We start from the raw sequence: 44,338 nt of genomic DNA, 5'->3' as shown, positions 1-44,338 counted from the left end.
GCCTATTTAAGTGATGTGCTGAAAAGGTTGCCAACACATAAAGTGCCCCAAATAGAAGAATTACTACCTCACCGCTGGAAACCTGAACCCCGTTAAAACTTGGCGATGGCGTTCAGCGGATGCTTACCTTATATCTAACATGTAAGTTAAAAACTCCATTTTAACTGAATACGCTCTCCTACTGAGCTAGAGAATTTAAATATCCTTCAATTTCATCCCAATTTGCTTGTTTTGCTAAATATCTAGGTAATTCCTTACCAAAATTAATGAATATTGCTCTTCTTAACTCATACTCTTCATAACATCCAGCATAGAGCTTATACCTAGATATAAAATAGAGTGTCATGTAAGGTAAATTTTCTTCATCCCAACTTCGTTTGCTACGACTATAGAAGAATAACTTTCCTAGGGTATAGAGACGTCCTACTTGTTGCCTCATCCCTCTAAAAACAGCATAAGTTTGAAAATAGGTCTGCCATTTTTCCAAATCTTCAAGTGCTTTGGATTTATCGGTTTGAGATATATAACGATTGATAATGTTCACTAGGTCTTTTTTCTTTTGTTCAATTGTGATTTTTTTCCATCTCCAAGTCCAACTGTAGGACTTATTAGGTTGTCTATAGAACTTATCAGCACTTGGCTTATATTTTTTATGTGTCATCCGTACTAACTCTGCTGAATAGCCAGCAAAATCAAGTTCTAAATATGGTTTAGTCATCACAAATTTAAAGGATTCATCATCCTTAAAATATGAATGAATTAATTCAATTTCTGAATTGAGGTTACTTTTATCAAATGCCAGCTCTTCTACTTCACTAATCTTATCCTTGCCGACGTGTTTTTGATGTGATGCTTGTAGATCTGTTTGCTTACATTGGTATGCGATTCTAAGACAGTTCAATTTTAAAAGCAGAGCTAAACTCTGCTTTTTTTGAGTTTCGAATTCACCAAATTAGCACACACTTTACGCAATATCTAGATTCTAATCTGGACCTATCTATCCCTATAAACATCGAATCTATAAAAAAATTTATCTTTTAAGTAATTATTATTCTATCGCGACAACAAGTCGAATCGACTAACATAGGTTGCGATACTCACGGTACAGACTCTTTATGACCAACAGCCAGTTTTCCAAGCCACTTATTTATATGCTCATTGGTTCAGCAGTAATTCTGGCATTGTCTTTAGGTGTCCGTCATGCATTTGGCCTATATCTGGTGCCGATGAGTGAGGAATTTGGCTGGGGACATAATGTATTTAGTTTGGCCATTGCCATGCAAAATCTGATTTGGGGTGCAGTTCAACCGATTACCGGGGCATTTGCCGATAAATATGGCAGCAAAATTGTCGTGGCGATCGGCGGTGCTTTATATGCCATTGGTCTACTCTTGATGGCATTCAGTTCGACCGGTTTGCTACTCAATATCAGTGTGGGCTTAATTCTGGGTCTAGCACTATCTGCAACTTCTTTTCCGGTGTTATTGTCTGCAGTCGGACGTGCAGCACCGCCAGAAAAGCGCAGTCTGGCCATGGGCATTGCCAGTGCAGCCGGATCTTTTGGTCAGTTTATCATGCTGCCTTCGACCCTACTGCTGTTACAGAATGTCGGATGGTCAGCTGCGCTGGTGGTCAGTGCCATTTTAATCGCACTGATTGTACCCCTCGCCTGGATGCTGAAAGCACCGATGTATGTTGCTGCCAATGCCATTCCTACACCCAATAAAGCATCACTCAGTTTTAAACAGATTCTAGTGGTGGTTAAAAATCATAAACCTTTCTGGTTCCTGGCACTGGGCTTCTTTGTCTGCGGGTTCCAGGTAGTATTTATCGGAATTCATCTGCCCGGCTATCTGATAGATCATGGTTTTAATGCCACTACTGGAACGATTTTCCTGGCACTGGTCGGTTTGTTTAATGTGGTTGGCACCTATACCGCCGGCTGGCTCGGTGGGAAATACTCTAAACCACACTTATTGATGGGTTTATATGGCCTACGCGGCATTGCTATTATTGCATTTTTACTGCTGCCCCTAAGCACATGGACAGTGTATGCCTTTGGTGTCATCATGGGTTTATTATGGTTGTCTACCGTACCACTGACCAATGGTATTGTCGCCAATATGTTCGGGGTTAAGTATCTGACCATGCTGAGTGGTATTGTATTTTTCACTCATCAGGTGGGCTCATTCTTTGGTGGATGGCTCGGTGGTGTTAACCATGATATAGCCGGCAATTACAATGCGGTATGGATGCTATCAATTGTATTAAGTATATTTGGCGTACTGGTACATTTCTGGGTCAATGAGGAGCAAATTGTGCATGACTGATTCTCTGCTGAAACTCAAAATCTCGATTGCTGTGGCAATCCTGCTTTTACTCACATTGTCGATTGCACTATGGTTGCAAACCCCTGAATTGTTTGAATACTTTAATCAGGCTTTCTGCGCGCATTAAACTGCTGAAATAGCATCAGTAAATTTCACTATGTTTCAGCACAAAAACTAAAAGTATTAAAACCCAACAATTACTATATTTCTTTATTATTTCAAAATTTTAGAATTCATAATAATTTTGCGCTGTCTGGGTTTAAGTTTTTTCATATGTTTTGATTATCAGAAATAAAGTTGAGGCCTCGTAATAACAAATTTATCCCAGTGATCATGAGCAAATTATTAGTTAGAATTGTATTCCGAGACAATCAGGTCATTCCATCTTCCCGGCACTCTTTCCAACTGGTCTTGCCCTTTCTTGAAATGCGATAGCCTGGCGGATTTCCGTCCATTTTAATAAAAAATGAGAATAACGAGAAAGGTAGCCTAAACCTTTGATAAGAATGACTCTGCATATAGATTGTTTAGCATTAAGACTGTGACCGCACCAAACATCTTTTATTTTCAAGCAAAAAGTTAACTCTGAATATTAGGTTTGATCTAATCGATCTTTAACAAAACAAAGCAGCTGTTTACTTTTTCTCACCCAATCTGCCTAGTGTATTTTTCTTTTTCTGCTTAGCGTATTAGAAAATCAGGATTCAGCATATGAATAGAGGAAAAGACCATGAATGAGCTTCAATTTTCAGATTGTGTTCGGGCCTGTATGAGCTGTTCACTCGCATGTGCCAACTGTGCTAGCGCCTGTCTCAAAGAAGAAGATCTGGAGATGATGCGGGAATGCATCCAGCGCTGTCTGGATTGTGCAGATATTTGCCAGCTTTGCGCCCGTATGGAACAGAAACAGTCTCCTTTCATGCATGAGATGTGTGAACTCTGCGCAAAAGCGTGTGACTACTGTGCAGAAGAATGTGGTCATCATCAAGACGATCATTGCCAGCAGTGTGCCGAAGCGTGCCGTCGTTGTGCTGAAGAATGCCGAAAAATGGCGGCTTAAAAAATTAATTTGATAATCCTGTTCTTCATTTCAAATGGCATAGGTTAATAGTTGTATGCTCAAACCATTCCAATAAAAAAAACCCGCAAGCAAATACTTACGGGTTTTTGATCTAACTTGAATTAATCAAATTAGAATAAACGGTTCATACCATTCAGTGTCGCTACACGATATGCTTCCGCCATGGTTGGGTAGTTAAACGTGGTTTCCACAAAATATTTGATGGTATTGTTCGGACTGTTCATCACAGCTTGACCAATGTGGATAATTTCAGAAGCATTGTTACCAAAACAATGAACGCCTAAAACTTCCAGCGTTTCACGATGGAACAGAATTTTCAATTCACCTACCGTATCACCGGTAATCTGGGCACGTGCCAGATGACGGAATGAAGCCTGGCCAACTTCATACGGAATTTTTTCTTCAGTCAACTGCTGTTCAGTTTTACCAATTGAAGAAATTTCCGGAATGGTATAAATACCAGTCGGGATATCTGTCACTGGTGCAACATCTTTCTCTCCACTCATGTTTGCACCTGCACAACGACCTTGGTCATAGGCAGCAGAAGCAAGAGATGGCCAGCCAATCACATCACCCGCTGCGTAGATATTTTCGACTTCGGTTTGATATTGATCATTTACAGTCAATTGACCACGGCTGTTCGGTTTCAGGCCAACGTTTTCCAGACCCAAGCCATCCGTGTTCCCTGAACGACCATTACACCAAAGGATGGCATCTGCTTTAATTTTCTTTCCACTTTGTGTATGTAGAACTACATAATCATCAGATGTTTCAAGGTAATCAATCTGCTCATTGTGACGGATCAAAACGCCCTGCTCACGTAAGTGATAAGACAATGCATCAGAGATTTCATCATCCAGATAGCTAAGTAGCTTCGGTTGCGTATTGATCAGGTCAACTTTATGGCCCAGACCAATAAAGATCGATGCGTATTCACAGCCAATCACACCTGCACCGTAAATAATGATTTTTTGGATTGAATAATCCAGATCCAGAATTTTGTCTGAATCAAATACACGTGGATGATTAAAGTCTAGAATTTCCGGACGATAAGGACGAGAACCGGTCGCAATCACTAATTGTTTAAACTGAATCGTTTCCTTGATGCCATCTGGAGTAAATACAAAGATAGTATTTTCATCCTGAACATAGGCACGGCCATGGAAGATATCAATTTTATTACGGTCGTAAAAACGTGAATGTGTTTCAACCTGCTGTTGAATCACTTTATGCGCATTACGAAGTACCTGCTTCATGGTGAACTGTTTCCATTCACCGACTTTCTGGAACATTGGATCACGTTGATAACGGATGATGCTTGATACCGTTTGACGCAATGCTTTACTTGGAATCGTACCAACATGCGTACAGTTACCACCAAGTTGTTCACGCATATCAACGATTGCAACGCGCTTACCCGATTTGGCAAGTTTCATTGCCGCGCCTTCGCCCGCAGGGCCTGAACCTAGAACTACCGCATCGTACTTAACGAAAGTCCCACTAACGACCTCTTTCTTACGTGGCATTCAACGCTCCTTTATAAATTAAATTCATCTGCAATATCTGTTTGCTATATTATGACGTAAATCATGTCATTTTGGTGTATTTAACTGACATATATTGTGTGATGAGAACATTTTTTAAATGAATAGTCCTTTTTGCCCCATTTGTAGCTAAGTCCGTTATAATAAAAGCGCTATCTTTGATTATCTCCTCCCTTCAAAAACAGTGGAAAAGTTAAATATGTCTGAAAACCGTAAACCTGAACAGGGTGTCAAACTTCGCGGCGCGGAAAAGGTCGCCCGTATTCCTGTAAAAGTTGTACCTACGGTTGAAACACCACGGAAGCCGGACTGGATTCGCGTCAAAATGGCCGCACCTGAAGAAGTACAACGGATTAAAACTACACTTCGTCAGCAAAAATTACATACCGTATGTGAAGAAGCCGCCTGTCCTAACCTGCCTGAATGTTTTGGCGGTGGTACAGCAACCTTTATGATTATGGGTGACATTTGTACCCGTCGCTGTCCGTTCTGTGATGTGGCACATGGCCGTCCAAATGCACTAGATCCAGATGAACCGCGCCATATGGCAGAAACAATTGCTAACTTAGGTTTGAAATATGCAGTGATCACTTCGGTAGACCGTGATGATTTACTGGATGGCGGTGCACAGCATTTTGTCGATTGTATTAAAGAAGCACGTGAACTGAGTCCAAAGACTTTATTAGAAATCCTGGTTCCTGACTTCCGCGGTCGTATGGACATCGCTTTACGTATCATGACTGAATGTCCACCAGACGTGTTTAACCACAACATCGAAACTGTGCCACGTCTGTATAAAGCCATGCGTCCAGGTTCTGATTATCAGCACTCTTTAAATCTGTTGAAAATGTTTAAAGATTATTGCCCAGAAATTCCAACCAAATGTGGTTTGATGGTCGGTATCGGTGAAACTGAAGAAGAAGTTCTCGCTCTATTAGACGACTTGAAAGCACATGAGGTCGATTATGTGACGATTGGTCAGTACTTGCAGCCATCTAAACAGCATGCACCAATCGACCGTTTTGTAACGCCAGAAGAATTCGAACGTTATGCAGAACATGGCCGTAAGCTTGGCTTTAAGAATATCTGGTCAGCACCGATGGTACGTTCAAGTTACTTTGCGGATCGTCAATACTATGGCGAACCGGTTCCGGAAGTACGCCGTAAAGTTGATCCAGCAAAAAAAATTGCCGTGCAAACCATTGAAGCTTAAAATGACTTAGATCAAAGCCCTCTTAAGTAGAGGGCTTTTTTTATGCCTAACTAAATTTATATTTGTTCACTTTTTAATTATTTTACCTACCCTCTCTTGGAGATTAAGTTATTACTTATCTTCACATTTCTTTGCGTGTTCTCACTTGAAGACTGCACATTTTTCAAACAATCTCAAAAGCAGATAAAACATTCAATATATCGTTGAAATATTTAATAACAATCGTTCTCACAACAACAATTGTGAATTTGCCAGTTGCTTAAGCGATGTAAAAAAATTGATCAAGTCTTATGAAGACACCTTAGGAAGATCGGCAGCATCACAATTGTATGACCCTGGAGAAATATAACAATGCTATTTATTTTCGCCGTACTTCTTCTCATTGCCAGTTTATGGGCGATTTTCTTTTTTCAACTCTCCCGTACCACTGGTGCAATTACCCTGATTGTCATGTCAGTGGTTTGTGCCTTTATCAGTCCTTGGTCACTGATTCTGGGTATTCCTCTGGTTCTGATCAGTCTGGTCGTCATGATCGAACCTTTGCGCATGTCTTTCATTTCCAGGCCAGCCTATAAGGCCTTAGCGGATGCCATGCCAAGCATTAGCCCGACAGAACGTGAAGCGCTGGATTCCGGTACCAGCTGGTGGGAAAAAGAACTTTTTATGGGAGCGCCCAACTGGGAAACCTTTAATAATTATCCTTATCCAAAATTATCGGTCGAAGAGCAGGCATTTCTAGATAACGAAGTTGAAACGCTATGTAGCATGTTAGATGAATGGGAAATCCATGAGAAAAAAATGCTGCCTGAACATATCTGGCAGTATATTAAAGATAATGGTTTCCTCGGTTTGATTATTCCTAAAGAATACGGCGGTCGTGCCTTTAGTTCCTTTGCTCAAAGCCGGGTCATGAGCAAGATTTCTTCGCGTTCTCTCACTGCTGCAGTCAGCTGTATGGTACCTAACTCACTTGGACCTGGTGAGCTGTTACTGCATTACGGTACCGAAGAGCAGAAAAATCGTTATTTACCAGGTTTAGCCAAAGGGCTAGAAATCCCATGTTTTGGTTTGACCAGTCCGGAAGCGGGCTCAGATGCCGGAGCCATTCCAGATACCGGTGTAGTCTGCTATGGCCAGTTTGAAGGTCAGGAAGTCTTGGGTTTGAGAATGAATTTTTCCAAGCGCTGGATTACTTTGGCACCCATTGCCACTGTCGTCGGTCTGGCCTTTAAAATGTATGATCCGGGTCATCTATTGGGTGATAAAACTGACTATGGGATTACCTGCGCCCTGTTACCTGCCAATCACCAAGGCGTCATCGTTGGTCCACGGCACCATCCTGGCTCACCGTTTATGAATGGTACCGTTGAAGGTAAGGATGTATTTATTCCTCTGGACTGGATTATCGGTGGAGTAAAAAATGCAGGTAAAGGCTGGCGTATGTTGATGGAATGTCTGGCTGTTGGCCGTGGTATTTCTCTGCCAGCTTTATCTACCTCTAGTGCCGAGATGACTTATTTAAATGTCAGTGCATTTTCACGAATTCGCCAGCAATTTAAAATTTCAGTGGGTAAATTTGAAGGGGTGCAGGAAGCCAATAGTGAAATTGCCAGTGATGCCTATATGCTGGAAGCATTCCGCTATTTAGTAACTTGTGGCTTGAATCAAGGCGGTAAACCAGCAGTTATGACGGCAATAGCCAAATACTACGCCACTGAGACCATGCGTAAAATTGTTAACCATGGTATGGATGTAGTCGGTGGTCGTGCTATTCAAATGGGGCCTCGTAACTTTTTGGCCTTAAACTATCAAGCGATTCCAGTATCAATTACAGTTGAAGGTGCCAATATTCTGAGCCGTTCCCTGATGATTTTTGGTCAAGGTTCGATGCGCTGCCATCCTTATTTATATGAAGAATTACAGCTTCTGCAAGCTGAAGATCCGAAAGCAGCTCTTGATCCATTCGATAATTTATTATTTAAACATTTAGGTTATACCTTTAACCGGACGGCCCGTTCATTTGCCTATGCCTTTAGTGGCGGTTCAAGTGCAGCACCGCAAAGTACGGTTGACTTTACCCGTCCTTATTACAAAGTGATTAACCGGCTCAGTGCCAACTTTGCCCTGACCGCAGATATGTGCCTAGGTTTACTCGCAGGGGATATCAAACGTAAGGAAATGCTTTCGGGTCGTCTGGCCGACATTCATGCTCACCTGTTTATTGCGACGGCAATCCTGAAATTCTTTGAACATAGCAAAAAAACCGAAGCTGAGCGTCTGCATGCACAATTGGCAATTGAGAAATCTTTATATACCGCTCAAGAGGCGTTTTATGACCTGTTTGCAAACTTCCCGGTGGGTGTTGCTGCTGGCATGGTCAAACTTATCTGTTTCCCATTTGGCCGACCTGTCGCGAAGCCATCTGACCGACTTAAACAGGAAGTCGCAAATGTCATGATGGAAGATAACGCTTTCCGGAAAGTACTGAAAAAGCATGTTTTCTATAGCACAGCGGAAGATGATGTAAATGGTCGTATGGAATCAACCTTCACCATGTTATTGGAGATTGAGCAGCTTTGGGATCGCTTTAAGAAAGCTGAAAACAGAGGTCAATTTAAAGGACTCAGTTTTGCTGATCATGTGGCTGATGCGCATGGACAAGGGTTTATTAATGAAGAAGAAGCGAATAAGTTACTGCACTATAATACACGTCGTTATGACAGCATGTTGACCGATGTCTTCGATCTGCATTTACAGGAAGTATTGGAGCTGGAAAATCCTCATATTTCGAAAGCAGATGCAACAGGTACTGATACTTCAGTTCAAAGTGCACCTTCACATTCAACCAGCCCTTAGATAGATCTCTTATCTCCATCGGATCTTGCTTTCCAAAGTGAAGTTATTTCTTGACCTCACTTTGAATATCTCAAGTGGCTATTCAGCCACTTTTTTACGACTATTGCACGATGGTATTTAAGATATAAAACGTTAAGCTAGACCCATAATAAAATTGAGGGTCAATGATGTCACAACAAGATTATGAAAATGGCTTGAAAGTCCGTAGTGAAGTGATGGGTGAAAGCTTCGTAAAACGTGCTCAGGACAATACAGTTCCTTTTACCCAGCCTTTGCAGGACTGGATTAATGAACATGCCTGGGGCTCGACCTGGCAACGTGAAGGTGTGTTACCACGTAAATACCGTTCTTTAATTACCATTGCTTTTCTTACCGCGCAAAAAAGCCCGACTGAATTAAAAGGCCATGTTCGTGGCGCCTTGAATAACGGTGCGACAGTTGAAGAAATTCAGGAAGTACTATTACATAGTCTGCCTTACTGCGGTGCCCCTGCCACTCAGGAAGCCTTCCGTGCAGCGCTTGAAGTGCTTCAGGAATATCAGGCGAATCAAGAGAATTAAGATTTATTTAGGCTATTGAGCTGCCTAATGAATAAATAAAGCCGGGAATTAAAATTCCCGGCTTTTTAAATTTTAAACTGATATATCTATAGCTATAACTTCTTTAACACTGTCTTATATATTGTTTGAAAAGATTATCCTCTTAATTCAATTTGCGTACGTTGCTCCAAGCCTTGCACCGCAGCGGAGAAATCCAGCTGGCTGGCCTGTGGCTTGGCAATCTGCTGAAACTCCTGCTGAATCAGAGACATCACCGTTAAATCCAGTTGCTGTTGCTGCACCAGTTCCAAGGCAATACCAATATCTTTCTGCAATAGATCCAGTGCAAAGGTCTTGTGAAACTCACGGCTCAGTACACGCTGTGCCATGATATTTTCCGACATGCTGCTTTTACCACTGGAATGATTAATACAGTTCAGTGCACTGCTTAAATCAACGCCCTGTCCTTTCAGTACAGTCAAGCCTTCAGCCAGTGCCCATAAATGCGTCGCCATCAAAGTATTATTAACAGCTTTCACTGCAAAACCAGAACCGCTTTCTCCCACATATTCAATCAAGCCAGCAAAAGCAGCAATGATCGGTTTAGCTTGTTCAAAGGCAGCTTCATTTCCTCCCACCATCACGGTTAAAGTCCCTTTTTCTGCCCCAACAGTCTGACCGGATACCGGAGCATCCAGGTAATAGCTTCCCTGTTGCTCCAATCGTTTTGCCAGTTTTTGTGCCGATTCCGGTACACCGCTGGTACAGTCAATCCAGATTGCACCGGATTTAGGTGGATGTGTCGCAATTAACGCTTCCACATCCTGACTGGTCGGCAAGCAAGAAAAAATAAAATCTGCCTGAACCGCCTGTTCAATACCCACTGCCTGAGTTCTGAAACATTTCGCATGATCTAGCGCTTTCTGTTCAGTCCGGTTCCAGACCCAAACCTGATGTCCGAGTTTTGGCAAATGGGAGGCCATATGCCAGCCCATTGCCCCGAGCCCTAAAAATGCAACTGTATGACTCAAAAAATACTCCTCATATTAAGCGACTGGCTTAGCCTCGACCTCAGTTACGGTTTCAACTGGTTTAGAGGCTGGCAATTCTTTATCTTCACCACGGCTCAGGAATAGATTTAATAGAATTGCAGCTAAAGTTGCGGTACCAATACCCCCCAGATCAAAACCACCAATCTGCAAGCTATAGTTGCCTGTGCCCATGATCAGACAGACTGCACCAATAATCAGCGTACTGTTCTTGGTGAAATCAACACGGTTATCTACCCAGATTTTCGCACCAGCCACAGTAATCAGACCAAATACGACAATCGATGCACCACCCAACAAGGCCACTGGAATGGTACTGATCACTGCACCGAATTTAGGTGAAAGTCCGAGCAAAATGGCGAAGATACCAGCAAAGACAAATACAGTCGTTGCATAAACTTTGGTGACTGCCATGACACCGATATTTTCGGCATAAGTGGTCATCCCCGTACCACCGACAGAAGCGGACAATGAAGTACACACCCCATCAGCAAAGAAACCACGACCCATATATGGAGACAGGTTTTTACCGGTCATCGCAGAGACTGCCTTAAAGTGCCCTAGATTTTCTGCAACCAAGATAATTGCCACTGGTGCAATCATCAGCATGGCATTCATTTCAAAGACTGGACTCTGGAAATTCGGCAAACCAAACCATGCCGCTTCACTGACCTTGGTAAAATCAATTGCAGGTCCGAAGCCCATCACATTGGTGAAAAGGAAGTAAATCAGATAGGAAGATAATAAGCCCAATAACAATAACAGACGGCGTACCATTCCTCGTGTAAATACAGCAATCACACTGATACAGATAATAGTGATTAATGCCATCCAGGAATCAAACTGGTTCGCTGAAACGCTTTTGATTGCCACTGGAGCCAGGTTCAAACCGATAATCATCACGATTACACCAGTGACCACCGGTGGCATCAGTTTTTCAATCCAGTTGGTACCGGTTTTCATGACCAGCAGGCCAATCAAGGCATAGACAATACCGCAAGCAATGGTACCGCCAAGCGCCAGTCCGATATTAGGATTCGCACCAACTCCGGAATAACCTGTAACTGCGACGACCGCACCAATAAAGGCAAAGCTGGATCCCAGATAACTAGGCAATCGACCGCCCGTGATCAGGAAAAATAAAATGGTCCCAATCCCGGTAATGAAAATCGTGAGATTGGGATCAAACCCCATTAATAAGGGTGCCAGCACGGTTGCGCCAAACATGGCAAACACATGCTGCAACCCGAGAATAATACTTTTTCCAGCAGGCAGATATTCATCTGTTTGCACGGGTGTGGTATCGAGATTGCCTTGGTAAGGCTTAAATTTTGGAAACCACGTTTCTTTTTCTTGCATCGGCTTCCCCTCCTTGATTAGGATTGAATTGATTTAGCACATTTTGTGTGGCTCACAGTAAGAACGGTTAAAGTACATCAGCGCATTGCCTTGACGCTGGCACATGGCTTTCACTTCACAGAACAGCACGTCATGACTGCCTATAGATACTTGCTGCACCACCTCACAATCAAAACTGACCAAGGCATCCTCAAGTACAGGTGACTGGGTCAGCAAAGTTTTCCAGTTCCCCTGACTGAAACGCTCTGCCATCGGTGTTTTTCCACCAAACAGATTGGATAGATGCTGCTGATGTGAAGCTAGGGTATTCACACACAACACCTGATTCTTTTTAAAGGTTTCATAGACTGACGCAGAACGGTTCAGGCACACCAGTAACGTTGGTGGTGTATCCGTCACGCTACATACGGCCGAAGCGGTAAATCCAGCCATTCCTGCATCGCCTTGCGTGGTAATGACATTCACTGCAGCACCTAGATTAGACATGCCCTGACGGAAAATCTGCTGATCGACTTGGGTAAAGCTTTCACCAGATGCGTTAGTCGCCAAAACCTTATTTAATGCTTTATTTTCTGCAACTGTCTCTGTGATGATTTTAGATAGTTTGGCATTCATGCTGTTCTCCTCCGCCCCAAGTCAGTTTTCAGTGACAGACTTAGGGCTGATATAGATGAAATTGAATCAGGTGGTTCGGCTTATACATGAGCAATCGAGGCGATTTCGACCAGCGCATCAGGTTTGACTAAGCCCGTCTGTACGCAATATCGTGCCGGTTTATCTCCCGGAAAATACTCTGCATAAACGGTATTAATTGCTGCATAATCTGCCCAGTCTTTGACAAACACATGATTGAAAGTGACGTCATCCATGCTGCCACCCGCTTCTTCAATCACACGCTTGATGGTTTCCAGAATATGACGGGTCTGGGCTGCGGCATCACCGACATGCACCACATTATTATTTTCATCAAAAGCTAATGTACCGGATACATACACAATATTGTCTACCTTGGTTGCCGGTACATAAGGTGCTAATGGTTTCGATGTTCCTGCTGGAATAATGATTTCTTTAGGCATACTATTTTTTTCCTTAATTCTGATCTTTAATTCTTTATGCGCTTACGGTTAATTTAGTTTCTTTTAGTGACTCACTTTCTTTTTGAAAAGTCTCGACAAAATTTGCAGTATCTGACACCCAGCCAAAGAAGGTCTTGATGTTATACAGACTGGCTTCATGCGCTTCGACTGGACCTGCCTGATAGCAGGCATCGGCAAGTGCTACACCGAAATACTCCAAGAAGAAGCCATCACGTAGCGTCGATTCCACACAAACGTTGGTGGCAATCCCGACAAAGACCAGATTGCGAATACCTCGGACACGCAACATGCTGTCCAGCGCGGTATTAAAGAAACCGCTATAACGTGGCTTTTCAATTACCAGGTCTTGTGGCAGTGGCTTTAACTCATCAATCAGCTCAAAATCCCAACCGCCTTTGGCCAATAACTTTCCTTGCAATTCAGGTTGTTTGCGCATGGTCTTTAAAGCATTGGATTTATGGAAATTTGGAGAATCCGTACCACCTGCTTCCTTATATTCCGCATCCCAGCCATTTTTAAAATAGATGACCTGAATACCGGCCGCATGCGCAGCATCGACTGCTTTTATTATATTTTCGACCACGGGTTTGGTCTTTGAGACATCAAAACCCGCCAGATCCAGATAGCCACCCTGCGAGGTATAAGCATTCTGCATGTCAATCACAATCAGGGCAGTCTGTTCTGGTGCAAGACAAATTGCTTCTGGTTCCGCTTTCAAGGTCTTGCCTGTGCCGAGTTTTTCAGTAAACCCAGCAGTAACTACAGATTCACTCATGCGCTTTTCTCCAGAACCGGTACTGTATCTTCAAGCACAATATGCTCACGACATTTCATCAGTGGCTGGATTTTTTGACCAAAATCTTCAACCCCTTGAATAAAATCATCAAAAGTCAGCAACACACCTTCTGTGCCCTTGATCTCGCCAATTTCATCCAACATTCGTGCCACATTTTCATAAGAACCCACCAAGGTTCCCATATTGATATTCACCGGAGATACGCTAGAAGCCATTTGACGGATATTGGTATCTGCACCTGAAGTGGTATCTTTACCGCCCTGATTCATTAGCCAGTTAATCGCTTCCATGTCGGCGCCATCGTTATAGTGCTGCCATTTGGCTTGCGCTTCTTCATCGGTTTCAGCAGCAATCACCATAAACAGTACATACGTCTGCACATCACGGCCAGTAAGGTCAGTTTTTTCTTTTAAGCGATCATTAATTTCTGCATAAGCCGTTGGAGTATTCAGCCCTTTACCAAAGACAAAGTTGTAGTCGGCATATTGCGCAGAAAATTCCAGACCGGCATCCGACTGACCAGCACAGATGATTTTCATGTCGGCTTGTGGGCGCGGGCTGACCCGGCAATCTTCCATCTGAAAATGTTCGCCCTTAAAGTCTGATTTTCCGGTTGCCCAAAGCTCACGCAGGATTTGTACGTATTCCGACAGATATTCATAGCGTTTACCAAAATAGTCGTTGCCTGGCCACATGCCCATTTGGGTGTATTCAGGCGGCTGCCAGCCAGTTACTACATTTAGCCCAAATCGGCCATTAGAAATCGAATCAATGGTAGATGCCATGCGCGCTACAATTGCAGGTGGCATGACTAGAGTTGCAGCTGTTGCATAAATTTGAATTTTGCTGGTAACAGCAGCAAGGCCAGCCATCAGGGTGAAAGTTTCCAGGTTATGTTCCCAGAATTCAGTCTTGCCACCAAAGCCACGCAACTTGATCATGGAAAGTGCGAAATCGAAACCATAGTGTTCAGCGCGCTGCACGATTTGTTTATTTAACTCAAAAGTCGGCATATATTGTGGTGCATTTTCAGAGAGTAACCAGCCGTTATTTCCAATTGGACAGAAGACACCTATTTTCATTTTTACACCTCATTTTTTTTAACACTTATTCAAAATCTGGATTCCACTTCGGGATCTTTATTTACAAGTTAAATACTGCAATCTGTGTGCCAAATATATTTATTTATTTTATTTCAGTAACTTAATATTTATTTTTTTGAATTTTTAGTAAAATAATTATTTTCATTCATGAATCAATTTCGCTCACTATGTTTCATTCAAGTGCATTTATAAAAATTCATGCGTGTGCAAAACCTGTATAAATTCGCAGTAAAATTCCTGCTTATACCATAGAAATGATTCATTAGAAAAAATAAAAAGTCAGACCCAAGGTCTGACTTAAATAAAGAGATTTATTGGCTAAAAATATCAGGCTGATTTTAAAAAATGCAGTATGTTTTGGTTGATCAAGGCAGTTTCAGTCACCGTAGAAGCATGTGCTCCCGTTTCGAGCAGATTAAACCGGCTATGTGGCAATAACTGCTGCAGTTGTTGTGAACGTTGATATGGCACCAGAAAATCATCCCGATTGGCAATCAGATGTACAGGAACATTTTTGAGTGCCTGCTGATGCACTTTCTCTAACTTAAAAGCCTGCACAGCCTGTAAACGTGCCAAGACATTTTGAATCGGTGGAAAGTCAAGGAGCTGCTTATTTTCTGCTTCGGTTAATGGGTCAATATGTGTTGAGATCCAGTATGGTGGATATAAAAATAAAGCTTGGGCCCGAACATAGGCTTCTGCCCCGCTATTCAACAATAAAGAAGTCCTTGCCTGAAAACATTTCTGGGTATGTGAGTCCAGTTCTCCCCAGGCATTCAACATGGTCAGACTCAGCAACCTAAATTTTTTCTCCGCCTGATAGGTCGCCAGTTGCATGCCAATATGCCCACCCAATGCATGTCCAATAAAATGAAACTCGCAAATATCCTCATTGATCAATAAATCCAGAATCTGCCGGGCCATATGATCTACGGAATAAGGCGTTGGCAAGAGTTCAGAATCCGAATGACAACCTTCCTGATCATAGGTCACCACATGAAAATTTTGCTGTAAGGCTTTAATTTGAGGATTCCAGAAGCTGGCATGTCCGCCCAATCCGGAGGAAAGCACTATATAAGGCGCATGTGCCTGTGCTGCAGAGTGAATAAACAAAGACATAAAACTCTCATATTTGAACTATGAGATGAATACAGCAAAATATATGCCTGAATAAGACTATTTTTGAACAATTGATAAAATTATAGCCAGTAGACATTAAAGCGATAATAAAATTCCTGCACCTCAAAACGTACGTTATAGCCCAGTTCAGTCAGTTCTGCCGAAAGACCACGGATCTCTTCTAAAGGCAAATGTTTTGGAAATACTGTCAATACAGCAGTATTGCCTTGTCGGGCATTATCCTCAATTAATTGAGCCAAACGGGGCTTATACATTTCAATATTCAAGTTGGCTACATTCGATAAAACTTTGGCCTGGTCCGCAGTCATAAAACTCATTGTTTTTACTCTTTTTTGATTTTATTCAATGAAATTAAATGATTTAAATCACATAAAATATTCGTGTTTTGTAAACCAAAAATAAAAATTGGTCATAAAAAAATCCCTCACCAGGAGAGATTTTTTAAGCGATTTAAATTTTATTCTGGTAAAGGAATATATTGCGATGATGTATTTTGCTGCTGTTTACGTTCACCCACCACAACCTCTAGATCCTGTTTTTTACCTTCACGTTCCACTTCAATCCTAATTTTACTACCTGGAGCTTGCAGAGCTACATAGTTAATCAGATGTGAGGCTGAAGTAATCTGTTCGTCATTGACCATGATTATCTTATCACCGCGCTGAATACCTGCTTGGGCGGAAGGACCATTTGGCAATACTTCTGCCACAGTCACGCCCTGTTCGGATGGTTTCATTACATCATTTCGTTGTGGAGGCAACAAGCTAATACCTAACCAGCCACGCACTACACGGCCATCTTTCAAAATGGCATTCATGATCTGCTGACAAACCTTGGCTGGAATTGCAAAACCAATACCTAATGAACCGCCAGACTGAGAGAAAATTGCCGTATTCACCCCAATCAGATTCCCTGAAACATCAATCAGGGCACCACCTGAGTTTCCTGGATTAATTGCTGCATCCGTCTGGATAAAGTCTTCATAGGTATTGATACCCAGATCAGAACGACCCGTCGCAGAAATAATCCCCTGCGTCACGGTTTGACCCACACCGAACGGATTACCAATCGCCAGAACGACATCACCGACTTCATTACCACTCAGTTTAAATGGCAATACCGGTAATTTATCCAGTTCAATCTTGATCACTGCCAGGTCGGTATCTGGATCAGTCCCAATCACTTCTGCTTCAGCACGGCGGCCATCATTTAAGGCGACAATGATTTGGTCAGCCTGCGCAATCACATGATTATTCGTCAGAATATAACCATCTGCACGCACAATTACGCCTGAACCCAGGCTGTTTTCATTTGGCCCCTGAGAGAACTGTTCTGGTAACTGATCACCGAAAAACTCACGGAACACAGGATCATTCAGTAAAGGATTATCCTGTCTCTTCACTTTTTGTGTGGTAAAGATATTTACTACAGCCGGTGCAGCCACTTTCACCGCAGCGCTATAAGAAACCACCCCACCAGCACGTGAAGTATCCAGTAATGGTTCAACTTTTTCAGCAGGCATTTTGACGCCATCTGGCGCAACAGGTGCTTTTGGCTTTTGCAACTGTTGCCAACCTAGAAAGACGATGATCACTAAGATCAGCAACACCCAAGGTAACCATGTAAAGGTCCGACGCACGTTATTATCCTCTGACAATATTTTTAATTTATTGATGACTAAGCAATTTGTGCTCTATTGTAAAGCTAAACACAAAACTAAACATAAAAAAAGCAAAAGAGATTTGTGCTGCTTTAGTTACAATTCAAAATATGTTTTGATGATAACAATTGAAAGGTTTAGAGAGAAATTTATGGCCAGATTGCAGGACATTATTCAATGGTGCGACCAAACGCTGATTGCACATGAATTCAAGGACTATGCCCCAAATGGTTTGCAAATTGAAGGTAAGGCTGAGGTCAATAAAATTCTGTGTGCTGTGACTGCTTCTCAAGGAGCCATCGAAGCCGCAATTGCTCAGGGCGCGGATCTCCTACTGGTACATCATGGCTATTTCTGGAAGGGTGAACCTTACCCAATTACTGGCATGCGCGGTAAACGGATTAAGACACTAATTCAACATGATATTTCACTGGTTGGCTATCACCTGCCTTTAGACAGTCATCCTACTTTGGGAAATAATGCTGCAGTTGCCGACCTGCTGGAACTGGAAAATCTGGAACAATTAGATCCAAATGAACGTCGTCCAATAGGCAATATTGGCTATTTAAAACAGGCCATGACACCAGAGCAATTTAAGGCTTATGTTTCTGAAAAATTGGGCTTTGATGCGATTCATTTACCAGCAGACAAACCTAAAATTCGTAAAGTTGGTTTCTGTACTGGAGGTGCGCAGGATTATATTCAAAAAGCTGCAGCACAGAACTGTGATGCCTATATTTCTGGTGAAGTGTCTGAACGGACCTTCTATGAAGCTCAGGAACTGGATGTGCATTATTATGCCTGTGGTCACCATGCAACCGAGAAATATGGTGTTCAACGCCTTGCAAAAGCTATTTCCCAGCAGTTCAATATTGAGTATAGTTATTTCGAATTAAACAATCCGATTTAATTTCACCTGACGGTATTTGACAGTGGCTTTATACGTATAATTTCAGGCTTTATTCTGTATTCTTATTTATCTGCAATGCGCATTTCTGCCTGTTTTTCTATTACAATAAAGCCACTTATTGTCAAAACCCAGCAAAATGCAAGGAATTGAAAACATGACAACCATTACTTTACCAGCATTACCTTACGGCTACGAAGATCTTGCTCCACACATTAGCAAAGAAACTTTAGAATACCATCACGACAAACACCACAATACTTACGTGGTTAACCTGAACAACCTGATCGCTGGTACTGAGCTTGAAGGCAAAACTCTAGAAGAAATCATCCTGGCTTCTGCTGGCGATTCATCTAAAGCAGGTATCTTCAATAACGCTGCACAAGTTTGGAACCACACGTTCTACTGGAACTGTATGGCAAAAAATGGCGGTGGTGCTGCAACTGGCCCATTGGCTGCGAAAATTGATGAAGCTTTCGGTTCTTACGAAAAATTCGCTGAAGAATTTGCCAATGCTGCTGCAACTCAATTCGGTTCAGGTTGGGCTTGGTTAGTCGCTGACGAAGTTAACGGCAACCTTTCTATTCTTAAAACGTCTAATGCTGATACTCCAATGGCACACGGTAAAATTGCTGTGTTGACAATTGACGTTTGGGAACACGCTTACTACATCGACTACCGCAATGCTCGTCCTAAATACATCTCTACTTTCCTGGAAAGCTTGGTGAACTGGGACTACGCAAATGCGAAATATGCAGGTCAAGCTGCTGGTGTTGAGAAATAATTCTTTGTTTCCAGTCTAAAAAATCACCCCTCGTGGGTGATTTTTTTATTTTTAGGCTCTAAATGAATATTTATAAAGCAAACAATTCATTTCTTTACATTAATTGATTGACGACCTGCCGATTCCTCCCTAAAATGCCGATCAGATTCTCCAATAGCTCAGTCGGTAGAGCGACGGACTGTTAATCCGCAGGTCCCTGGTTCGAGCCCAGGTTGGAGAGCCAATCTATTCTCCCATAGCTCAGTCGGTAGAGCGACGGACTGTTAATCCGCAGGTCCCTGGTTCGAGCCCAGGTGGGAGAGCCAGAATTCCAGAAAGCTCACTCATTGCGAAGTGGGCTTTTTTTATATCTATATTTTTAGATTTAAATCATATTGATCTACATGCACTGTTCCACATCATTTCCGACATTTCAGATCATTTACAAGAATTAAGGCTTATTAAAATCTGACCGCTGGCCTGTTTTACCTAAATATAACAGTTTGAACTAAAAACCTTTTCGACTATTTTTAAAACACTTGATTCAATTTCTACAGCTTTTTTCTAAAAGTGCCTTGACCCCTTTTTAAATCTCTCTATAATCGCTTTCAGATTCTCCAATAGCTCAGTCGGTAGAGCGACGGACTGTTAATCCGCAGGTCCCTGGTTCGAGCCCAGGTTGGAGAGCCAATCTATTCTCCCATAGCTCAGTCGGTAGAGCGACGGACTGTTAATCCGCAGGTCCCTGGTTCGAGCCCAGGTGGGAGAGCCAAGATTCTCGAAGAACCCACTCATTATGAAGTGGGTTTTTTATTTGCCCTAAGTTCTGCTGTGTTTCATTTGAGTCAGATTATTTTTTTGTGATTGGCTGTCTGGCAAGTTTCGCCTTATTTTGCCTGCTCTTCCCGCACCTGTTTACCGGCCAGCAAAAATTTCACCCCAAACGTGTCATTACTGCCTTTGAAAGCAGGATGTTTACTCGTCTCAAAGATGCTTTTCCCCATCATCATATTTTGGCACAAGTTGCTTTCAGTGCCTTGATTACTCATGACCAGATGAATATGCGGAGTAAAATCAATCGCAAGGTGACTGACTTTGTAGTGATGGACCGGGAATATAATGTCGTTGCAATTGTAGAGCTCGATGATCCGAGTCATCTTGGCAAAGAAAAGGAAGATGCAGAACGCGATGCCATGCTGATTGCAGCAGGCTATACCGTTGTCCGATACACGGAAATACCGAGCATCAGACAACTACAACGGGATTTAAGATAATAAATTTATATAAAATACTTATTGCTGAATATTGGCCTCTGAGGCTGCCTGCACATCTGTTTCAACATTTGTTTGCTGTTCCACTGCCTGCTTTCTCTCAGCTGCCTCTCGTGCTTCAATTCGGGCGATCATTTCAGCCTGCTGCTGTTTATACCTTTCCTGATTTTTGGCATCACTATTTACAGCCAGAAATGCCATCGTGACCAAAAAGATTGGAATACATAAAGCCAGGGTTCCAAAAATAACCAGTTTCTTGACACTGCGGGTTTTTGTCTGTTGCGACATAACAAACCTATACTCTTGATCTAAAATCTTGAGCCACTATAACAAACTCAGATGATTGCTCAAGACTTAGCAAGATAACAAATAAAAAAAGGAGCCGAAGCTCCTTTTTTTGATTAAGGACTCACAGAAATACCTGAAGGCATATGAGTATTAATGAAACTTACTAACTGGTCTCTACTTAGTACAATGGCCTCAGTATGTGAAGCACCAACTACCGGTACAAAAGTCACTGCAGTACCCATATCTTTTAAGCCTTGCTGCAAGCCATCAGTTACCGGATACGGGACAGCCATATCCCGAGTACCTTGAATGATCATCACAGGAACATTAATTTTTTCAGTTGCAGGCTGATTATTATCAAGGAACTTTTCTACGGACAGATTATTCTGGAAGTTTTCTACCAATCCCGGATAGTCAATAACAGTTTGTTCCGGATTATTAACCAAATAATTATCAATATCTTGAATATATTCAGTAATCAGTGGCCCTAGGCAAAGCCCATTTTCTCCAGTCGTGCCTTCTGCTTTTTCAGCCACAATCCCTGCACGATCTGAAAATATATTGCGATAATTAAAGTTTGGTTCATAGGCTTTAATGCCTACTGCCACATAGGCGGCGTAAGCAAGCAATTCCGCATAGACTGCTTTTGCCACATCATCTTGCCCCGCCTCAACTAGACCATTTAGCGCTTGCGGTGCAACTTCACTAATAATATAACCCAGACTTGAAGCCGGAGCTGCTGCAACCGCTGCCTTATAATTTGGATCTTCATCAGCAAACTGTGCTGTAGCAAGTGATGCATGCCCTCCTTGTGATTGTCCCACTGAGACCCAAGCACCATTAAATCGATTTCCTTGTTGTTCTTTAAAGGCTCTTACAGCATAGATAGCCGATTGTGCAGCACTTTTTAAGTTTAAATAAGGATGAATCCCACGAGTACCTAGCCCTTCATAATCAGGTGCAACGATCACATATCCCTGTGCAAGCAAGCTGCTAGCCAGTCCTTTAAAATTATTATTCAGCTGGTTATTACTTGGTGCACAAGAATCACCGCTACCGACTGTACCATGTTCCCAAACCACAACCCTCCAACCATCTTGAGGTTGAGGTGTATTTGGATAAAAAACCATGGCTGTCGCTTCAGCACGCTCACCTCGTACATTTGGCATGTTATAGCGTATGACTTGAATATCTGAAGCTTCAGGTAAGGTATCTGCATCATACGACTGCTGATTTAAAAATACCCTTTCCTGGGGGCGAAACGAATCATCATCATCGTCATTACATGCTGTCATTAACAATGTCATTGAACATATGACCGCCAGACAAGTTTTTTTGAAACCGTTTTTCATTATGCTATTCATATTCTAATCCCTTATTGTTGTTAATCTTTTTCATGGAGCAGATTTGAATTAATCATAAAAAAAAGCACCCTTATAGGATGCTTTTGTTATGAATTGACAGTATGCAGTTACAGAAGTGCAGCAAAAATTCCCAGGAAAATCATCAGGCCAACCCAACGGTTATGCCGAAAAACCCAGAAACAGCGCTGCGGATCTTTGTCTCTGGTTTTTAACCACTGGTAAGCAAAATCGATTGCTACCGCAATTAAACCAATCAAGCCAAATGGAACGAGTAAGCCTTCGACCCATAAGGCTGTGCCAATCAAAACAAGACTAATGACCTGCAGTACACTGATGATTTGAATATCATATTGACCAAATAAAATGGCAGTCGATTTCACGCCAATTTTCAAGTCATATTCACGATCGGTAATTGCATATTGGGTGTCATATGCTACAGTCCAGGCCAGATTACCAAAATACAGCAACCAGCAGGTTAAATCCGGAGTCTGCCCTACTGCGGTATAAGCCATGGGAATGGACCATGAAAATGCCGCACCCAAGAATACCTGCGGTAAATGCGTATAGCGTTTCATAAAAGGATAAATCAAAGCTAGAAATAAAGCCCCAAATGACCAATAGAACGTTTCAATCGGTAAGAAGAACAGTAAGCAGGCACTAGCAGCCACCAGCACCAGGAACACCATCACTGCTTCTTTACCACTAATGATTCCAGTTGCCAGTGGACGTGTTTTTGTTCGCTCCACATGCGCATCAACTTTACGGTCAGCAAAATCATTAATGGCACAGCCTGCCGCCCGCATAAAAATCACACCCAAAATCATGGGAATTAAAATTTCAATACGTGGCATTCCCTGAGCGGCAATCCACAGCGCCCACATGGTAGGCCAAAAGACCAGTTCAGTGCCAATCGGTTTATCAAAACGACAAAGATAATAATAGGCGCTAAGACGCTCACGCCAGGTGATTGCTTGTGCGGTTGCCATAAAAATCAAGCCCGTGAATTTTGTATAAAGTGTTCAAATGCCGGTAAAAATGTTTCTTGTACGATAAATTTACAGCCGTGCCAAGTATAGCAGCTCTGACGGGTCCAGCCCTCATCTAAAAGTACCACCCGACGCTGGCAGAGTGGATTGGTGCGCTGAAACAGAAACAAGCCAATCGGTTTGGTGCCAATATGCTGAAAAATTCGGGCTTTTTTTTGCAGGCTTAAAATCGGAAAGATGCTTTTGGCTTTCACCCAAGGAGACTGTTCCGAGCCGTAGAGATAACTTTCACGCACCCAGGAAGTATGCTGATGTGACATCTGCATCCATTTGGCATTGGCAAAGCCTAAACGCTGAAAATGCTCTTGAATTGGCTCGACATGGAATTGTCCTTGCGCCAAATCGGTCAGTTGTTGCGTGAGTGAACCCGATGCATACAGCCACGGTTTTAACTCAACAGGCAGAGTTGACAGCAACACACGCTGATTTTGATTTCTAGAACGACTATTCATTGTTAACAGTTATCTGTTTTTGCAATGATTTCATATTTGCCTTGCGGGGTTTTAATTAAAATAAAACCTTCAGCACTCAAATAAAATGATTCTGGATAAGCATAATCCAGCGCTATTTCAGGATTTTTCAGCGCCACAAATTGAGCCTGCTTATAACCCTCGGGAGTCCGCCCCACTTCAAGATAAGTCACTTCAGAGAAGTTCAACTTAAAACCTTTGTTATGATCTTTTGGATCAATCCATGGATAAAAGCTGGTGTGCTTTTTACGTTGTGCCATTTAAGCCCATCAATCATTTAAAATTATAAATAGATGATACAAAAAAACCCGCGACATGCGCGGGTTTTCTTCGCTTTAATTCGTGATGAATTACAAGCTGTAGTACATATCAAATTCAACTGGGTGAGTAGTCGTGTTTAGACGACGAACTTCTTCAGTTTTAAGCTCGATATAAGCATCAAGCATTTCTTTCGTGAACACGCCACCTTTTAACAGGTAATCATGATCCGCTTGAAGTGCTTCAAGCGCCATATCCAGGCTATGCGCCACTGTAGGGATTTTTGCTTCTTCTTCCGGTGGAAGATCGTACAAGTTCTTGTCAGCAGCTTCACCTGGGTGGATCTTGTTTTGAATACCGTCAAGACCAGCCATCAACAATGCCGCGAAACCTAGGTACGGGTTCATCATTGGATCTGGAAAACGCGCTTCAATACGCTTGCCTTTCGGGCTAGACACGTAAGGAATACGGATAGATGCAGAACGGTTACGCGCTGAGTAAGCAAGCATAATCGGTGCTTCGAAATGTGGAACCAAACGCTTATACGAGTTTGTAGAAGGGTTAGTGATCGCATTCAAAGAACGGGCATGTTTAATTACACCACCGATGAAGTACAACGCCATTTCTGAAAGGCCTGCATATTCATCACCAGCAAACAGGTTCTTGCCATCTTTAGAGATTGACATGTGAACGTGCATACCAGAACCATTGTCGCCTACCATTGGTTTAGGCATGAAAGTCGCAGTTTTAGCGTATTGGTGCGCAACGTTCCAAACAGCATATTTAAACTGTTGTACTTCGTCTGCTTTACGAACCATTGTATTGAAGCTTACACCGATTTCAAGCTGGCAAGATGCAACTTCATGGTGATGTACTTCTACACGGCCTGGACCCATGATCTCTTCAATTTTTGCACACATGTCTGCACGCATATCGTGGTGAGAATCTACAGGAGGAACTGGGAAGTAACCCCCTTTAACGCGTGGACGGTGACCAGAGTTACCTGATTCGTAGTCTTTACCAGTTGACCATGCAGCCTCTTCAGCGATCAATGTATGGCGAGCGCCAGACATGTCGATTTCCCATTTTACTTCGTCAAATACGAAGAATTCTGGTTCAGGACCGAAGAATGCAGTATCACCAATACCAGTAGATTTTAGGTATTCTTCTGCACGGCGAGCGATTGAACGTGGGTCACGGTCATAACCTTGACCAGTTGAAGGTTCAATGACATCACAAGTCACAACAACTGTAGGCTCAGCGAAGAACGGGTCGATAAAACCTGTTTCAGCATCTGGGCGTAAAATCATATCTGACGCTTCAATACCTTTCCAGCCAGAGATTGAAGAACCATCGAACATTTTACCGTCTTCAAATGTATCTTCATCAATAGTGTCTGCTGGGTAAGTCACGTGTTGCTCTTTACCTTTAGTGTCTGTAAAACGGAAGTCTACCCATTTTGCGCCACTTTCTTGGATGAGTTGAAGGACCTTGTTCGCCATGCTCAATTTGCTCCGATGTTTTTTGTTGCACTTACGAAGTGCGTGTTAGTAGTTGGTAGTTATTAAGCAATTACCGTACCAACTTTTAAAAGTATAGCTAAAATCTTGAAATCCTTATGAGAATACGTGGATTGAAAGAAATACTTTCGGCCTATTATACTGTCTGTATGATTAAATGCACTATATTCAAGCATTCTCTGTGATTTTTGTTTCGTTAGATTTCACACTGCACCTTAACAGTGCGGTAAATTCACTATAGATGTTATTTCTGGTAAATAATGATGAGCTTATGTAGCTTTTATAAACTTTAGGTGAGTTTTTAACCGATTTAAAAGGTATTTTTGTATTTTACTGCAAATATTCAGTTTTTCTTAAAGCCTGAGGTTAAAAAAATACTCACCAAATTGAGTCACTTTAGACAAATAAATGATAGGTATGCTATTCCATTTTCTCCGCCTGCTAATCAACTGTTGTTTTTTAAAGCAACTCATAAAAAAATTAAAGCATCAAAATTATGTATACATATTTTTTGACCTTAACTTACTTTAAGTTATTTACTATATTTTGGTTATATCACCGTATGTGTTGAGCCTTATCAACCCTGTTCATTTGGCTAAGCAGAAAAATTGGGCAAATTGTTGCGCCGTAGTTTCAGATTATTTGCTATGATGATTGTCGCTTTATTTTCACACAATGAAATCAAAAGTTTAGTTAGCCTTTACAGGTGACTAAAAACTGCCAATAAAGCACGATCTAGATTACTCAAGCACAGTTAAGTGCATTAATTTCAATAGGTTAAGCTCATGCTTTTAATGATCGACAACTATGACTCCTTTACTTACAACATCGTCCAGTATTTTGGCGAGCTAAATCAAGAAGTAAAAGTAGTCCGTAATGATGCCGTGACTTTGGAAGATATTGAGCGATGGCAACCCAAGTATCTGGTCATTGGTCCTGGTCCATGTTCTCCAAGTGAAGCCGGTATTTCCATTCCTGCGATTCAGCACTTTTCTGGCAAGATTCCGCTATTAGGCGTATGTCTCGGCCATCAAAGTATTGGTCAGGCATTTGGCGGTGACATTGTACGCGCTAAACGTGTCATGCACGGCCGTCTATCCGACATGTATCACAGTGACAAAGGGATTTTTAGCAACTTGCCTGTTCCATTTTCTGCAACGCGCTATCACTCACTGGTGATTGATCAGGCGACCTTGCCGGAATGTCTGGAAGTGACCTGCTGGACCAATGAAGCAGATGGTTCAATGGAAGAAATCATGGGCGTGAAACATAAGACATTGCCTGTTGAAGGTGTGCAGTTCCATCCGGAGTCCATCCTGAGCCAGCATGGCCATCAAATCTTTAAAAACTTTCTAGAAATTTATGCGTAAATAATGATGAACATTCAACAAGCTTTAAACCATATTACAAAAAACATTCACCTGACCCAGCCACAAATGGAAGACGTGATGCGTTGCATCATGTCGGGTGAAGCCACCGATGCACAAATTGGCGCCCTGATGATGGGTCTACGCTTAAAAGGCGAAAGCATCGATGAAATTACCGCTGCAGCACGTGTAATGCGTGAATTGGCTCTGAAAATTGATGTCAGCGATTTGCCATATTTGGTCGATATTGTTGGCACAGGCGGTGATGGTCAGAACTTATTTAATGTCTCGACTGCAGCAAGTTTTGTGATTGCTGCGGCAGGCGGAACTGTTGCTAAACATGGCGGGCGTGGCGTATCAGGCAAATCAGGTTCATCAGATGTCCTAGAGCAAGCAGGTATTCGCCTTGATCTGAGTCTTGAGCAAAGTGAACGTTGCATTCGTGAAATTGGTGTAGGGTTTTTATTCGCCCCAAATCATCACAAAGCGATGAAATATGCCGCTGCGCCACGTAAAGAATTGGGTTTCCGTAGTATTTTTAATTTACTCGGCCCGCTTACGAATCCGGCTGGAGTAAAACGCTTTGTCATTGGTGTCTTCTCACATGAATTGTGCCGCCCAATGGCTGAAGTGCTTAAGCAACTCGGTGCTGAACACGTCATGGTGGTGCATTCACAAGATGGTTTAGATGAAATCAGTTTAGCATCTAAAACTTATGTGGCTGAACTCAAGAATGGTGAAATTACTGAATGGGAAATCATTCCTGAACAGGTCGATATTGCCTCTCAAACCTTAACAGGTCTAACCATTGACAGTGCTGCCGACAGCTTAAAACTGATTAAAGACGCGTTAAGCAAAAAGAAATCTGAAATTGGTGAGAAAGCCGCAAATATGGTGGCGCTTAATGCTGGTGCAGGTATCTATGTAGCTGGTTTAACCACCAGCTATAAACAAGGTGTTGCCCTTGCCCATGACATTATTTATGGGGGACAAGCTCTAGAAAAAATGGGCATTTTGGCAGAATTTGGCAATACGCTCAAAGAATACGACATCTAAGACAGCAGGAATTTTTAATCATGGTAGATATCGCAAATACGATTCTAGGTAAGATCGTAGACCGGAAAAAAGAAGAATTTGCTGCACGTCTGAAGCAAAAAAGTTATAAGGATGTTGAAGAGCTGGCTCAAGCTGCTACACCTGTACGTGGCTTTACTCAATCATTGCTGGCTAAGCGCCCGGGGGTGATTGCTGAAATCAAGAAAGCGTCTCCATCCAAAGGCATTATCCGTGAAAATTTTAATCCAGCGGAAATTGCCGCACAGTATCAGGATGCAGGCGCTGCATGTTTATCCGTCTTGACCGATGTAGACTTTTTCCAGGGCCATGATGACAATATTCAGATTGCACGTTCGCATTGTGATTTGCCAGCCTTACGTAAAGATTTCCTGATTGATCCTTATGGGGTGATTGAAGCGCGTGCTTTACATGCAGACTGTATCTTGCTGATTGTAGCTTGCCTGTCTGATCAGCAACTGGAAGAAATGTCGAAGACTGCTTTTGAGCATCATCTGGATGTTTTAGTCGAAGTGCATGATGAAGCCGAACTTGAACGTGCGCTTAAACTTTCAGATCGCTGCCTGTTGGGTGTAAATAACCGTAACTTGAAGACCTTTGATGTTGATTTAAATACCTCACTGCGTTTAAAACAGTTACTCGATCCATCTCGCTTGTTGGTGACTGAAAGTGGTATAGCAACACCTGCAGATGTCGCGATGATGCAGGAACATGATATTCATGCCTTTCTGGTTGGTGAAAGCTTTATGAAACAGCCACGTCCGGATCATGCATTCCGCGAACTGTTTGGTGAACCAGAAGCTGTATAAAAATTTTCAATTCAGGGCAAAATTCGTTTTGCCCTGATTCTTCCCACTCCCTGAATCAACTTTTAGACCTTCTAATTTATCTGTTTTTCTCTTCTGCCGCAGCTTAAAATCTCTCTCTAAAATCCAGCGTGTATAAATTGATTCATATATATAATTCAATACTTTATGTCATAAAAGACATATTTATGATTTGGTTATCTGGTCGAGCATATTAATACCGAAGAATTACTGTAGTGTATACATAGAAGAGTGGCCGTGAATACCACTACAACAATGATAAATGAAGCTGAAGCCAGTCTAAGGATTTCATATCAGCCTGAATATACTTAAATACATCCTGCCTATATGAATAGTAAGATCTAAAAAATCAAATCATAAGTGTGAGTTCTTATTGTATCTTCATGTTTAAATTTCAATTAAATATTCACTTGAACAGAATACCTAAACAGTAGCAGCGCAATACAGTTCTCATTTTCTTGAATCAGGACTATAATTTATCAATATTTTCGCCTCTTGCATGTTTTTTGATTATGAGCAAACACGATTCTTCGCTTTCCAAAGATCAGTTTAACTTGCTGAAGCAATTTAAAAAACAGATCAGTAATCCACAGCCACGCGTTGAAGTTGAAGCACCTGTGGTGAAAACACCTGAACAGGAACAAGCTGATGAGCTGGAATTGTTTCGTAAACAGATGCAGGGTGTACAAAAAATCGATAATGGCAATATCGCAAAAATCGAAAAAGCCGGCAAGAAAAAACCGGATGCACAGATACTCGCCAAACGTGCTGCTGCTGAAGGTCCGATGCAGACTGATGAAACTGCCCTTTCTGATACCCAGGCCATGCTGAATCCAGTCGGAAGTCAGGCTGCGCTGAGCTATCGCATTGCGACCTTACAGCATAAAGTCTTTGAAGATCTGAAAGCCGGCAATCTGCGCTGGTATGAAGCAGTCGATCTGCATGGTTGTACCGTGGAAGAAGCACGTGTTGCCGTCTTACAAATCATCCAGATGGCGAAAGATGAAAACCAGAACGTGATCAAGATCGTACATGGTAAAGGTCCGGAAGCCATTTTAAAGACCTACGTAAATGGCTGGCTGCGTCAACACCGTGATGTTTTGGCCTTTGTCAGCGCACCTGAAAATCAAGGCGGTACTGGCGCCGTCCTGGTTCTGCTCAAGCGTGCGGAAAAGAATCCAAAGTTCAAACAGTAATCGGAATTAACTCCAAATTAAGGCAATGTAATAGTTTTCTGCTACAATGCCGTCCTTGTTCTATCTCAGTGTAAGTGAATACGTCATATGACTATGCAGCAATCCTACGCAAACATTCTTACTGCCGTTGGTGAAGATCTAAATCGCCCTGGTCTCAAAGATACGCCTGTGCGTGCTGCGAAAGCGTTTTCGTATTTAACCTCAGGGTATAGCCAGACGCTGGAAGAAGTGACCAATAATGCGGTATTCCCGTCTGATAACCATGAGATGGTTCTGGTCAAAAATATCGAATTCTATTCGCTGTGTGAACACCATTTATTGCCATTTTATGGCCGTGTACATATTGCCTATTTACCTGAAGGCAAAGTATTGGGGCTATCTAAATTTGCACGTATTACTGAAATGTTTGCCCGTCGTTTGCAGATTCAGGAAAATCTGACCCAGCAAATCGCAGAAGCGGTTGCTGAAGTCACCAATGCACGTGGTGTGGCTGTAATGATTGATTCAGCACATATGTGTATGATGATGCGTGGTGTTGGCAAACAGGAATCAACGACGCGTACGGTGTCATTTATCGGTGACTTTAAAACCGATAAAGAAGTCCGCCGTGAGTTTTTAGGCGCTGTACCAGAAAGTTATTAATATAGATTCATAAATGAAAGCCTCAATTAATATTGGGGCTTTTTTACACGATGAGGTTGAGAATGTCATCTATTTGGATTGCGGGTCAAGGTTTAGGCCAGGCTGAAGAAAGTATCGATTATCCACGTCCAGACCGGCTGGTTAAAGGTAATCCTAAACGCTTGACCCAGAGTGCCTATCAACATCCCAATATGGATTGCGGAATCTGGCAATGTGAAGTGGGTGCCTGGAAGATTGTATTCGCTGAAAATAAACAGGAATTCTTTCAGGTAATTGAAGGGATTGTCCGTTTACATGATACTCAAGGACAATCCTTTGTTGAAATCAAGGCAGGTGAAGCTGGCATTATTCCACCCGGTTTTGTTGGCACTTTTGAAGTGGTTGAAGCAGTCAAAAAATACTTTGTCGTGGTTGAAGCCTGAAACCTGCTTTTGCAGGTTTTTCTTTTTTAAAATTATCAATAAATTCTACTTCTACAATTCATTACAGCATCACTACCCGCTTTAGCGCTATTCCATCCTACATTATTCCTTATCATCTAATGGCCTATAAGCACTTAATAAAAATACATACATCTTTCTAAAAATCATGGACTTCAAAAGTACAGACAGGCTTTTATTATTATAGGGAAATATAGATACACAGGAAGAAAATATGACGACTAAGAAGACTTCAAAAAATATTCCCCGTAAAACCCCGCGGGTGGCGTCGACCAGTTTTGATTACTCACTGGATTTTGAAAAAATTGATTTTAGAAAACGACCTGAATTGTACCGGATTGGACGTGGTGAACAGGGTGTGCTTTCAGTTGAACCATATAAATCGGAAATTTTGCCACATTGGCGTTTTGCCGATGAAGAGAAGGCTCAAGCAAGCAGCACTAAGATTTATGCCATGTTTATAGATTATCTGGAAAAAGAAGATTTTATTGGTGCGGATATGGCACGTAAATTCTTGCAGATGGGCTATACCCGTGCCCGCCGCTATGCCAATCATAAAGGCGGTAAAAAATATGACGGTCCGGTACCAGATGACAAAAAAGGATTGAGCGGCGCTCACGGCAGAGACGAATTGCCTCGTCAGCGAGAAGATCCCGTTAAAGCTGCCGCAGCACGTATTTTTAAACAAAAATGGGATGAAGCCAAACTGCATCCCGAGTATATTAAGCAAAAACAGAAATTTAAAGACTGGATTGAATCGCTGCAATCACATCAATAATTTAGGTCAGTGATGGTGTATTCAATACTCGTGTATCCGGGTCATTTTTTGCCAGATACACCCGATTACGACCAGTATTTTTTGCTGCATATAAAGCTGTATCGGCAGTATCTAGGAACTTCTGGTAATCCGGATGACCATCATAAATCACACAGCCAATACTCACGCTAAACTTGAACTGAATACCCTGTGCAGTCGTGATTATGCCTTCTTCAATAAATTTACGGATATTTTCTGCAATATTCATGGCACGGCGTTGATCGGTATCGACCAGCAGCAGCAGGAATTCCTCACCACCGACACGGAATGCATAGTCACTACCCTGAATATATTTCTGTAAGGCATCAGCAATAAACTTTAAGGCCAGATCGCCAGCTGCATGACCATATTTATCATTAATGGCTTTGAAGAAATCGGCATCAATCGCTAGCAAGGATAATGGTGTTTGGTTATCACGAGAAAAGTTAATTTCACGTGAAATAATGGTATTTAAATAACGACGATTCAATAACTGGGTTAACGAGTCATTTCCAGATTCGATGTAATCTGCAACCTGAAATAATTGATCGACCAGGTGCTGTATTTCACGGTTTAAGTCACGAATACTCTGAATCAGATTCAGCATCTGATCTTTTTCAGTACATTCCAGTACTGCCTGATTTAGCGTATCGATCTGATAAATTCGCTCGATAATTAAATCGACCTGATCAGAACCGGTAAAAGCATAAGACGCCTTATGAATAAACCATAAGCCAAATTCTGACTTGGACAGCATTTGATGTCTAATGCCTGTAGTGCCAGAAAAGACCTTGAACATCAGCTCATTTTCCCAATCCAGCAATGAACTGCGCTGCTTATCTTTTTGTACCGCGACATCCTGCATTGCAGAAAATACCCGGTAACTGTGCTTCATTTCCTGATTCTGAACTGATTTCGCCTCATAGGAACGACACATAATTTCTGTGGCAAACCCCATGATTTGTATAATATAACTACAGGTAGTAAGCATGTTTGGCTGCGGATTTAAACTTAGCAATTCAAATATTTTGCGCTGAATTTCTCGTACACCACGCATAATCAGCCAGGATGGAATCCCGACGCGTGCATGCACATGTCCAACGATATTCTGTTTTTGCACGGCCTCTGCATAACGCTTATTCAGCGCCACACTAAAACTTTCTGAAAGCCATTGATGTAAAGTATCTCGTAAACGCTGCTGAATCAGCTCATCAGTAAAATATTGAGATGCTTCTTTTTCCAGAAGCATATTTTTATAGAATTCTTCTACCAGTACCAAAGAGTGGTCTTGAATAAACTGAAATGCGTGTAGCAAATCATCCGATGAATAATTTTGACAGATCTGCTTCCACTGCTCCGCCAGCATAGCCATACACTCATTATTCATATAACTTTTCCCGATACTTTGCGATTCGCAGTGATATTATGTGAAAAATACAACAATATTCAGGCATTTTAACCCAATTACTGAATACAATCTTTGATAATATCGGTAGAAGTCTCCGAACATGAATTTATTTTAAACATTCAAATATAAGTCATTTGATCTATAAACTTCATTTACTCAATATTCGAGGTTATGTTAGCCAAATTAAAAATAATGGACTAAGCCCAGACTCCATTTTTCCCAGTCTTTCGATTCCTGTTGCTGATATTCCCAGCCCGCCCGAATGGCATTTTGTGCATTCCATGCATATTGCAACTGGCTTTTTAATTTCAGCTGCCACTGATGGGAGTCTTCCCAATACGGCAGTTCCACCTGTACCAGACTATTGATCTGATCCGTCCAGATATTCTGACAACCCACCGTTGGCCCCATACCGATACGCCATCCTTTGTCTAGCGCTTTTCCGGCCTGTACATGATTTTGTAGCTGCACATAGCAGAGATGTTCACGTGCTTCATTTGCCCAGCTATAGCCACCCTGAACCTGAAAATTGGCTACACCATGCTGCTGCTCGGTACTAAACTGGCCATGCTGATCTAGTGCTTCCTGTTTCCAGCCTAAATTAAAGCCCCAAGATAACGGTGCTTTAAATGCATGAATCGGGTTATAAGAATTAACTGTTAACAGGTCCAGATGTTCCAGTTTGATACGATCATCACGGTATTGCAGTGCACCATCGAGGAATAATAATTGAGTGCCTGTGCGTAATCCGCCTTGTGGATCCATCAGATCATGATAAGCCTGACGGAAACCTAACTGAATCGCAGTTTGATCCTGTACCTGTCCAGCCTTAAATACGAAATTACGTGCATGATGGCTTTGTGTCGGATCTATTTTTGGAATTTCTGGCTGCTGACGCTGTTTCTCTATGGCCAGCTGGCTTCTTAATCCCAATAACTTGCGAAAGCGTGGTTGGGCAAATGCTTCATCTACTTCCTGACGCAGAAAATCCAGATATAAATGATCATAAGCCATTTCCAGTATCTTGGCCTGATCTTCAGCAGGATAGTTGTGCAAGATCTCAGACATCTTAGCAGTTTCTGCATAAGCGACCTGATGTGCAGTTTTTGCCAGAACTTTACCATGCTGGCGAGATTGAGCCAGCAACTGAGTTTCGAGGGCTGGTCGATAGATTTTTTCCCGAATCAGCCCCTGCTGCTCTACAACTTTTAGGGTTTCTACCGGAATAGCGGTCGTACCGAACTGTTTTTGCAGATTCAGTCCAGGTCGGACTAAGTCGAGCAGACCTAAGAGACGATATGAACAATTATCATTAATAAAATAATAAGGGAAATTGACCTGTTGCATTTCCCACAGATGCTGTACCAGAAAAGTGGTTTCTTCAGGCGTCAAATTAAGTTCATATTCCCATAAATCCCGGCTTTCAAAATCGCCATATTCTTTGACCTTACGATAATAAGGCATCAGTGAATATTCACCCGGATATTGTCCGGTTAGGCCTTTCCAGGCAAAGGACCAGTTATCATTACTGTCTACGGTCGCTGCATAATTGACTGCATAAGAAATCAGCTTCAGTTCCTGCTGGTCTTTAGGGTCCAGACGCAGCAAAGTATGCCCAAACATTGAGCTCGGATTCCCCATAAAATCTGTCGCATAAATCAGGGTAGCTTTATAAGGCTTAACCTCCCCAATCCAGCGTTCAAGATCAGGGCAACTTAGCTCAGGCAATTGCTGCTCAGAGATATTTAACTGCTGCATGAGCCAGTGACTACGTGCGGGAAACTTGCAGCGCACGGACTGGTTGGGGGCAGCTGCTAAAAATAATGCCTGTATATTCTGCTGCATTTCCTGTTGCAGGTTACTTCCTCCCTGCTCTGCCAGAAAATAACCAGCGTAGCTGACCTCACTTTGTCCTTTGCTATTGGCATACATTAAACGCTGCCAGGTTTCCGCCTGATACAGCTGCTTCTGTATCGCCTGATCAAGATAAGGCTGAATATCCGGGGAAATGGTCGTGGCAAAACTTACGGGACTCGATAGCAAAGCTATGAGTAAAAAGGCATATTTCATTCAGTCAACGTATTCTTGGGTTTTTATAATCATAAGAAAACCCTGCCAGTAGCAGGGTTTTTTAAGGATCCGTTAGATGTAAGATTTTAACACTTCATCTTTAGCCATCACGTTTTGTAATGAACTCAACACCTGTAAAGTATTTTGATTTTCTTCTGAATAGATTTCAGAGAAATTCTGCTTGGATAAAGTAAAGAAGCGTGCTTTATCTTCAGATTTAATATTCAGCAATTCTGCAAGTACATTCAGGCTTTCACCTTCGCCAACAGCCATATCGCGTGCCAATGCTTCCGCATTTTCATTGGTAAACGTCACAACTTGTGCAGTGACTGTTCCTCCCTGGCTACAACCCAAAGTACCGAAAGTAATCCCGAGCCATTGGTTAGTAAACAGAACGTTTGTAGTACCAGCAAGCAGTTTAGGAATAATGCCTGACTGACCTGCCCACACCTGACTACCGACACCACAACCAACATCATTGTCAGCCATCGCCAGGCTCGAACCAGTCGCTAATACTGCTGCGAGCATAATTTTTTTCAACATACTTATTCTCCGGTTATTCTCTGCATCTTTGTTATTGATATAATTATGTAATTTATATTACACATTAAGCAGATTAGCTGGAAGCTGATCGATACGCAATGTCAAAAACGTCCATGTTAACCAAAGAAAACATTAATTTTATGAAGAAGCTTTTAACTGCCAATTTCCTCTAGAATCACGTACCCCTAAAATCTTCATCACCAGCACCAGACTGAGCAATAATAACAAGTACCAGGAACCTAATTTTGCCCAGCCGACCATATGCCATTTTTCTACCTGACTTGGATAGAGCCAGATCTGGTAAAAGGTACTGATATTCTCTGCAATCCAGATAATAAAGGCCAGTAAAGCCAGGACCGGTAACATCGGCAACTGAAAGGAATGCCGGTTCAGCTGAAAGCGGATTTGAGTTTTCCAGAAGATCAGCGCGCTCCAGATAAAGAGAAGAATACGATAGTCTGGAATAAAGAACTTGCTCATGAAGTTAATATAGGACAACACGGCCAGTGCCATCATGTTGGCAAAACCAGGCAAGTGATTAAAAGAGACCTGAAACAGACGTAATGAACGCGCAAAAAAACTGCCAACCGCAGAATACATAAAACCGGCAAACAACGGGACGGTTAAGATCTTGAAAATGGCGGGTTGTGGATAATGCCAGGAAGCAATCGCAGGATGGGTTAGAAAAATTTCCATCACCATCGCCAGAATATGAAATAGCGCAATGACTCTGGCTTCTGCCCAGGATTCTAATTTGGCATATAATAGAATGACCTGAATGACCAGAGCATAAAATAGAAGATAGTCATAACGGTAGAAGCCGTAAAACAGTTCACCCCCCATTGAAGCGCTAAAAGCAAAAGCCAGCAGGAGTAAGATCCCAAATAAGGCAGCCGATGCTGCCTTATAAGAAAATTCAAACCCTGATTTGAGTAGGTAGATCAAGGTTTACATCCTAAAGATATTTAGCGCTGTACTCATGCACGGTATCAATAAACGCTTTAGGATGGGCTGGATCTACCCATTGTGTAATGCCATGTCCAAGATTTGCCACATAACCGGTCTTTTCACCATTGGCATAGGCATCATCCAGCATAAGTTTAGTGGCTTTGGCAATTGCTTCTGGAGAAGCATATAAGGTTGCCGGATCAAGGTTGCCTTGTAGTGCTGCACGACCAGCAACAGCCTGACGGGCAACATTCAACGGTGTAGTCCAGTCCAGGCCAAAAGCATCTGCACCTGTTGCGACCATGGGCTCAAGCCATTGACCACCACCTTTGGTAAACAGGATCACAGGGATCTTGCGGCCATCTTTTTCACGCTGTAAACCTGCAACAATTTTTTGCATATAATTCAGTGAAAATTCGATATATTCACGATGCGCTAGTGCACCACCCCAACTATCAAAAATCTGTACTGCCTGAGCACCCGCATCAATCTGGGCATTCAGGTAATCCGTGACTGCATCTGCCAGACGTGTAAGTAATGCATGCAGCACTTCAGGCTGTGCATACATCATTTGTTTGGTAAAACGGAAATCCTTGCTGGAACCGCCTTCAACCATATAAGTTGCCAGTGTCCATGGACTGCCCGAGAAGCCAATTAAGGGGACTTGTCCACCCAATGCTAAACGGATCGTAGTAACCGCGTTCATGACATAGTCCAGATCTGATTTGGCATTAAATGCTGGCAGATTCGCTACATCCTGCTCGGTACGTACAGTTTTATGAAACTTAGGACCTTCACCGGCTTCAAAATACAGTCCCAGACCTAATGCATCCGGCACAGTCAAAATGTCCGAAAATAAAATGGCAGCATCAAGTTCATAACGGCGCAGCGGCTGCAAGGTCACTTCACAGGCAAATTCAGTATTCTTGCAAAGAGACAGAAAATCCCCTGCCTTGGCGCGTGTTTCACGGTATTCTGGTAAATAACGGCCTGCCTGGCGCATCATCCATACGGGTGTGGTATCTACAGGTTCACGCAACAATGCACGCAGAAAACGATCATTTTTTAAGGTCGTCATTCACATTACCATCAATCTTTGACATTCAGGACATCATAGCAAAAAGCCTCCATTTTTAATAACTTCACATTACTTTAAAAATCGATCATCATAAGTGAAGAATTAAGGGTGTCACAAAACAACTACTGCATCTCCATAGTTTTTCTGTAATACTTATTACGTTATTTAAATAGTTTATGAATAATTAGGTTGAATTACATGTTCGTTCGCACAATGCTCGCAATGAGTTTAAGTTGCATTATTGCAGGTACTGCCTTCGCTGCTTCTGCTACTGAACAGCCATTAAATCCCAAAAAAGTAGCGACCGATGTTACGGTTCAAGACCCGATCGATCCGCTTGCTACAGAAGCATCAGCAGCCAAATCTACAGATACGCCTATTTCAGCTCAGGAACAAAGCGATCTTACTCAGGCTTCTGAGACCCTGGATGGCCTGCAGGCAGCTGAAGATCAAAATGCGGATATCGGTGCTGCCCCAACAGCAGCCGCTAAAAGTACGTCTGCTCATGCCAATAAAGCCTCTTGGACGCTAGATGGTCTGAATAATGCTGAATGGTATGAAGACATCGGTAAAGGTCAGTTCCCTGTTTACGCACGTGCACATGTCATGTTGAACAATGCTCATGCTTCGCCAGGTGCAATTGATGGAACCAGTGGTAAAAATACCCTGAAAGCACTGGCTTCTTTCCAGCAAATGAATGGTATCAAGCCGACTGGTACATTGACCAAAGAAACCTGGGATAAGCTGATAGAATTGCAAGCATCTAAGCCTGCATTTGTTGAATACACCATTTCAGCAGAAGATCTGAAAGTACCTTTGGCAAAATCAATTCCATCTGATTATGCGCTACAGGCTAAAATGCCTGGTCTGTACTACACCAGCATGTCGGAAATGCTTGCTGAAAAATTCCACATGGATGAAGCGTTCCTGAAACAGCTCAATCCGGGAGCAAACTTCAGCAAAGCAGGCCAGAAACTTCTGGTTGCCAATGTCCGTAACAACCTGCCAGAAGACATTCATTTGATTGTAGCGCACAAGGGTGCCAAACAGCTGTATCTGTTTAACAGCAAAAATAAAATGATTGCCTCTTTCCCGGCAAGTATTGGTAATACCAGCACGCCTTCTCCAACAGGTACTTATAAAGTAACAGGTGTGGCGCGTAACCCGTATTATAGCTATTCACCTTCTAACTTTGTTCAAGGTAATAACACCAAACCGCTTTCCTTACCACCTGGCCCAAATGGACCAGTCGGTAATATCTGGATTGGTCTGAGCAAGAAATCATTTGGTATTCATGGTACGCCGAATCCATCGATGATTTCCAAGTCTTATTCACACGGTTGTATCCGTCTGACCAACTGGGATGCCAATGACCTTGGCCGTAAAGTGAAGTCCGGTGTAACTGTCCGCTTCCTGGAATAATCAGTTCTATATAAAAAATGCCCGCTTTCGAGTGGGCTTTTTTATGCTTCAATAAAATTCAGATCGTTGCAAAACTGCAATGATCTGTCGCATGGATAGGCTTTTTATAAAATAAATACAACGCTAAGATAGGATCATGTTAAAAAAATAGATGAGATGAAAAATGGATGCTTTCCTGCATAAAAGCGAAAACCGTGGTCATGTCAAAATGGGCTGGCTGGAATCTAAACACAGCTTTTCATTTGGTAACTGGTATAACCCTAAATATATGGGTATCAGCGCACTGCGTGTGATTAATGACGACTTGATCGATGGTCACCAAGGCTTTGGTCGACACCCACACGACAATATGGAAATCTTGACCTGTGTACTTAAAGGTACGATTACCCATCAGGACAGCATGGGCAATCACGGCGGGATTTCTGCGGGTGAGTGGCAACTGATGAGTGCCGGTACAGGTGTTCGCCATAGTGAAATGAACCAGGGTGATGAACAGGTCCATTTGCTACAAATCTGGATCATTCCAAACGAACATGATGCACAACCGAACTATCAGCAAATTAAGCTGGATCCACGTGAACAACCTAACCAGTGGCATCTCATTTGTGGACCAAATGATAACGCACCGATGCATATTCGCCAGAATGCTGAAGTGAAAACCGCAGTGATCAAAAAAGATCAGGCTTTAGCAATCAAAGCCACTCAGCATATTAACTATGTGCATGTGATTTCAGGTTCAGTACAGATTGCCGAATACACCTTAAATGCAGGTGATGCAATCGCTTTCCTAGATGTAGTGGATATGACAGCTCTGGATGATGCTCAAGTAATCTGGTTTGATTTGCCGGAAGTCAAAGACCAAGACTTTTATCAATTTTAGTTCTAAAAGGCTATTCATCTGTAAGGTGAATAGCCTTCATTTTTATATCGTGAATTTATTTCTCTCTATGCAAGATTGCAGATAAAAATAAATAATACCAATCCACAGCACTTCTTTACCCAAGTATTTATCATTTTCAGCGATGATTAAGCTTATTCATTTTAAGTACCTGGCTATCACGTACGAAGAAACTCAACCTATTCTTATGGCTATCCTTCGAGTCATTTTTTATTATGAGCACAACAGATGGATTACTTGATATTTTCTAAGAATCAGAAGAGCAAATCCTTATGAACCAGATCTTAGATATAAAAACCAGCCAACAGCAGGCTTTACTTTATTTATTGAATTTCTTAAAACAGCAAGACTATCAATTTATTGCAATTACCCCACTTTCTCATCAACGGATTCTGGATCGTAAACAAAATGATTTAAATAAAGAAATTACGCTCAAGGATATATTTGGCTGGAATCTTGGATTTAAAAAAACAGATCTTGATCCTGCGCTTTTTTCCATACTTGAAGAACATCAGCTTCTCAAAATTCAGGAAAACTTATATTTAAGTCAGGTACGGGTAGCTTCTCTTAACAATGCGTTATTTATTCACTCTGCCTTTCCGACCATAGAACAGGATGCCGTATTTTTTGGCCCAGATACTTATCGTTTTGCCTATCACTTGAAGCAATATTTAACTAGCCGATCTGATCCATTGAAACGCGCGGTTGAATTATGTTGTGGTACTTCGGCAGCTGCCGTCAGTATCGCAAAATATTTTCCAGATTATGATGAGCTGATTGTCGCGGATCTTAATCCGAAAGCCCTGTTATATAGTCAAATGAATATCGACTTTGCTGGTTTAAAAAAAATCCATCCGGTACAGAGTGATTTATTTGCAAATCTGCAAGGTCAGTTTGACCTGATTTTTGCCAATCCCCCCTATTTAATCGACCCGCATCAACGTCAATACCGGCATGGTGGTGATGAGCTAGATGGCAATGCTCTCTCTTTTCGCATCATTAAAGAAGGTATCCAGCATCTTAATCCACGGGGATGTATATTCTTATATACAGGCGTTACCGTCACTCAGGATGGCAATCGTTTTTTAGCGCATTTAGAAAACTTAATGAGGCAGTATAAAAATATCAGCTGGTCTTATGAAGAGATTGACCCGGACATCTTTGGAGAAGAATTAGAACAACCAGCTTATCAGCATGTGGACAGGATTGCTTTGGCGTTAGTGAAAATTGAAGTCAAACAATAATATTGTCGTCATTAAAAGCTCTTTATTTAATGTTTAAATACTCAGGAAGTTTATAAATTTTCATCAAACCCCATACAAAAAATACCATAATAACTCACTGATATTTTGAAGATTTACCTTTAATAAAAAAACCGGCCGAAGCCGGTTTTTTTATTAACTCATCTTTTACCAGTTCAGCTCTAAACCGATACTTCTGTATTAACCCCCAATTAAAACAACCACTCAAAATTACTTAAAATAATTCAATGGCAATTTTAAATAAGACACACCATTGGCTTCAGGCTCAGGAAACTGTCCTGCTTTCATATTGATCTGAATCGCCGGTAGAATCAGCTTAGGCATACTGAGTCCTGAATCCCGCTGATTTCGCATCTGAGTAAATTCATTTTTGCTGATTCCCTGATGAATATGGATGTTCTGCGTTTTCTGCGTCTGGATATCAGATTCACATACATATGATTCACGTGTTTCAGGCAAATAGTCATGACATAAAAAGACCCGGGTATCTTCTGGCAACTGAAACAGGCTTTGTACCGAATCATACAGCTGTTCTGCATTGCCTCGCGGAAAGTCACAACGTGCTGTACCATAATCTGGCATAAACAGGGTATCACCCACAAAAACCGCATCACCAACCACATAACTCAGACAAGCAGGCGTATGTCCCGGTGTTGGAATGTTATAGGCTTTCAATGTTCCGATTTGAAACGACTCATGATCTTCAAATAAGTAATCAAAGAGCTGCTGGGCATTCCATTGTTTAATATCCAGATGATAAATCGCGCCAAAAGTTTCCTGAACAATACCAATTTTCTCGCTCATGGCGATCTTGCCACCTAACTCAGCTTTGAGATATTGTGCTGCAGTTAAATGATCAGCATGGACATGGGTTTCCAGAATCCACTCGACCGTTAAACCCTGCTCTTTAATATAGGCAATAATTTTATCGGCAGGAATAGTGGATGTACTTGCTGATGCCGGATCATAATCCAGAACGCTATCAATAATGGCGCAGGCCTTAGTCGCAGGATCACGTACAACATAACTGAAGGTATTGGTATCTTCGTGAAAAAAATCTTTTACTATAGGTAAGTTTGACATCGTTAAACTCCTGACCATTTACGGTGAATCCATACACCCACCAGCATTGCGACAATAAAATAGAGCACTTGATAGTGGCCCAAACCGATCAAGGTGAAACTTGGCGCCGGACAGATGCCCGCAATCCCCCAACCTGCACCAAATAAAACCGCGCCTGTAATCAGTTTCTTATCTATCTGATTATTGTTAGGAAAATCAATAGGCTCATTAAATACTGTTTTCGGTTGCGCCGTACGTAATGCTTTCTGGAAAGGAATAAAGGCTACCAGAATCGCGCCCATCATCACAAAGGCCAAACTGGCATCCCAATCACCAAACAGATCCAGAAAGTCGAGTACTTTTTCAGGGTTGAACATGCCCGACACCATCAGACCCACAGAGAACAGCGCACCAAATAAAAAGGCAAACACATTTTTCATTTTAGAATGCTCCTGTGATATGACGGATAATATAAACGGTGACAAAACCTGCAAACATGAAAGTCATGGTTGCGACAATAGAACGCTTAGACAGGCGACTAATGCCACAAATTCCGTGACCGCTGGTACAGCCCGACCCCAAACGTGTCCCGAAGCCTACCAGCAGACCTGCCACAATCATCATCAATGGGCTGGCATTCAATTCGATTTCAGGTTGTACAAACAGACCATAAATAAACGGTGTGATGATCAAGCCTGATAAAAACCAGATCGCAGGCGTTTTAAATACGGTTTTTGGGTTTAATACCTGCCCAACCAAACCACTGATTCCTGCAATACGGCCATTGACGTACAGATAGCCGAACACTGAAAGTCCGAGCATTAAACCGCCAATAAATGCGATGAGGAAGTCATGCATGATGAATCAATCCCTATACAATATACTTTTTTATATTATATAATAAAAAATAATAATCAAACAGTTTTATGGTAAATTGTGTAAACTGCACGGGCTACATCAAAGGTTTCGAGGACATCTATGGATATGATTGCTGCAAATGCCAAAATTGATTTTTCACAGGTCGATTTCGTCAGCCAATGCCTGAAAGTTTTAGCCAATCCTGATCGTCTGAAAATCTTATGTGTTCTGGTTGACGGGGAAATGAATGTTCAGGAAATTGAAGAATCTACCGATATTCATCAACCTACACTTTCACAACAGCTGACTGTACTGCGTAAGGCCGACATGGTTGGCACCCGACGTGAGGGTAAACAGATTTTCTATCGTCTGAGTGACCCCAAGGTCTTGAGCCTGATGCAAAAGCTGTACGAGCTGTATTGCGCCCAGCCCTCTTCTTAGTGCAGCCAAAAAGAAATGATCAGAAGCAGTCCGCTAACTGCGGTCATACCGATAATAGCTAAGGTATTAAAAGACTTTCAAAAGCGTTTAGCTAAAGTCGAAACCCATAGAAAGAATAAAGCGACTATCTCTCAATCAGTAGCCGCTTTTCCACTTATGTTGTCTTATAATGAACTGGAAGGGAAATGATTGCTGTACCACATCAACAAAAACTAATTGATGATACTAGGGCGTGTCCTCATTTGAAGAATTGGTTTTAAATACTTAAAATCCTCCTTTGAGTTATTTTTATTTCTATATTTTCAATGGCACGTACTCTTCTTACCGATGATATCTGGCAGCAAATTCAAGA

At 42.1% G+C, this 44,338-nt stretch carries 45 protein-coding genes, 4 tRNA genes and 1 pseudogene; 25 read left to right on the top strand and 25 right to left on the bottom strand.

Features of this window, described 5'->3' with window-relative positions; translation table 11 throughout:
* Window positions 1-96 (top strand): transposase domain-containing protein (locus C3420_RS17900; RefSeq protein WP_139133946.1); only part of this gene is annotated, 96 nt, incomplete at its 5' end.
* 82 nt (window positions 97-178) lie between these two features.
* Here the strand turns inward: C3420_RS17900 and C3420_RS10730 are convergent.
* On the bottom strand, window positions 179-901 hold the full coding sequence (locus C3420_RS10730; protein WP_213064672.1) for a hypothetical protein: 723 nt from the start codon (window positions 899-901) through the stop codon (window positions 179-181).
* Window positions 902-1,115: 214 nt separating this feature from the next.
* Between C3420_RS10730 and C3420_RS10725 the strand changes: the two genes are divergently transcribed.
* From C3420_RS10725 to C3420_RS10720, 3 genes are all read left to right on the top strand, one after another.
* Window positions 1,116-2,330 carry an MFS transporter gene (locus C3420_RS10725; protein ID WP_076753310.1) on the top strand — a complete coding sequence of 405 codons (1,215 nt, stop codon included), beginning with the start codon at window positions 1,116-1,118 and terminating at the stop codon, window positions 2,328-2,330.
* Entirely contained in the window at window positions 2,323-2,457 is a 135-nt protein-coding gene (locus tag C3420_RS17810) for a hypothetical protein (RefSeq protein WP_004810539.1), read from the top strand. The genes C3420_RS10725 and C3420_RS17810 overlap by 8 nt, the downstream gene beginning before the upstream one ends.
* Before the next feature lie 603 nt (window positions 2,458-3,060).
* Entirely contained in the window at window positions 3,061-3,390 is a 330-nt protein-coding gene (locus C3420_RS10720; protein ID WP_081405832.1) for a four-helix bundle copper-binding protein, read from the top strand.
* Window positions 3,391-3,521: 131 nt separating this feature from the next.
* Here the strand turns inward: C3420_RS10720 and sthA are convergent, their stop codons facing one another.
* The gene (gene sthA, locus C3420_RS10715; RefSeq protein WP_004810544.1) at window positions 3,522-4,937 is read right to left on the bottom strand and encodes a Si-specific NAD(P)(+) transhydrogenase; all 1,416 of its coding nucleotides are present in this window, start codon (window positions 4,935-4,937) and stop codon (window positions 3,522-3,524) included.
* 217 nt (window positions 4,938-5,154) lie between these two features.
* Between sthA and lipA the strand changes: the two genes are divergently transcribed.
* The 3 genes from lipA to C3420_RS10700 all read left to right on the top strand — a co-directional run bounded on the left by lipA (window position 5,155) and on the right by C3420_RS10700 (window position 9,584).
* A complete protein-coding gene (lipA, locus tag C3420_RS10710) occupies window positions 5,155-6,168 on the top strand; it encodes a lipoyl synthase (protein ID WP_103800452.1) in 1,014 nt (337 codons plus the stop codon).
* 351 nt (window positions 6,169-6,519) lie between these two features.
* Window positions 6,520-9,024 carry an acyl-CoA dehydrogenase gene (locus tag C3420_RS10705; RefSeq protein ID WP_103800451.1) on the top strand — a complete coding sequence of 835 codons (2,505 nt, stop codon included), beginning with the start codon at window positions 6,520-6,522 and terminating at the stop codon, window positions 9,022-9,024.
* 167 nt (window positions 9,025-9,191) lie between these two features.
* Window positions 9,192-9,584 carry a carboxymuconolactone decarboxylase family protein gene (locus tag C3420_RS10700; protein WP_103800450.1) on the top strand — a complete coding sequence of 131 codons (393 nt, stop codon included), beginning with the start codon at window positions 9,192-9,194 and terminating at the stop codon, window positions 9,582-9,584.
* Window positions 9,585-9,718: 134 nt separating this feature from the next.
* Here the strand turns inward: C3420_RS10700 and C3420_RS10695 are convergent, their stop codons facing one another.
* The 9 genes from C3420_RS10695 to C3420_RS10655 all read right to left on the bottom strand — a co-directional run bounded on the left by C3420_RS10695 (window position 9,719) and on the right by C3420_RS10655 (window position 17,746).
* Window positions 9,719-10,558, bottom strand: a complete 840-nt coding sequence (locus C3420_RS10695) for an NAD(P)-dependent oxidoreductase (RefSeq protein ID WP_376745950.1) — start codon at window positions 10,556-10,558, stop codon at window positions 9,719-9,721.
* Between the two features lie 51 nt (window positions 10,559-10,609).
* The gene (gene rutG / locus C3420_RS10690; protein WP_103800448.1) at window positions 10,610-11,971 is read right to left on the bottom strand and encodes a pyrimidine utilization transport protein G; all 1,362 of its coding nucleotides are present in this window, start codon (window positions 11,969-11,971) and stop codon (window positions 10,610-10,612) included.
* Window positions 11,972-12,004: 33 nt separating this feature from the next.
* The gene (gene rutF / locus C3420_RS10685; RefSeq protein WP_103800447.1) at window positions 12,005-12,586 is read right to left on the bottom strand and encodes an NADH-dependent FMN reductase RutF; all 582 of its coding nucleotides are present in this window, start codon (window positions 12,584-12,586) and stop codon (window positions 12,005-12,007) included.
* Between the two features lie 80 nt (window positions 12,587-12,666).
* On the bottom strand, window positions 12,667-13,047 hold the full coding sequence (rutC, locus tag C3420_RS10680) for a pyrimidine utilization protein C (protein ID WP_103800446.1): 381 nt from the start codon (window positions 13,045-13,047) through the stop codon (window positions 12,667-12,669).
* A gap of 34 nt (window positions 13,048-13,081) precedes the next feature.
* A complete protein-coding gene (gene rutB, locus C3420_RS10675) occupies window positions 13,082-13,843 on the bottom strand; it encodes a pyrimidine utilization protein B (RefSeq protein ID WP_103800445.1) in 762 nt (253 codons plus the stop codon).
* A complete protein-coding gene (gene rutA / locus C3420_RS10670; RefSeq protein ID WP_048881545.1) occupies window positions 13,840-14,946 on the bottom strand; it encodes a pyrimidine utilization protein A in 1,107 nt (368 codons plus the stop codon). The genes rutB and rutA overlap by 4 nt, the downstream gene beginning before the upstream one ends.
* A 348-nt stretch (window positions 14,947-15,294) precedes the next feature.
* Window positions 15,295-16,086, bottom strand: a complete 792-nt coding sequence (gene rutD / locus C3420_RS10665) for a pyrimidine utilization protein D (protein WP_103800444.1) — start codon at window positions 16,084-16,086, stop codon at window positions 15,295-15,297.
* An 80-nt stretch (window positions 16,087-16,166) separates the two neighbouring features.
* Window positions 16,167-16,424, bottom strand: a complete 258-nt coding sequence (locus tag C3420_RS10660) for a hypothetical protein (RefSeq protein WP_103800443.1) — start codon at window positions 16,422-16,424, stop codon at window positions 16,167-16,169.
* A 140-nt stretch (window positions 16,425-16,564) separates the two neighbouring features.
* Window positions 16,565-17,746: a trypsin-like peptidase domain-containing protein gene (locus tag C3420_RS10655; RefSeq protein WP_004810569.1), complete on the bottom strand. Its 1,182-nt coding sequence runs from the start codon at window positions 17,744-17,746 to the stop codon at window positions 16,565-16,567.
* A 172-nt stretch (window positions 17,747-17,918) separates the two neighbouring features.
* Here C3420_RS10655 and C3420_RS10650 point away from each other — a divergent pair, with 172 nt between their 5' ends.
* From C3420_RS10650 to C3420_RS10620, 7 genes and pseudogenes are all read left to right on the top strand, one after another.
* Window positions 17,919-18,677, top strand: coding sequence for a Nif3-like dinuclear metal center hexameric protein (locus C3420_RS10650; RefSeq protein ID WP_103800442.1), 759 nt, complete (start codon window positions 17,919-17,921; stop codon window positions 18,675-18,677).
* Window positions 18,678-18,831: 154 nt separating this feature from the next.
* Window positions 18,832-19,458, top strand: a complete 627-nt coding sequence (locus C3420_RS10645) for a superoxide dismutase (RefSeq protein WP_004810573.1) — start codon at window positions 18,832-18,834, stop codon at window positions 19,456-19,458.
* Between the two features lie 147 nt (window positions 19,459-19,605).
* Window positions 19,606-19,681: transfer RNA gene (locus tag C3420_RS10640), tRNA-Asn, on the top strand.
* Window positions 19,682-19,687: 6 nt separating this feature from the next.
* A tRNA-Asn gene (locus tag C3420_RS10635) sits at window positions 19,688-19,763 on the top strand.
* Window positions 19,764-20,051: 288 nt separating this feature from the next.
* Window positions 20,052-20,127, top strand: a tRNA-Asn gene (locus C3420_RS10630).
* 6 nt (window positions 20,128-20,133) lie between these two features.
* Window positions 20,134-20,209, top strand: a tRNA-Asn gene (locus tag C3420_RS10625).
* Between the two features lie 29 nt (window positions 20,210-20,238).
* A pseudogene (locus C3420_RS10620) lies at window positions 20,239-20,711 on the top strand (DUF2726 domain-containing protein).
* An 18-nt stretch (window positions 20,712-20,729) separates the two neighbouring features.
* On the opposite strand, the gene C3420_RS10615 reads toward C3420_RS10620, so the two are convergent.
* From C3420_RS10615 to glnA, 6 genes are all read right to left on the bottom strand, one after another.
* Complete coding sequence (locus tag C3420_RS10615) at window positions 20,730-20,996, bottom strand: hypothetical protein (protein ID WP_103800440.1); 267 nt, start codon at window positions 20,994-20,996, stop codon at window positions 20,730-20,732.
* A gap of 113 nt (window positions 20,997-21,109) precedes the next feature.
* Window positions 21,110-22,348 (bottom strand): alpha/beta hydrolase family protein, encoded by a 1,239-nt coding sequence (locus C3420_RS10610; protein ID WP_171294469.1) that lies wholly within the window; start codon window positions 22,346-22,348, stop codon window positions 21,110-21,112.
* 119 nt (window positions 22,349-22,467) lie between these two features.
* Entirely contained in the window at window positions 22,468-23,346 is an 879-nt protein-coding gene (ubiA, locus tag C3420_RS10605; protein ID WP_103800438.1) for a 4-hydroxybenzoate octaprenyltransferase, read from the bottom strand.
* A 5-nt stretch (window positions 23,347-23,351) separates the two neighbouring features.
* A complete protein-coding gene (locus C3420_RS10600; RefSeq protein ID WP_071851873.1) occupies window positions 23,352-23,858 on the bottom strand; it encodes a chorismate--pyruvate lyase family protein in 507 nt (168 codons plus the stop codon).
* 2 nt (window positions 23,859-23,860) lie between these two features.
* Window positions 23,861-24,136 carry a hypothetical protein gene (locus C3420_RS10595; RefSeq protein WP_004279642.1) on the bottom strand — a complete coding sequence of 92 codons (276 nt, stop codon included), beginning with the start codon at window positions 24,134-24,136 and terminating at the stop codon, window positions 23,861-23,863.
* A 90-nt stretch (window positions 24,137-24,226) separates the two neighbouring features.
* Complete coding sequence (gene glnA / locus C3420_RS10590; protein WP_103800437.1) at window positions 24,227-25,636, bottom strand: type I glutamate--ammonia ligase; 1,410 nt, start codon at window positions 25,634-25,636, stop codon at window positions 24,227-24,229.
* Window positions 25,637-26,439: 803 nt separating this feature from the next.
* Between glnA and C3420_RS10585 the strand changes: the two genes are divergently transcribed.
* From C3420_RS10585 to C3420_RS10555, 7 genes are all read left to right on the top strand, one after another.
* Window positions 26,440-27,024 carry an anthranilate synthase component II gene (locus C3420_RS10585; RefSeq protein ID WP_103800436.1) on the top strand — a complete coding sequence of 195 codons (585 nt, stop codon included), beginning with the start codon at window positions 26,440-26,442 and terminating at the stop codon, window positions 27,022-27,024.
* A 6-nt stretch (window positions 27,025-27,030) separates the two neighbouring features.
* Window positions 27,031-28,077, top strand: coding sequence for an anthranilate phosphoribosyltransferase (trpD, locus tag C3420_RS10580; protein WP_103800453.1), 1,047 nt, complete (start codon window positions 27,031-27,033; stop codon window positions 28,075-28,077).
* A gap of 20 nt (window positions 28,078-28,097) precedes the next feature.
* Window positions 28,098-28,904: an indole-3-glycerol phosphate synthase TrpC gene (gene trpC / locus C3420_RS10575; protein ID WP_103800435.1), complete on the top strand. Its 807-nt coding sequence runs from the start codon at window positions 28,098-28,100 to the stop codon at window positions 28,902-28,904.
* Window positions 28,905-29,434: 530 nt separating this feature from the next.
* Window positions 29,435-30,118 carry a Smr/MutS family protein gene (locus C3420_RS10570; RefSeq protein WP_103800434.1) on the top strand — a complete coding sequence of 228 codons (684 nt, stop codon included), beginning with the start codon at window positions 29,435-29,437 and terminating at the stop codon, window positions 30,116-30,118.
* A gap of 93 nt (window positions 30,119-30,211) precedes the next feature.
* Window positions 30,212-30,760, top strand: a complete 549-nt coding sequence (folE, locus tag C3420_RS10565; RefSeq protein WP_171294466.1) for a GTP cyclohydrolase I FolE — start codon at window positions 30,212-30,214, stop codon at window positions 30,758-30,760.
* A gap of 62 nt (window positions 30,761-30,822) precedes the next feature.
* Window positions 30,823-31,182: a cupin domain-containing protein gene (locus C3420_RS10560; RefSeq protein ID WP_103800432.1), complete on the top strand. Its 360-nt coding sequence runs from the start codon at window positions 30,823-30,825 to the stop codon at window positions 31,180-31,182.
* Window positions 31,183-31,414: 232 nt separating this feature from the next.
* Window positions 31,415-31,978 carry a DUF4385 domain-containing protein gene (locus C3420_RS10555; protein ID WP_103800431.1) on the top strand — a complete coding sequence of 188 codons (564 nt, stop codon included), beginning with the start codon at window positions 31,415-31,417 and terminating at the stop codon, window positions 31,976-31,978.
* 1 nt (window position 31,979) lies between these two features.
* On the opposite strand, the gene C3420_RS10550 is transcribed toward C3420_RS10555, so the two are convergent.
* From C3420_RS10550 to hemE, 5 genes are all read right to left on the bottom strand, one after another.
* Window positions 31,980-33,383, bottom strand: a complete 1,404-nt coding sequence (locus C3420_RS10550; RefSeq protein ID WP_103800430.1) for a diguanylate cyclase — start codon at window positions 33,381-33,383, stop codon at window positions 31,980-31,982.
* A 204-nt stretch (window positions 33,384-33,587) separates the two neighbouring features.
* Window positions 33,588-35,474: a DUF4105 domain-containing protein gene (locus tag C3420_RS10545; protein ID WP_103800429.1), complete on the bottom strand. Its 1,887-nt coding sequence runs from the start codon at window positions 35,472-35,474 to the stop codon at window positions 33,588-33,590.
* 72 nt (window positions 35,475-35,546) lie between these two features.
* Window positions 35,547-36,017, bottom strand: a complete 471-nt coding sequence (locus tag C3420_RS10540) for a DUF3015 family protein (RefSeq protein ID WP_004810609.1) — start codon at window positions 36,015-36,017, stop codon at window positions 35,547-35,549.
* A gap of 138 nt (window positions 36,018-36,155) precedes the next feature.
* Complete coding sequence (locus C3420_RS10535) at window positions 36,156-36,962, bottom strand: DUF817 family protein (RefSeq protein ID WP_103800428.1); 807 nt, start codon at window positions 36,960-36,962, stop codon at window positions 36,156-36,158.
* A 10-nt stretch (window positions 36,963-36,972) separates the two neighbouring features.
* Complete coding sequence (hemE, locus tag C3420_RS10530; protein ID WP_103800427.1) at window positions 36,973-38,043, bottom strand: uroporphyrinogen decarboxylase; 1,071 nt, start codon at window positions 38,041-38,043, stop codon at window positions 36,973-36,975.
* 198 nt (window positions 38,044-38,241) lie between these two features.
* Between hemE and C3420_RS10525 the strand changes: the two genes are divergently transcribed.
* The 3 genes from C3420_RS10525 (at window position 38,242) to C3420_RS10515 (ending at window position 41,607) form a co-directional block, all read left to right on the top strand.
* Window positions 38,242-39,465, top strand: coding sequence for a L,D-transpeptidase family protein (locus C3420_RS10525; RefSeq protein ID WP_004893747.1), 1,224 nt, complete (start codon window positions 38,242-38,244; stop codon window positions 39,463-39,465).
* A gap of 163 nt (window positions 39,466-39,628) precedes the next feature.
* On the top strand, window positions 39,629-40,345 hold the full coding sequence (locus C3420_RS10520) for a pirin family protein (RefSeq protein WP_103800426.1): 717 nt from the start codon (window positions 39,629-39,631) through the stop codon (window positions 40,343-40,345).
* Window positions 40,346-40,635: 290 nt separating this feature from the next.
* Window positions 40,636-41,607 carry a methyltransferase gene (locus C3420_RS10515; RefSeq protein WP_103800425.1) on the top strand — a complete coding sequence of 324 codons (972 nt, stop codon included), beginning with the start codon at window positions 40,636-40,638 and terminating at the stop codon, window positions 41,605-41,607.
* A 228-nt stretch (window positions 41,608-41,835) separates the two neighbouring features.
* Here the strand turns inward: C3420_RS10515 and C3420_RS10510 are convergent, their stop codons facing one another.
* The 3 genes from C3420_RS10510 to C3420_RS10500 are packed head-to-tail and all read right to left on the bottom strand — an operon-like array spanning window position 41,836 to window position 43,545.
* Window positions 41,836-42,708 (bottom strand): MBL fold metallo-hydrolase, encoded by an 873-nt coding sequence (locus C3420_RS10510; RefSeq protein ID WP_103800424.1) that lies wholly within the window; start codon window positions 42,706-42,708, stop codon window positions 41,836-41,838.
* Between the two features lie 2 nt (window positions 42,709-42,710).
* Window positions 42,711-43,127, bottom strand: coding sequence for a DUF6691 family protein (locus tag C3420_RS10505; protein WP_103800423.1), 417 nt, complete (start codon window positions 43,125-43,127; stop codon window positions 42,711-42,713).
* Window position 43,128: 1 nt separating this feature from the next.
* Window positions 43,129-43,545, bottom strand: a complete 417-nt coding sequence (locus C3420_RS10500) for a YeeE/YedE family protein (protein WP_103800422.1) — start codon at window positions 43,543-43,545, stop codon at window positions 43,129-43,131.
* 120 nt (window positions 43,546-43,665) lie between these two features.
* Here C3420_RS10500 and C3420_RS10495 point away from each other — a divergent pair, with 120 nt between their 5' ends.
* Window positions 43,666-43,986, top strand: coding sequence for an ArsR/SmtB family transcription factor (locus C3420_RS10495; RefSeq protein ID WP_004280150.1), 321 nt, complete (start codon window positions 43,666-43,668; stop codon window positions 43,984-43,986).
* Window positions 43,987-44,338 lie beyond the last annotated feature (352 nt).

The organism is Acinetobacter sp. ACNIH3 (assembly GCF_002918965.1).
Classification (GTDB): domain Bacteria; phylum Pseudomonadota; class Gammaproteobacteria; order Pseudomonadales; family Moraxellaceae; genus Acinetobacter; species Acinetobacter schindleri.
Note: the sequence above shows the minus strand (reverse complement) of the source record. Positions and strands in the feature narration are given on the sequence as shown.

Excerpts from the sequence above, each read along its gene's own strand:
- C3420_RS10650 (WP_103800442.1), top strand. The coding sequence starts at position 17,919 with ATGGCCAGATTGCAGGACATTATTCAATGGTGCGACCAAACGCTGATT.
- C3420_RS10725 (WP_076753310.1), top strand. The coding sequence starts at position 1,116 with ATGACCAACAGCCAGTTTTCCAAGCCACTTATTTATATGCTCATTGGT.
- rutG (WP_103800448.1), bottom strand. The coding sequence starts at position 11,971 with ATGCAAGAAAAAGAAACGTGGTTTCCAAAATTTAAGCCTTACCAAGGC.
- C3420_RS10615 (WP_103800440.1), bottom strand. The coding sequence starts at position 20,996 with ATGTCGCAACAGACAAAAACCCGCAGTGTCAAGAAACTGGTTATTTTT.
- C3420_RS10660 (WP_103800443.1), bottom strand. The coding sequence starts at position 16,424 with ATGAGTTTTATGACTGCGGACCAGGCCAAAGTTTTATCGAATGTAGCC.
- rutF (WP_103800447.1), bottom strand. The coding sequence starts at position 12,586 with ATGAATGCCAAACTATCTAAAATCATCACAGAGACAGTTGCAGAAAAT.
- rutC (WP_103800446.1), bottom strand. The coding sequence starts at position 13,047 with ATGCCTAAAGAAATCATTATTCCAGCAGGAACATCGAAACCATTAGCA.
- C3420_RS10595 (WP_004279642.1), bottom strand. The coding sequence starts at position 24,136 with ATGGCACAACGTAAAAAGCACACCAGCTTTTATCCATGGATTGATCCA.
- ubiA (WP_103800438.1), bottom strand. The coding sequence starts at position 23,346 with ATGGCAACCGCACAAGCAATCACCTGGCGTGAGCGTCTTAGCGCCTAT.
- C3420_RS10545 (WP_103800429.1), bottom strand. The coding sequence starts at position 35,474 with ATGAAATATGCCTTTTTACTCATAGCTTTGCTATCGAGTCCCGTAAGT.
- rutA (WP_048881545.1), bottom strand. The coding sequence starts at position 14,946 with ATGAAAATAGGTGTCTTCTGTCCAATTGGAAATAACGGCTGGTTACTC.
- trpC (WP_103800435.1), top strand. The coding sequence starts at position 28,098 with ATGGTAGATATCGCAAATACGATTCTAGGTAAGATCGTAGACCGGAAA.
- C3420_RS10525 (WP_004893747.1), top strand. The coding sequence starts at position 38,242 with ATGTTCGTTCGCACAATGCTCGCAATGAGTTTAAGTTGCATTATTGCA.
- C3420_RS10720 (WP_081405832.1), top strand. The coding sequence starts at position 3,061 with ATGAATGAGCTTCAATTTTCAGATTGTGTTCGGGCCTGTATGAGCTGT.
- C3420_RS10700 (WP_103800450.1), top strand. The coding sequence starts at position 9,192 with ATGTCACAACAAGATTATGAAAATGGCTTGAAAGTCCGTAGTGAAGTG.
- C3420_RS17810 (WP_004810539.1), top strand. The coding sequence starts at position 2,323 with ATGACTGATTCTCTGCTGAAACTCAAAATCTCGATTGCTGTGGCAATC.
- sthA (WP_004810544.1), bottom strand. The coding sequence starts at position 4,937 with ATGCCACGTAAGAAAGAGGTCGTTAGTGGGACTTTCGTTAAGTACGAT.
- C3420_RS10570 (WP_103800434.1), top strand. The coding sequence starts at position 29,435 with ATGAGCAAACACGATTCTTCGCTTTCCAAAGATCAGTTTAACTTGCTG.
- C3420_RS10585 (WP_103800436.1), top strand. The coding sequence starts at position 26,440 with ATGCTTTTAATGATCGACAACTATGACTCCTTTACTTACAACATCGTC.
- C3420_RS10505 (WP_103800423.1), bottom strand. The coding sequence starts at position 43,127 with ATGAAAAATGTGTTTGCCTTTTTATTTGGTGCGCTGTTCTCTGTGGGT.
- C3420_RS10610 (WP_171294469.1), bottom strand. The coding sequence starts at position 22,348 with ATGAAAAACGGTTTCAAAAAAACTTGTCTGGCGGTCATATGTTCAATG.
- trpD (WP_103800453.1), top strand. The coding sequence starts at position 27,031 with ATGAACATTCAACAAGCTTTAAACCATATTACAAAAAACATTCACCTG.
- rutB (WP_103800445.1), bottom strand. The coding sequence starts at position 13,843 with ATGAGTGAATCTGTAGTTACTGCTGGGTTTACTGAAAAACTCGGCACA.
- hemE (WP_103800427.1), bottom strand. The coding sequence starts at position 38,043 with ATGACGACCTTAAAAAATGATCGTTTTCTGCGTGCATTGTTGCGTGAA.
- C3420_RS10510 (WP_103800424.1), bottom strand. The coding sequence starts at position 42,708 with ATGTCAAACTTACCTATAGTAAAAGATTTTTTTCACGAAGATACCAAT.
- C3420_RS10705 (WP_103800451.1), top strand. The coding sequence starts at position 6,520 with ATGCTATTTATTTTCGCCGTACTTCTTCTCATTGCCAGTTTATGGGCG.
- C3420_RS10520 (WP_103800426.1), top strand. The coding sequence starts at position 39,629 with ATGGATGCTTTCCTGCATAAAAGCGAAAACCGTGGTCATGTCAAAATG.
- C3420_RS10550 (WP_103800430.1), bottom strand. The coding sequence starts at position 33,383 with ATGAATAATGAGTGTATGGCTATGCTGGCGGAGCAGTGGAAGCAGATC.
- C3420_RS10560 (WP_103800432.1), top strand. The coding sequence starts at position 30,823 with ATGTCATCTATTTGGATTGCGGGTCAAGGTTTAGGCCAGGCTGAAGAA.
- folE (WP_171294466.1), top strand. The coding sequence starts at position 30,212 with ATGCAGCAATCCTACGCAAACATTCTTACTGCCGTTGGTGAAGATCTA.
- C3420_RS10555 (WP_103800431.1), top strand. The coding sequence starts at position 31,415 with ATGACGACTAAGAAGACTTCAAAAAATATTCCCCGTAAAACCCCGCGG.
- C3420_RS10645 (WP_004810573.1), top strand. The coding sequence starts at position 18,832 with ATGACAACCATTACTTTACCAGCATTACCTTACGGCTACGAAGATCTT.
- lipA (WP_103800452.1), top strand. The coding sequence starts at position 5,155 with ATGTCTGAAAACCGTAAACCTGAACAGGGTGTCAAACTTCGCGGCGCG.
- C3420_RS10500 (WP_103800422.1), bottom strand. The coding sequence starts at position 43,545 with ATGCATGACTTCCTCATCGCATTTATTGGCGGTTTAATGCTCGGACTT.
- C3420_RS10600 (WP_071851873.1), bottom strand. The coding sequence starts at position 23,858 with ATGAATAGTCGTTCTAGAAATCAAAATCAGCGTGTGTTGCTGTCAACT.
- C3420_RS10695 (WP_376745950.1), bottom strand. The coding sequence starts at position 10,558 with ATGGGCTGGCATATGGCCTCCCATTTGCCAAAACTCGGACATCAGGTT.
- rutD (WP_103800444.1), bottom strand. The coding sequence starts at position 16,086 with ATGTCTTTGTTTATTCACTCTGCAGCACAGGCACATGCGCCTTATATA.
- glnA (WP_103800437.1), bottom strand. The coding sequence starts at position 25,636 with ATGGCGAACAAGGTCCTTCAACTCATCCAAGAAAGTGGCGCAAAATGG.
- C3420_RS10540 (WP_004810609.1), bottom strand. The coding sequence starts at position 36,017 with ATGTTGAAAAAAATTATGCTCGCAGCAGTATTAGCGACTGGTTCGAGC.
- C3420_RS10495 (WP_004280150.1), top strand. The coding sequence starts at position 43,666 with ATGGATATGATTGCTGCAAATGCCAAAATTGATTTTTCACAGGTCGAT.
- C3420_RS10515 (WP_103800425.1), top strand. The coding sequence starts at position 40,636 with ATGAACCAGATCTTAGATATAAAAACCAGCCAACAGCAGGCTTTACTT.